The organism is Nonomuraea ferruginea (genome assembly GCF_039540635.1).
GTDB lineage: Bacteria > Actinomycetota > Actinomycetes > Streptosporangiales > Streptosporangiaceae > Nonomuraea > Nonomuraea ferruginea.
Map to the genome: position 1 here is coordinate 1 of NZ_BAABFD010000038.1, position 46,972 is coordinate 46,972.

The following is a 46,972-nucleotide window of genomic DNA, read 5'->3' on the forward strand; positions in this document are numbered from 1 at the left end:
GCGGCGCCGAGTGCCAGGGTGGCGCCCAGGGCCAGGCGGGAGGTGGACGGGATGCGATCGAAGATGTGCTTGACCATGCTCGGGGATTGCTCCTTGCTTCCATGCCGCCTACCGGGTTAGCTGTCGGATTCGGGCGTGGAAGTGCCCTACGGCGCGCCCTTGGTGAAGAGCGACCGATTCACCCCAGAGAAAGGTGGGTCCCCGGTTCCGCCAGAGGGCGGATTCGGCGGCCGCGCCGTGTTCCCGCTTGGTGCGCGGGTGGGCGCGGTCTCGGCAATTCATCGGCAACGCGCGGGGGCTTACCTAAAAGCGCTGCTCAAGCGCGTGCCATCGATGGGTCCGAAGGTAATCGTCGCGCAAGGGAAAGGGCAAGCGCGGGACGGGCCCCGACGACGGGATCCCCCATGACATGGGGGATCCCGCACGAATTCTTTACCTTCGATCCGGTTACGAACCGTCGGGCGAGGAGCCGAGCCGGGGGACGTGGCGCAGGGCGGTGGCCGCCAGGATCGCCGCGGCGAGCAGGACGACCGAGGCGGCCGCCGCCGTGACCGTGAGGCTCGTGGTGAAGGCGGCCCTGGCCGCCTCCGCGAGCGTGGCGGCGACGGAGGCGGGCTGAGCGGACGCGACGGCCATGGCGCCGCCCAGGGTGTCGCGGGCCGCTGCCGCCGCCTCCGCGGGGACTTCCTCCGGTACGCGCAGGCGGGCCTGGTAGACGGCGGCGGCGATGCTCCCGAAGACGGCCAGCCCGGCCGCGCCGCCGAACTCCTGGGCGGTCTCCGACAGCGCCGCCGCCGAGCCGGAGCGCTCCGGCGGCGCCGCGCCGACCACGATGTCGATGCCCAGCACGAGCAGCGGCGAGCCGCCCAGGAAGAACAGCGTCTGCCCGGTCACCAGCGCGGCGAGCCCCGACGTGCCCGCCATGGTGAGGAGCAGGACCCCTGCCGCGCCGAGCACCAGTCCCCCGGCCGCGAGGACCGCGGGCCGGACCCGCCGCGCCAGCGCCGGGGTCGCCACGAACCCGAAGATGATCGCCACCGCGTTGGGCAGCGTCCACAGCCCGGCCTCCAGCGGCGACAGGCCGAGCACGAGTTGCAGGTACTGCGCCGTCAGCAGGCCGATCCCCGGCCCCACCAGGATGACCAGCATCAGCGTGCCCAGCGCCCCGGAGAAGCGCCGCTCGGCGAACAGCCGCAGGTCGAGCAGGGGTTCGGCCAGCCCGCGCTGCCTTCGTACGAAGACCACCGCCAGTGCCGTCCCCGCCACCAGGGAGAGCGGCGCGACGGCGCCCGCCCCGCCGGCGGCCAGTTCCTTCACCCCGTAGGTGACCGCGAGCGCGGCCGCCACCGACAGCACCACGCTGGGCGCGTCGATCCGGCCCACCGCGGGCGAGCGGTACTCGGGCAGCAGCAGCGGCCCCGCCACCAGCAGCACGGCCATCACCGGCACCCCGAGCAGGAACGCCGCCCCCCACCAGAAGGTCTCCAGCAGTGACCCGCCGAGCAGCGGCCCGATCACCATGCCGCCGGTGAAGCCGACCATCCACAGGCTGATCGCGGTCGTCCGCTGGGCGGGGTCGTGGAACATGGTGCGGATCAGCGACAGTGTCGAGGGCATCAGCGTCGCGCCCGCCACGCCCAGCGCGGCGCGGGCGGCGATGAGCACTTCGGCGCTCGGCGCGTACGCGGCCGCGGCGGAGGCGAGCGCGAAGGCCGCGGCCCCGATCAGCAGCAGCCGCCTGCGCCCGATCCGGTCGCCCAGCGTGCCCATGGGGATGAGGAACCCGGCGATCAGGAACCCGTAGATGTCGTTGATCCACAGCAGCTGCGCCCCGGTGGGCCGGAGGTCCTCACTCAGCGCGGGCACGGCCAGGTGCAGCACGGTCACGTCTATCGAGAGCAGCAGGGTCGGCAGGATGAGGACGGCCAGGCCGATCCACTCCCGCTTGCCCGCACGCTGTTGTATGTCCATGCATGGAACGCTAAAAACCCAACCACGCTTGAGGTCAATCCCCGATAAACCCAAGATTCCGCACTTTCGGTGATTGTCGGGGTGAATGCGGGCAGTGCCACAGATGGACGGTCGCCATAGGGCAGTGTTGGGAGCATGCCGATGAGGACAGAGCTCGACCGCCTCGCGGGCGGGGCGCACCATGATCCGCATTCCGTGCTGGGCGCCCACCCAGGCGCGGGTGGGGTGACCTTCCGAGCGCTGCGCCCGCTCGCCGAACGGGTCCGCGTGGTGCTGGACGACGGCACCGCGCACGACATGAAGCACGTGGCCCACGGCGTGTTCGAGACCACGGTCCCCGGTCTGGACAAGGTTCCCTCGTACACCTTGAGCGTGCGCTATCCCGGCGGTGAGGCGCACGAGACGCGCGACCCGTACCGGCACTGGCCCACGCTGGGCGAGGTCGACCTGCACCTGATCGGCGAGGGGCGGCACGAGCGGCTGTGGGAGGTGCTCGGCGCCCGCGTGATGGAACACCAGGACACGCCGGGCACGGCGTTCGCCGTCTGGGCGCCCAACGCCCGCGGCATCCGGGTGATCGGCGACTTCAACCACTGGGACGGCACCGCCTACCCCATGCGCTCGCTGGGCCGCTCGGGGGTGTGGGAGCTGTTCGTCCCCGGTCTCGGCGCGGGCGAACGTTACAAGTACCAGGTGCTGGGCGCCGACGGCGTATGGCGCGACAAGGCCGACCCGATGGCGCGCAGGACCGAGCTGCCCCCGCAGACCGCCTCGGTCGTCGAGCAGTCCGACTACGTCTGGGCCGACGAGGAGTGGATGGCGGGGCGGCGCGACGAGCAGCCGCGCAACGGGCCGATGAGCATCTACGAGGTCCACCTGGGCTCGTGGCGGCCCGGCCTGTCCTATCTGGAGCTGGCCGACCAGCTCTCGGAGTACGTGGCCGACCTGGGCTTCACGCACGTGGAGCTGCTGCCGGTGGCCGAGCACCCGTTCGGCGGGTCGTGGGGCTACCAGGTGACCTCCTACTACGCGCCGACGGCCCGCTTCGGCACCCCCGACGAGTTCCGCGCGTTCGTCGACCGGATGCACGCCAAGGGCATCGGGGTGGTGCTCGACTGGGTGCCGGCGCACTTCCCGATGGACGACTGGGCGCTGGCCCGCTTCGACGGCACCCCGCTCTACGAGCACGCCGACCCGGCCAGGGGCGAGCACCCCGACTGGGGCACGTACGTGTTCGACTTCGGGCGCCGCGAGGTGCGCAACTTCCTGGTCGCCAACGCGCTCTACTGGCTCAAGGAGTTCCACATCGACGGCCTGCGGGTGGACGCGGTGGCCTCGATGCTCTATCTCGACTACTCCCGCCGGGAGGGCGAGTGGACCCCCAACGTCTACGGCGGCCGGGAGAACCTCGACGCGGTCGAGTTCCTCAAGGAGATGAACTCGGTCTGCTACCGGGAGGCGCCCGGCATCGCGACCGTGGCCGAGGAGTCGACCGCCTGGCCGGGAGTGTCACGGCCGGTGCACCTGGGCGGGCTCGGCTTCGGGTTCAAGTGGAACATGGGGTGGATGCACGACACGCTGGAGTATCTCCGGCACGAGCCGATCTTCCGGCAGTACCACCACCATCAGATGACGTTCTCCCTCATCTACGCCTACTCGGAGAACTACGTCCTGCCGCTCTCCCATGACGAGGTGGTGCACGGCAAGGGCTCGCTGATGGGCAAGATGCCCGGCGACGAGTGGCAGCGCTTCGCCCAGCTGCGCGCGCTGCTGGCGTTCATGTGGGCGCATCCGGGCAAGCAGCTGCTGTTCATGGGCGGCGAGTTCGGTCAGGGCTCGGAGTGGTCGGAGGAGCGCGGGCTCGACTGGTGGGTGCTGGAGTTCGACGGTCACCAGGGCGTGCAGAGGCTGGTACGCGACCTCAACCGGTTCTACAAGGACACCCCGGCGCTGTGGGAGCAGGACACCAGGCCCGAGGGTTTCCGGTGGATCGACGCCGACGACGCGCCGGGCAACACGTTCTCGTTCCTGCGGTACGCGAAGGACGGGTCCGCGGTGGCGTGCGTGGTCAACTTCAGCGGCGGGGCGCACGAGAACTACCGGCTCGGTCTCCCGTACGGGGGGCGCTGGGCGGAGGCGGTCAACACCGACGCCTACGAGTACTGGGGCAGCGGCGTGGGCAACATGGGCGAGGTGGAGGCGGTCGACGAGCCGTGGCACGGCCTGCGTTACTCGACGACGTTGCGGGTGCCGCCGATGGGCGCGGTCTGGCTGACCTCGCCGCCTTCCTGACTGGTGCCTGAAAGTCTGGTGAGAAAGGAGCGGCAGGGCCTGTCCGGTCCTGACAAATCACCTTAAACTCCGAGATCATGTCTCCTCGGAGGAAGCCGGTGCGACTTCGCCCCCTGATCGCCACCGCGATCATGCTGGCGCTGCTCCCCGCGGCGCCGGCGTTCGCCGACGATTTAACGCCGACGCTGCCCACACCGACCCCCACCCCCGCCGCCACGAGCGCCGAAGAGAAGGTCGAGGAGGGCTTAGCCGTCGACGGCGGCAGCGTGCGCGCCATCGTCGAGCTGACCGACCCCGCCCAGCACGCCCCGATGGCGGCCAGGGCCGCCGAAGGCAGCGTCGAGGTGCTGCTGCAGCCTCAGGCCCAGCCGTTCATGGTGGTCGAGGGCACGGCCGAGGAACTGGCCGCGCTCGCCGAGGACCCCCGGGTGACGTCCATCCACCGCGACCGCGCCTACCCGCCCGCGCTGGCCTCCAGCATCGCGCAGATCGGGGCCGACCAGGCGCACGCCGCCGGTCACACCGGGGCCGGACAGAACATCGCGATCCTGGACACCGGCGTCGACCTCGACCACCCGTTCCTGAGCGGCCGGGTGGTGGCCGAGGCCTGCTTCTCCGCCGTGGACGCGGGCGTCGAGTCGCTCTGCCCCAACGGCCAGACCAGCCAGGTCGGCGCCGGCTCGGCCGACGCCACCACGGCCAAGTGCCTGCTGGACGGGACGAACCTGTGCGACCACGGCACCCACGTGGCCGGCATCGCCGCGGGCACCGGCGGCGTCGCGCCCGGCGCGGGGATCGTCGCGGTGCAGGTGTTCAGCCGGGTCAACGACGAGGACCTGTGCGGCGCGGCCGCCTGCCTGCTGGCGTACGAGTCGTCGCTGCGGCTGGCCCTGGACCACGTGGCCTCGCTCACCGAGCCCATCGCGGCGGTGAACCTGAGCCTGGGCGGCATGCCGTACGAGACGAGCTGCGACGACAGCGAGGAGGCGCAGGTCTTCAAGCCGAAGATCGACGCGCTGCTCGCCAAGGGCGTCGCGACCGTAGTCGCGGCCGGCAACGAGTACTTCGAGGGCGCCACGTTCCCCGCCTGCATCAGCTCCGCGGTGGCCGTCGGGGCGAACGACGACGGCGACGCCATCGCCGACTTCTCCAACCGGGGCGCGCTGCTCGACCTGTTCGCGCCCGGCGTGGACATCGAGTCGTCGGTGCCGGACGACCAGATGACCACCTACAGCGGCACCTCGATGGCCACCCCGCACGTGGCGGGCGCGCTGGCGCTGCTGAAGGCGCAGTCGCCGGACACGCCGATGCCAGACCTGATCGCCAAGCTCGTGTCGACCGGCAGGCCGTACGTCTACCAGGTCGACGGCGCCGAGGTGCGCACGCCGCGGCTGGACGTGGCGGCGGCGGTGACGGGCGGCACGCCGCAGCCGGAGATCAGCCAGAGCCCGCCGGCCGCCCCCGACCCGGCCGATCCAGGCCCGGGGGACCCGGACCCGGCCGACCCGGACCCGAGCCCTCAGCCCGACCCGACGGGCAGCGGCCCGACCCCCGAGCCGGAGCAGCCGTCCGACGACCCGACGCCGGTGCCGCTGCCGACGGTCACCGTCACAGTCACGATCACCGTCACGCCGACCCCGGCCGCCAAGGCCGCGCCGGTCTGCACCAGGGGCACCGCGGCCAAGCGGCTGACCGCCAAGCAGTGGGCCAAGGAGATCCACCGCGGCAGCGGCACGATGAGCGACGAGACCCTCACCTGCTACCTGAAGCTGGTGGGCAAGGCCAGCAAGGTCTTCCCCGAGCTGACCAAGGCCTCGTCGCTGGGCAAGGCGTACCGGGTGATCAAGAACACCAAGACCGCCAAGCGCAGGCTGGACAGCGCGCTGCTCACCGGCTGGCTCAACTGGGCGCACGGCGTGAACGGCACCAAGACCCTCAAATCCTCAGAGAAGGTGCGGCTGGCCAAGAAGCCCACGAATGCCGCGCTCAAGAAAGCTGCCACCAAGGTGATCAAATCCCGGTAAAAGGCTAGAAAACCGAGGCGTCACGGACGACACGACCGGGGAGCTATCCGCCGTGTCGTCCGCTTGACGTCTCGGAGGAAACCCGTGGGATCTCGCTCTGTGCTCGCCTGCGCGGTCGCGCTGACGACGATCGTGGGCACGGCGCCCGCGGGGAACGCCGGCACTCCTGTCAGCGACGGTCCCACCGTCGGCAACGGCCTGGTCGAGCAGATCAGGTCCGAGAAGAAGGTCCGCTCCATCGTCGAGCTGCGGCCCGGCCAGCCGGTGGGCAAGGTCGCCACGGACGTCGAGCGGGCCTCGGCCGGCGCCAAGGTGCTGGAGTCGTCCGCCTCGGCGGGCTTCCTGGTCGCCGAGGTCGACGCCGCCACCCTCGCCGAGCTGCGCAGGGACCCCCGGGTGCAGGCCGTGTACGCGGACCGGCCGAGCGTGCCCTTTCTGGCCGACAGCACCCGGGTGATCGGCTCGGACCGGGCCAACGCGGCGGGCTGGACGGGCCGCGGCGCCACCGTCGCCGTCCTGGACCTGGGCATCGACGGCGACCATCCGTTTCTGGCCGGCCGCATCGTGGACCAGGCCTGCTTCTCCACCACCGACGCGAGCACCGGGTCCGTCTCCCTGTGCCCGAGCGGCGAGGACGCCCAGACCGGGCCGGGCGCGGCGGACAGCGCGATCCCGCGCTGCATGTCGCGCGGCGTCAACCAGTGCGGCCACGGGACCCACGTGGCCGGCATCGCCGCGGGCCGGAACGCGCCCGGCGCACCCGGCAACGGGGTCGCCCCCGACGCGGCGGTCCTGCCCATCCAGGTCTTCAGCCGGGTCGACACCGCCACGGGCTGCGGCGGGGTCGGCGCCCAGGCCCCCTGCTTCGTCACCTACACCTCCGACCAGAAGCTGGCGCTGGACTACGTCACCCGCGTGGCCAGGACGTACAACGTGGCCTCGGTGAACATGAGCTTCGGCGGCAGCGGCCCCTTCCAGGCGCACTGCGACGCCGACCCGGAGGCGTCGGCGCTCAAGGGCCAGTTCGACACGCTGCTGAACCTGGGCGTCGCGCCCGTGGTGGCGGCCGGCAACGGAAGCGCGCGCGACGGGGTCGCCTCGCCGGCGTGCATCTCCAGCGCGGTCACGGTGGGCGCCACCGACGACGCCGACGCGGTCGCCGTCTTCTCCAACCGGGGAGCGCTGCTCGACCTGTTCGCTCCGGGCGTGACGATCGAGTCCTCGGTGCCGGACGACACGTACGCGTCGATGAGCGGCACGTCGATGTCCGCGCCGCACGTGGCGGGGGCGTTCGCGGTGATGAAGCAGGCGTACCCGGCGCTCGACGCGGCCCAGATCCTCCGGCGGCTCCAGGAGACCGGCCGGTCCGTCGTCTACAGCGCCTACTCCCGGCGCGTCGGCACGCCGCGCATCGACCTGGGCCGCGCGACCTCGGCTGTCACGCAGAGCTGAGCCGCCCCACTTGGCAGGAGTTGGACACACGCGCCCGACTTCTGCCGCTTAGGGTGGCTCTATGGACCCAGGCAAGGCGATCTTCGAAACCGTCGAGAAGCTCCGGCAGCGGCGCACCGCTCCGCTCGTACTTGAACTCGACCTCACCGAGGGGCTCACCCAGGGGCCGCCCTCAGACCCGCTGGCCGCGCTGCTGTCCATGCGTAAGCCCCGCCTGTCCGACGTGCTGGCCGGGCTCAAGCGGGCCCGGCAGGACTCCCGGGTCAAGGCGCTGATCGTGAAGATCGGCGGCAATCCGATCGGGCTGGCGACCGTCCAGGAGCTGCGCCAGGCCGTCGTCGAGTTCCGTGCCTCCGGCAAGCAGACCGTGGCCTTCGCCGAGACGTTCGGCGAGTTCGGCGCCGGCACGATCCCGTACTTCCTGGCCAGCGCCTTCGACCGGGTCTACCTGCAGCCCAGCGGCGACGTGGGGCTCACCGGCGTGGTCCTGGAGCAGCGCTTCCTCAAGAACGCGCTGGGCAAGCTCGGCGTCGACTACGAGATCGGCCAGCGCCACGAGTACAAGACCGCGGCCAACACCTTCACCCAGGACCACATGACCGAGCCGCACCGCGAGTCGATGGCCCGGATCGTCGAGTCCATCACCGAGCAGATCGTGGCCGGCATCGCCGACGGCCGCCGGCTCGACCCCGGCAAGGTGCGCGAACTGATCGACCGCGGCCCGTTCATCGGCGCCGAGGCGGTGGACGCCGGGCTGGTCGACGGCCTGGCCTACCGGGACGAGGTGTACGGCGAGGTCAAGCGCGCCGCCGGCGAGGACTCCCTGCTGCAGTACGTGTCCCGCTACCACCGGGCGTCGGCCGTCAAGAAGCTGCCGCATCCGACCGCCGACGGCATCGCGCTCGTCCACGGCGACGGCGCGATCCGCACCGGCCGCAGCGGCCGCAGCCCGCTCGGCGGGGGCGGCGCGATGGGCTCCGACACGATCAGCGCCGCACTGCGCGCCGCCCGCCGCGACGCGCACGTCAAGGCCGTGGTGTTCCGCGTCGACAGCCCGGGCGGCTCGTACGTGGCCTCCGACACGGTGTGGCGTGAGGTGGTGCTGACGCGCAAGGTCAAGCCCGTGATCGTGTCGATGGGCGACGTGGCGGCCTCCGGCGGCTACTTCGTCTCGATGGCCGCCGACGTGATCGTGGCCCAGCCCGGCACGCTCACCGGCTCGATCGGCGTGCTCGGCGGCAAGCCGGTGCTGTCGGAGCTGCTGGAGAAGCTCGGCGTGGACACCGACCACGTCGCCCAGGGCGCGAACGCGGGCATGTTCTCCACCTCGCGCGGCTTCTCTCCGGAGCAGTGGGAGCGGGTCAACGCCTGGCTCGACAGGATCTACGACGACTTCGTGGGCAAGGTGGCCGAGGCCCGTGATCTGAGCCGCGAGCGCGCCCACGAGCTGGCCCGCGGCCGGGTCTGGACGGGCGCCGACGCGCGGGCGGGCGGCCTGGTCGACGAGCTGGGCGGGCTGGAGGACGCGCTGCAGCTGGCCAGGAAGCGCGTCGGCCTCGCCGAGGACGCCCCGGTCCGCGTCTATCCCAGGCTCAACCCGCTGGAGCGCCTGCGCGGCCCCGAGTCCAGCGACGACAAGGCCGCGGCCCTGGCCAGGGTGCGCCTGGACTCCTGGGGCCCGCTGGCCAGGCTCTCCGCCGAACTCGGCCTCCCGGCGACCGGCCCGCTCGCGCTCCCCGCCTGGTACAGGATCCGCTAGGCGCCGACCGCGCGGTAGCGGCCGCGCAGGCGGATGAGAGGCCGCAGGCCCGGGGCCACGTAGTCGACGGCCAGGACCCGGGCCACGAACAGCGTGTGGTCGCCCGCCGGCACCACCCGCGTGGTCTCCGCCTCCAGCGCGGCGACGCCGCCGTCCAGGACGATCGCGTCCGAGTGCGGGCCGCGATGGTGCGGGACGCCCGCCACCAGGTGGCGGGCGCTCGGCCGGCCCGCCGCCGCGAACCGGCTGGCCATCGCCGCCTGATCCGACGACAGCAGGGAGCACGCCCACCGGTCCTGGCGCAGCAGCACCTCGTTGACGTAGCCCCCGCTGCCCAGGCTGACGAGCATCAGCGGCGGGTCCAGCGACACCGACATCAGCGTGGAGACGGTGACGCCCACGTCGTCGCGACCGTCGCGCACGGTGACGACCGACACGCCCGCCGCGAGCTGCGCCATGGCGTCGGTGAACTCGCTCACCGCCCGGCCCCCCGGATCCGGGCGGGGCGGGTCAGCCGAGGCCGTTCGAGGTCAGCCATTCCCCGGCCACCGTGGCGGGCTCGTCCTTGTTGACGGAGATCTTCTGCATCATGTCGAGCAGCGAGTCCGTCGTCAGCTTGGCGGAGACGCCGTTGAGCGTCGTCCTGACCGTGTCGTCCACCGTGGCCTTGTGGACCAGCGGGGTCACGTTCTGGGCCGGGAAGATGTTCTTCGTGTCCTCAAGGGGCGCCAGCTCGTTGATGGTCATCTTCGGGTCGGTGCTGAAGACGTTGCCCACCTGGATGGAGCCGTCCTTGATGGCGTCGGCCGTCGTGGGCCCCGTCGGCTTCCACTCCTTGAACTCGATCCCGTACACGTCCTTGAAACGCTGCTCCCAGCGGTCCTTGAACTCCGGCGGGCCGCCCACCACCATGTCCTTCGACACCTTGGCCAGGTCGTCCATGGTGGCGGTCTTCTGCGCCGTCTCCTTGGTGACCGAGAGGGTGTCCTTGTCCTCGGCCGGGGAGGAGTCGAGCACCTCCAGCTCGGGCGGCAGCTTCTCCTTCAGCGCGGCGTTGATCTCCTCGGCGGTCGCCGCGGTGTTCTCCTTGTCGACGTAGGCGAGCAGGTTGCCGTTGTACTCGGGCACGATCGTCAGCCCGCCGCCCTTCACCTGGTCGTAGACGACCTCGCGGCTGCCGATCCGCGGCTTCTCCTCCACCTGCACGCCCTTGGCCTCCAGCGCCTGGGCGTAGATCGACGCGAGCAGCACGCTCTCGTCGAAGTCGAACGACCCGATCACGACAGTCCCCCCGCCGGAAGCCGACCCGGTCGGCGTGGCGGCCGTGCTCTGCAGCGGGTTGTCACCGCCGCCGCCGCCACAGCCGGCCAGCGCGAGCGCCGCGGACAGGAGCACCGCCGCGGTGCCGAACATGCGTCTCATCAGTTGTTTCCCCTTCTAGCGGGAGGTTGCACCACTGTCACGTACCTTCAGTCGCCGGCTCACGCCCGGGGAGACGGTCACTCTCTGTACGAGCGTGAATCCGACCTGCACCACGAGCGCGAACAGCACAATCAACACAGAACCCCCGAAGACGCTCGCGTAATCCTGTGTCGCGAAACCGTCGATGACGAACCGCCCGAGCCCGCCCAGACCGGTGTAGGCCGCGACCGTCGTGGTCGCGACCACCTGGATGGCCGACAGCCGCAGCCCCAGCAGGATCAGCGGCAGCGCCACCGGCACCAGCACCTGCCCCAGAACCTGCCCGCCACGCAGCCCCATCCCGTACGCGGCGTCACGCAGCTCCGGGTCCACCCCCCTGATCCCCTCGAAGGTGTTGACCAGGATCGGCGGCACGGCCAGCAGCACCAGCGGGATGATCACCGGCCAGATCGACGCGGTGCCGAGCAGCAGCACGAACAGCACCAGCACGCCCAGCGTGGGGATCGCCCTGGCCAGGTTGGCGGAGACCACCACGACCAGGTGGCCCCTGCCGGTGTGACCGATCAGCAGGCCGAGCGGCACCGCGACCAGCGTGGCCAGGAAGAGGGCCAGCGCGGAGAACTCCAGGTGCTCCAGCAGCCGCACCGGGATCCCGTACGGCCCCGACCAGTGCGCGGGGTCGCCGAAGAAGTCGACGAGCCAGTTCACGTCGCCCTCCTCGCCCGTTCCCACGGCGTCAGCAGCCGCTGCGCGAGCACCAGCAGCCCGTCGGCGACCAGCGCGAGCAGCACGATCAGCCCGATGCCGACGACGACCGGCGGCAGGAACGGGTTCTGGTAGGCGCGGGTGAACAGCATGCCCAGCCCGCCCTGCCCGATCAGCGCGCCCACGCTGACCAGGCTGATGCTGGAGACGGCCACCACCCGCAGCCCGGCGATCACCACCGGCGCCGCGATCGGCAGCTCCACCTGCACCAGCCGGCGCAGCGGCGTGAAGCCCATGGCCACCGCCGACTGCCGGACGTGCTCGGGCACCGCGCGGATCCCGTCGACCACGGCGGGGATGAGCACGGCCATCGCGTAGAAGATCAGCGGGATGATCACGGTGACCGGCGACAGCCCGGTGACCGAGATCAGCAGCATGAACAGCGGCAGCGACGGCAGCGCGTAGAGCACGTTGAACACGGCCGCGGTGGGCTGGTAGAGCCACCGCCACCGGATGCAGGCGAGCCCGAGCGGCAGCGCCAGCGCCAGCCCGGCGACGATCGGCACCAGCGACATCAGCAGATGGTCGCTCAGCAGGTCCCTGATGCTGCCGGCCCGCCCGGTGTCCCAGTTGCGGGCGATCCACTCCCAGAGTGAGGGAGGCCCGTCACCCATGGACGGCCTCCGTCAGCGCCTCGTCGAGCGCCTGCCGGGTGGCCACCCCGACGACCTTGTCCTGCTCGTCCACCGCCACCGCGTGACCCGACGGGGACAGCAGCGCCGCGTCCAGCGCCGCGCGCATGGAGTCGCGGCCGTGGCGGAACGTGCCCGCGGGCCCCAGCTCGCCCGGCCGGCCGCGCGCCAGCCAGCCGGCGGCCCGTCCCTCGGCGGTGAGCGCGAGCAGCCACGGCTCGTCGCCCCGCCCGTCGGCGCCCTCCCTCACGGTCAGGTCGGTGCGCAGGCGCAGCCCGCCCGTGGAGACGAACTGCAGGCGGCGGATCCCCCGGTCGCGGCCGAGGAACTCGCGCACGAAGTCGTCGGCGGGCTCCGTCAGCAGCGTCTTGGGGTCGGCGACCTGCGCCAGCTTGCCGCCCACGCGCAGCACCGCCACCCGGTCGCCGAGCTTGATCGCCTCGTCGATGTCGTGGGTGACGAACACGATGGTCTTGTTCAGCTCGGCCTGGAGCCTGATCAGCTCGTCCTGGAGGTTCGTGCGGACCACCGGGTCGACCGCGCTGAACGGCTCGTCCATGAGCAGCACGGGCGGGTCGGCGGCCAGCGCCCTGGCCACCCCCACCCGCTGCTGCTGCCCGCCGGACAGCTGGAACGGGTAACGCTCGCCCATCGCGGGGTCCAGGCCGACCCGCTCAAGCAGCTCCATGGCCCGGCCGCGGGCCCGCTTGCGGTTCCAGCCGAGCAGGTACGGGACGGTGGCGACGTTGTCGACGACCTTGCGGTGCGGGAAGAGGCCCGCCTGCTGGATCACGTACCCGATGCCGCGGCGCAGCACCGGGGGATCGACGGTGTCCACCGGAGCGCCGTCGAGCAGGATCCGGCCCTCGCTGGGGTCGATCATCCGGTTGATCATCCGGAGCGACGTCGTCTTGCCGCACCCCGAGGGGCCGACGAGCACGGTGATCTCCCCCGTGCGCGCCTCCAGGCCGAGGCGGTCCACGGCGACCGTCCCGTCCGGATAGCGTTTGGTGACAGCATCGAAAGTGATCACGCGCGACCTCCCGCATCGAGCAGGGCCGCGACCCCCTGCCACGACCGCCGCATGATCTCTTGAACCCACAGACTACGGCGATCCATCCCCCTCTGTCCTAGCGGGTCCGAACTGAACCGCTTCACCGACCTGCGATTCCCCAGTAATTCGCCCTTCGGTAGTGCGCTCCACCAGGGATTGTTGGCATGATTGCCTCCACAACCTCCAGATTCACCGGCGCACCCCCTCCCCCTCAGCGTCCGCCCTTGCTATTAAGAGGAACCGGTCAACGTGACACACCCGCTCACCGATCAGCGCTCCCGTCGCGAGCAGATCGCCGAGCTCTACGACGGTCACGCCGCCGGGCTGTTCGTCTACTGCGCCGATCAGCTCGGCGATCTCGGCTCGGCGGCCGACGTCCTGGAGTCCGTCCTCACCAGCGCGCCGGAGGATCCTCCCCGGGCCGCCCTGTACGCGTTCGCCCGCCGGGAGATCCACCGGCGCGACGTCGTCTACGCGCCGCCGGTCGTCGATCCGCTGACCGACCCCGTGTCCGCGCTGGTCGAGCGCATCCTGCGCGAGCTGCGGCCGCAGCAGCGCGAGGTGCTCGTGCTCGGCCACGTCTGCGGGCTCGACCTGGCCGAGCTCGCCTGGGTGCTCGACGTGGCGGCCGACACGGCCGAGGAGCTGGCGCTCAGCGCCGCCCACCGGTTCCGGCAGATACTCAACATGGCGCTGGCCGCGACGGGGGCGGGCGGCTCCAAGCCGGTGGCCGACGTCTACGGCGCGCTCGCGGTCGCGCCGCTGCGCGACGTCTTCGGCCGCCTGCCGTGGCCCGAACCACCCGGCACCCTCCGCATCCACCTGGCCGGCTCCAGCACCGCCGATCCCGCGCCGCTGTTCGTCAAGCCGCGCTGGCCCGTGCCGCCGGCCTGGCCGCAGCCGCTCGGCACGGCCGACCCGGCGACCACGACCGTCCTCTTCCCCCGCGACCTGCTCAGGCCCCCCTCGCCGTCGCGCGTCCCCGACCACGACGCGACCACGACGCCGATGCCCAAGTTCCGCGACGACGTACGCGAGGGCCCGGCCTCCTTCGACGCCCTCCGCGCGAACCCCTTCGACGCCCTGCGCTCGAACCCCGCGTCCCCGGCCTCCTTCGACGCGTTGCGCTCGAACCCGGCGTCCTCAGCGCCCTTCGACGCCCTGCGCTCGAACCCCGGGTCCTCGGCGCCCTTCGAGCGCCTGAGGGGGAACCCCGCCTCGCTGAAGCCCTTCGAGGCCCGCCCGACCCCCTTCGAAGCCTTCCGCCCCCGGCGGCCCTCCCAGCCCGGCGCTGCTCAGCCCGGTCCTGCTCAGCCCGGTCCTGCGCAGCCCGGCGCTGCTCAGCAGGGTCCCGCTCAGCCCGGCGCTGCTCAGCCGGGCCCCGGCAGGTCCGGTCCCGCTCAGCCGTCCGGTCCCGCTCAGTTCGCCCCCGGCCGGCCGACGCCGCGAGGGGCGAAGCCCGGTATGGGCGAGCCGCCGATGGCCGCGCCCACCGGTTTTCTGACCGGCGGCGACGTGCTCGACGACCCGGGCGGCACCAGCCCGGCGGTCGGCGGCCTCCCGGACATGGCGGCTCCCATGACCGGCGACTTCCTCGCCCAGCCCGGCCCCGCCCGTGAGGCCGGGCCGCTGTTCACCCCGCGCGCCCAGCCAAGGGAGCCGGTCTACCGCATGCCGGCCGCCCCTTCAGCCCCGGAGCCGGAGACGCCCCCGATCCAGGACCTCCGCCCTCAGCCGGCGAAGCCCTCCCCCGCCGACTCCCCCACGGCTGACGCCCTCAAGGCCGACTTCCTCAAGGCCGACTCCCGTACCTCTGACTTCCTCCCGGCTGACTCCCGTACGGATGGGTCACGTACGGGAGAGTCCGGACAGCTTCGTACGGCGGGTGGCGGGGAGAAGGCGGATCCGCTGGCGACGAAGCCGCGTCCCGCCCTCCGGAAGCCGCAGGCGCAGAAGGGCCGCAAGCCGTCCCCCGCCAAGAACAGAAAGAAGAAGAAGCGCCGCAACCGTCACCACGACTGGGCATGGGAGCTGATCGGCTTCCTGATCTGCGTGGCGATCGCGATGATCGTGTTCTTCTCGGTCCCCATGATCCTCAAGCCCTGACCGGCCCCGGGCGAAGCCGGGACCAGCGCCGTCACCGAGGCGGCCTGGGCAGGCTCAGCCCGAGCATGGCGATCAGCTCCCGCTGCACCTCGTTGACGCCGCCGCCGAAAGTGAGCACCAGGCCACCCTTGACGCCCCGGTCGGTCACCTCGATCAGCGCGGCCGTCTCCGGGTCGGCCGGGTCGCCGTAGCGGGCCAGGATCTCGCCGACGAGCCGTCCCGCATCCTGCATCCGTTCGGAGGCGTAGATCTTGGTGGCGGAGGCGTCGGGCGCGCCCAGCCAGCCGAGGTCCATGTTCGCCGCGACCTGCCAGTTCAGCAGCTCGTTCGTACGGGAGAAAGCCCGGACGCGGCCGAGCACGCGCCGCACGTCGGGCTGGTCGGCCAGCCCGACGCGGCGGGCCCAGGCCAGGAGGCGGTCGTGGATCTGGGCGAGGTTCCCGGCGGGGCCGAGCGTGACGCGCTCGTGGTTGAGCTGGTTGACGATCAGGTCCCAGCCCTTGTCGACCTCGCCGACCACCATGTCGACCGGGACGCGGACGTCGGTGTAGTAGGTGGCGTTGGTGTGGTGGCGGCCGTCCATGGTGGTGATCGGCGTCCAGGAGAAGCCGGGGTCGTCCGTGGAGGCGATCATCATGGTGATGCCCTTGTGCTTCTTCGCGTCGGGGTTGGTGCGGGCGGCCAGCCAGATGTACTGGGCGTAGTGGGCGCCGCTGGTGAAGATCTTCTGACCGTTCACCACGTAGTGGTCGCCGTCCAGCACGGCCGTGGTGCGGAGCGACGCGAGGTCGGTGCCGGCCTCGGGCTCGGTGTAGCCGATCGCGAAGTGGCACTCTCCCGCGAGGATGCTCGGCAGGAACCGTTCCTTCTGCTCCCGCGTCCCGTACTGCATGATCGTCGGTGCGACGGTCTGCACGGAGATGAGCGGGTACGGGACGCCGGCGCGGGCGATCTCGTTGGCGAAGATCTGCTGCTCGATGGGGCCGAGACCGGCGCCGCCGTACTCCTCCGGCCAGCCGAGGCCGAGCTTGCCGTCTCGGCCCAGGCGGCGGCAGTGGGCCATATACGCCTCGCCGAACGGATCATCGGCGATCTTGGCGCGCTCCTCGGGAGCCAGGCAGGCGGCGAAGTACGCGCGCAGCTCGCCCTGGAGGCGGCGCTGTTCTGGGGTCAGGTCGATGAGCATCAGGCGAGCGCTCCGATCAGGTCGAGCTGGGCGTCGGCGCCGCCGAGCAGGTGCGCCAGGTGCTTGGCGTGCGCGAAGTAGCGGTGCAGCGGGTACGTCACGTCGAGCCCCAGCCCGCCGTGCAGGTGCTGGCAGGTGTAGAGCGCGCGGGCCGCCTCGCTCGTGTGGTACGCGGCCAGCGCCAGGTCCTCCTCGGCGGGCAGCCCTTCGGCCAGCCGCCAGGCCCCGGACCACATGGCGACGTCGAGCGCCCGCGCCGCGATGTAGACGTCGGCGACCTGCGTGGTGACGGCCTGGAACTCGGCCAGCGCGCGGCCGAACTGTTTGCGGTTCCTGACGTGCTCGGTGGTCAGCCGCAGCGCCCCGGCCAGCACCCCGGACGCCTGCGCGGCCGTCGCGGCGGTGTAGAGATGGCGCACCCCCGCCACCGCCTCCGGACCGGCGACCCGCTCCGCCGGTGCCGCGTCGAACGTCACCGTCGCGACGACCTCCCCCGTCGAGGCGAACTCCGACACCGCGACCACGGCGGCCTCGGCCGCCGGGGCGATCCCGGACGCCGGGGCGGTCGCCTCGGCCGCCGATGCGGAGCCGGACGCCGGGACGGCGGCGTGGACCAGGAAGAGGCCCTCGTCGGCGGTGACCAGCAGGTCGCCGTCGGGGTAAGCGACGCCGCACTTGCGGCCGGTCAGCGCCCAGCCGCCCGCCTTCCGCTCGGCGGTGGTGGCGGGCGGGTCGGCCAAGGCCCTGCCCGGCTCCCTGATGGCGACCGTGGAGACGGCGGCACCGGTCAGCCGTTTCTGCTCCGGGGTGCCGTACCGGCTCGCGGCCAAGGTGCTCACCAGGGTGGCGGCCAGCGGGCCCGGCGCGGCCCGCGCGCCGGCCTCGCGCAGCACCACCGCCATCTCGACGGGCCCCAGCCCCGCGCCGCCCGCGTGCTCCGGCACGCAGATCGCGGTCAGCCCGGACTCGCGCAGCGCCTGCCACAGCCGTTCGTCGTACGGTGCGCCGCCGCGTTCGTGCGCCTCCAGCCGCTCCTGGCTCGCCTCCTTGGCGAGCAGGCCGGCGGCCAGGTCGCGCAGGGCTTCCTGGGTCTCGTCAAGGCCGAAGTCCATCTGCCCTCCACCAAGCGCTCGGTCAACCGAATCGAAAACTAGAACAGATTCCAATATCTGTCCAGTGCCAATTAATCCGAATAATCCTCGATATATCCCCGTAACGGGGAAGACATGCACTGATAGGCCTTCTTTGTGACCGGCGAGTAACAAGCCGGGGCATCGGGAAATCAGATAACGTGTTCTTATGCGTACCCCGCAGGCGGCCACTCGCGGAGCCATCGCCACACCCCCCACCCACCCTGAGGGGACCATGGAGCACGACCTCACACCCGACGGCCTCACGTCCGGCGGATCCTCTCCCGACGGCCAGGGCGCCCGCTCGCGCAGCCAGCACCAACGCCGCAAGCGCATCGTCCAGGCCGCCGCGGCCCTCGCCTCGCGGGGCGGCGTCGAGGCCATGCAGATGCGCACCGTCGCCGAGCGGGCAGGCGTGGCGCTCGGCACGCTCTACCGCTACTTCCCGTCCAAGATGGACCTCGTCGTGGCCGTCGTCGGCGAGGAGATCGACCTGCTGGAGAGCAGCATCGAGCGGCGCCCGCCGAGCGCGGCCACCCCGCCGGGACGCGCGGTCGACGTGCTGATGCGGGCCACCAGAGGGCTCATGCGCGAGCCCGAGCTGGCCGACGCGCTGATCCGCTCGCTCATCCTCGCCGACGACGTCGAGATCCCGCTCGGCGACCGCATGGCCGGCCTCCTGCTGCGCGTCTCCACCGGCACCACCCCCGAGCAGGCCACCGAGGAGCAGCTCGCCCTCGCGGGCTCGCTGGCGAGCGTGTGGGTCCAGGAACTCCTGGAGATCCTCCGGGGCCGCCGCACCCACGACCAGATCCAGCGCCGCATCGAGCTCGCCGCCGACCGCCTCCTCGCCGGCCTCTGACCCGCCGGGCGCGCCGGGGCGGTCTCAGCGGTCCGGCGACTCCTCCCTGTCGATCCGGTGGCTGAACCAGTCGAGCGCGAACCGGAGTGCGGCGACGCCGTAGTCGAGCGTCGCGCGCTGGTATGCGGCGATGTCCCGATGTTCCTCGAGGATGTCCAGGGCGTCGAGCCGCTCGTCGAGGGCCGTGAGCCTGGCGAGGTCGGTCTCGATGCGCGCGGTGATGCGGCGCAGCACCGGCACGCGTTCGCCCGGCTCCAGCAGGCCGAGGAAGAAGAGCCTGGACAGCGCCGCGGTCTCCAGGTCGGGGCCGGCCGGCTCCCCTGTCAGCCACGCGCGGAACTCCTCGCGGCCGGCGTCGGTCACACGGTACGTCTTCCGTCCCCGGCCTCCGGCTTCGACGCTGGCGACCTCGATGTGCCCTTGCGCCAGCAGGATGTCCAGCGCGCGTTTGATGCTGCCGGAGCTGGCGCTGTAGAAGAGCGCCGCGCCTGCCTCGAAATTCTTGATGAGGTCGTACAGGCTCTGTGGGGTGATCTGACGGACCTGCTCGGGCGCCTCGTCACGCGGTCCGGCATCCACCACGCCGACCTCGCCGTCACCAGCGGCGACGGGAAACAGCGCTGGGCCGCCGCCGCCGGCCCCGGCCGCTGGATCCCGGCACCCCGTTCTTCATCGCGAGCGTCACCAAGCGGTTCATCGTCACGCTGGTGCTCCAGGCCTGCGAGCGCGGCGAGCTGGAGCCGGCGGCGCCGATCAGCGACTACCTGCCGGACGCGACTATCGCCGGACTCCACGTGCTCAGGGGGGTCGACCGGACGCCCGCGATCACGGTGCGCCACCTCGCGAGCCACACCTCGGGGCTGCCCGACTTCTTCGAGAAGCGCGATCCTGGCCCCAGCCTGTTCGAGCAGCTCGCGGCAGGCCGTGACCAGGCCTGGACCTTCGATGACGTGATCCGGATGACGCGCGGGCAGCGCCCGCACTTCGAGCCGCAGGACCTCACCGCCACGCGGCAGCGGGCGCGCTACTCCGACACCGGCTTCCAGCTGCTCATCCGCATCCTGGAGACGGTGACCGGTCAGCCCTTCGCCGACCTGCTGGCCGAACGGATCGTCCGCCCGCTCGGCCTGACGCGCACCTGGCTCCCGGGACGCCTCCCGCCCGATCCGGAGGCCCCGGCGCCCTCACCCCTGCACGCGCGACGGCGTCGCGTGGAGCTGCCCTCGCTGATCGAGTCCAGCAACGACCTTTTCAGCACCACCGGCGATCTCCTCGCCTTCCAGCGGGCGCTGCTCGACGGCGCGCTCTTCGACGACGCCCGTTCACTGGAGCTGATCACCGAGCGGCGCAACCGGCTGCGCAACGTCCCCGTCCTCCAGTACGGGCTGGGCACCATGTTCTTCAAGGTCAACCGGTTCATGTCGCCGGACGGCAGGCCCGTCACGCTCGTCGGCCATTCGGGGTCCACCGGGACGTGGCTCTTCCACTGCCCGGAGCTGGACGTGCACCTCGCCGGCACCGTCGACCAGACCGAGGCCCGGGCCATACCCTTCCGGATCATGGCGCGGTGCCTGAAGGTCTGGCGGACGTGACGCGTCGTTTGGCCGGATCTTTGCGGATGTCGGCTTCCCGATCTCTCGTCCGTACGGGGACAGAAGGCGCAAGCTGGTACGCATGAGGATGCTTGCGATCACTCAGGACACGCTCGGCGACCCTGAGGTGCTGAAGATGACGGAAACCGACAAGCCGGTGCCCGGCCCGACCGAGGTGCTGGTGCGGGTGGAGGCCACCGGCGTCAACCCGACCGACTGGAAGACGCGCGCCACGGGCGGGCTGCTGGGCGAGCCGCCGTTCACGCTCGGCTACGACGTCTCCGGCGTGGTGGAGGGCTCCGGCCTCGGCCAGGCCCTGTACGAGCCGGGCGACGAGGTGTTCGGCATGCTGCGCTACCCGTACGGCAACGGCGCCTACGCCCAGTACGTCACCGCGCCGTCCCGTCACTTCGCCCGCAAGCCGCCCAGCGTCGACCACGTGCACGCGGCGGCCGTCCCGCTCGCCGCGCTGACCGCGTGGCAGGCGCTGGTGGACGTGGCGGGGCTCAAGGGCGGGCAGCGGGTCCTCGTCCACGCCGCGGCCGGCGGGGTGGGCCACTTCGCGGTGCAGATCGCCAAGGCGCGGGGCGCGTACGTGATCGGCACGGCGAGCGCGGCCAAGCATGGGTTCCTGCGCGGGCTCGGCGCGGACGAGCTGGTCGACTACCGCGAGGTCGACTTCGCCGAGGTCGTCGGCGACGTGGACGTGGTGCTGGACGGCATCGGCGGCGACTACGGGCGGCGCTCGCTGCGCACCATGCGCCGGGGCGGCACGATCGTCACGCTGCCCCTGTCGGTGATGGACGAGGGCGTGCACGACGAGGCGGCCGCGCTGGGCGTCAGGTCGGCGGTGATGCTGGTCGAGCCGGACCACGCCGCCATGCGCGCGCTTGCGGCGCTGATGGAGGCGGGCAGACTGCGCCCCGAGGTGGCCGCCGTGCTACCGCTGCGGGACGCGGCCAAGGCGCACGAACTCGGCGAGAGCGGCCGTACCACCGGCAAGATCGTCCTCACCGTGCCGCACTGACCCTGACCTGCGCGTAAGCGATCTGTCGGTGGCGTCGTCTATACAGGACTGTATGACCGAGAGGCCATCTAACGAGGAGTTCCTCCGGCAGGCCGATCCGATGCGCCGGGAGCTGCTCGCCCACTGTTATCGCATGATGGGCTCGGTGCACGACGCCGAGGACCTGGTGCAGGAGACCTACCTGCGGGCCTGGCGCCACTACGACGGGTTCGAGGGCCGCTCGTCGCTGCGCACCTGGCTCTACCGCATCGCCACCACGCAGTGCCTGACCGCGCTCGACAGCCGCGGGCGCAGGCCGCTGCCGACCGGGCTGGGCGCGCCGGCGTCCGAGCCGACCGCGCCGCTGGTGGAGCGGCACGAGGTGCCGTGGCTGGAGCCGGTCCCCGACGGGATGGTGGGCGCGGGCGGCGACGACCCGGCCGCGATCGTCACCGCCCGCGAGAGCATCCGGCTCGCGCTCGTCGCGGCCCTGCAGCACCTCCCGCCGCGCCAGCGGGCGGTGCTGGTCCTGCGTGACGTGCTCAAGTGGCGGGCCGCCGAGGTGGCCGAGGTGCTCGACACCACCACCACGGCGGTCAACAGCGTCCTCCAGCGCGCCCGCGCCCAGCTGGAGCAGGTCGCGCCGAGCCTCGACGACCGGCCGGAGCCGCTCACTCCGGACCAGCGCGAGCAGCTCGACCGCTACGTCGAGGCGTTCGAGTCCTACGACGTCGGGGCGATCGTCGAGCTGTTCACCAAGGACGCGGTCTTCGAGATGCCCCCCTTCGACGGGTGGTACCAGGGCGCGGAAGACATCGCCCGGCTCGTGCAAGCGCAGTGCCCCGCAGAGGCGCCTGAGGATCTGCGGCTGGTTCCGGCACGGGCCAACGGGCAGGAGGCGTTCGCCCTCTATCTGCGCGAGGGCGACACCTATCGGGAGTTCGCGCTGCAGGTGCTCGACTTCGACGGGCCGCAGGTCAGCCATGTCGCGATGTTCTTCGAGCCGGGGATGTTCGCGCGGTTCGGGCTGCCCGCCTCGTTGCCCGCCGGGGCTTCCGGATCAAAGTAGAACAAGTTACAGTCGCGACCAGAGTAACGTTCTGGAGGTGACTGTGCGCACACCCGTCATCGTCGAGGCCGTCCGCACCCCGATCGGCAAGCGCGGCGGCTGGCTGGCCGAGCTGAAACCGCAGCAGGTGCTGGCCACCGCGCTCAACGGGCTGATCCAGCGGGCCGGGATCGATCCCGCGCTGGTCGACCAGGTGTTCGCGGGGTGCGTGACGCAGGCGGGCGAGCAGGGCGGCCACGTCGGCAGGCACGCCTGGCTCTACGCCGGTCTCCCCTACCGGACGGGCGTGACCACCATTGACGCCCAGTGCGGCTCCTCCCAGCAGGCGGTGCACCTCGCGGCGGCCATGATCGCGGCCGGGGTGATGGACGTCGGCGTGGGCTGCGGCGTCGAGGTGATGAGCCGGGCGCCGCTCGGCAGCAACGTGCTGCCGGCGAACCCGCGGCCCGACGACTGGAGCATCGACCTGCCCGACCAGTTCACGGCCGCTGAGCGGATCGCCCGGCGGCGGGGGCTCACCCGGGAGCGGCTCGACTGGTTCGGCGCCCGGTCCCAGCAGCGGGCCGCGAAGGCGTGGTCCGACGGGCGGTTCGAGCGCGAGATCGTCCCCGTCGGGACCGTCACCAGGGACCAGGGGCTGCGCGAGACCACGGCCGAAGGGCTGGCCCGGCTCAAGCCGGTGCTGGGCGAGGAAGGGCTCCACACCGCCGGCACCTCCTCGCAGATCTCCGACGGCGCCGCCGCCGTGCTGCTGATGAGCAGGGAGGCCGCCGCACGCCACGGGCTGCGCCCCCGGGCGCGGATCCTGGCCCAGACGCTCGTCGGCGCGGAGCCGTACTACCACCTGGACGGGCCGGTGGACGCGACCGCGAAGGCGCTGGCGGCGGCCGGGATGACGATCGGCGACATCGACCTGTTCGAGGTCAACGAGGCGTTCGCGTCGGTGGCGCTGTCCTGGGCGCAGGTGCACGAGCCCGACCTCGACCGGGTCAACGTCAACGGCGGCGCGATCGCGCTCGGCCACCCGGTCGGGGCGACGGGCGCGCGGCTGATCACCACGGCGCTGCACGAGCTGGAACGGTCGGACGGCTCGACGGCGCTGGTGACCATGTGCGCGGGCGGCGCCCTGGCCACCGCCACGATCATCGAGCGTCTCGCGTGACCCGTCGTTCGTACGCCGAGCAGCGCCCGCTGGACCTCGGCTTCGGGGTGTGGAGCGTGCCCGTGCCCATCCCCGGCAACCCGCTCGGCTACACGCTCGTGTACGCGATCGAGTCCCCGCGCGGGCCGGTGCTGGTGGACGCGGGATGGAACCACCCGGAGGCGTGGGCGGCGCTGCGTGACGGGCTGGCGGCGGCGGGGATCGACGTGGCGTCGGTGCACGGGGTGGTCGTGACCCACTTCCACCCGGACCACGCCGGGCTGGCCGGGAGGGTCAGGGAGGAGTCGGGCGCCTGGATCGCCATGCACGAGGCGGACGCGGCGATCGTGGACATGATGAACGGCGTCCCCTCGGACGTCCGCGGGTCCTTCCAGGTCGACATGCTCCGCCGGGCCGGCGCGCCGTCGGAGGACCTGCCCGAGGGCCCGGCGGCCGACGGCAGGCAGGACCCGCCCGCGCCGGCGGACCGGCGGCTGCGGGACGGCGACCTCGTCGACCTGCCCGGCAGGAAGCTGCGGGTGGTGCACACCCCCGGCCACACTCCCGGCCATGTCTGCCTGCACCTGGAGGACGCCGACCGTCTCTTCACCGGCGACCACGTCCTGCCCGGCATCACCCCGCACATCGGGATCTATCCCTTCGACCGGGACGACGTCGATCCGCTGGGCGACTTCCTGGAGTCGCTGACCAGGGTCGGCGAGCTGGGAGAGCTCGGCGCCCTGCCCGCTCATGAATGGACATTTCCAGATGTGGCGGCACGGGCCGCGCAGATCCGTCACCATCACGAGGAGAAGCTCGAACGGCTCCTCGCCCTGCTGGCCGAGCGCGCGGAGCCGCTGACCATCTGGGAGACCGCCGCCATGATGACCTGGAACCGGCCCTGGTCCGAGCTGCCGCCGATGCTGCGAGGCATGGCGGCCGGCGAGGCCGCCGCCCACCTGCGCACCCTGGAGGTCCGCGGCGTGCTCCGCCGCCTGCCGGGGGGCGATCCGGTACGTTTCCAAGCCCTAGAATCGTAGACATCCGATGTCTAGGGAGAAAAGCGTGGCGGTCACCGACGCGGCCATCGACAAGATCAAACAGATGATCCTCTCGGGCGAGGTCGCCCCGGGAGACAGGCTGCCCAAGGAGGCCGACCTCGCCGAGCGGCTCGGGCTGTCACGCAACTCGCTGCGCGAGGCGGTGCGCGCGCTCGCCCTGATCAACGTCCTGGACGTACGGCAGGGCGACGGCACCTACGTCACCAGCCTGGAGCCCCGGCTGCTGCTCGACACCATGTCGTTCGTCCTCGACCTGCACCGCGACGACACGGTGCTGCAGTTCTTCGAGGTACGCCGCATCCTGGAGCCGGCCGCCACCGCGATGGCCGCCGAGCTGATGACGGACGACGACATCGACGAGCTGCGGGTGATCCTGGAGTCGCTGCCCGAGGAGCCGACGATCGAGGAGCTGGTCGCCAACGACCTGCGGTTCCATCAGCGGATCGCGCTCGGGTCGGGCAACAGCGTGCTCTGCTCGTTCATCGAGAGCCTGTCGGGGCCGACCACCCGGGCGCGCATCTGGCGCGGCCTCACCCAGGAGGGCGCGCTGGCCAAGACCCGCGAGCAGCACACCGCGATCTACGAGGCGATCGCCGCCCGCCAGGGGGAGGTGGCCCGTGCCTGGGCCACCGTCCACGTGGCGGGCGTCGAATCCTGGCTCCGCAAGGCCCTCGACTAACGCAGTCCGAGGAGGCCGTCCTTCAGCAGGCCGGGCTCCGGGATCTCGAGGTCCTCAAGGTCTTCGAAGGGGAAGACCTCGTCCTCGGCCGGGGGCGTGATCACCAGGAGGTGTCCCCAGTCGGTGTATCGGGTGTCGACGATGGCAGAGAAACTCTGATTCTCGGAGGTGCGCAGACGCTTGATCAGGCCCGCGCCGTCAGTCCAGAGCCGATAGTCGATCGTCCGCTTACCGAACTCGGTCTTCGGCACGCCGTCGAAGTGGGCGCCGTAGTAGGACTTCGCGGCCTCGTACAGCTCCTTGTACGTCACGACCCCCTCATAGAGGTAGCCGCCGGAGACCCTCTGCGGACGCTCGCCCTTCAAGGTCGCCTTCAGCACGGCCGGGTCGAACACGTTGATCGGCTGCTGGGTGGCGGCGAGGATGGGCAGCAGCGGACGAGCTTCCTTGACCGCCTCGGCGCCCACCCACTGCTTTCCCCGGGGAAGCAGCTTGGCCAGGTCCTCACCACCGAGGTACAGGTGCCGCTCGAATCCGAGCACCTCGGTCGTGCCTGTTTCTCCCGTCGCTGTCTCCGCGGAGGCGTAGGCGGCGACGGGGCCGGACGGGGCGAGCTGGACACCGCCCTTGGTCCGATTGCGCGTCGTGGCCTTCTCGAACCCCAGCTTGACCAGCTCATTCAGCTTGACGCCGCGTTCGGACTTGAGCTGCTTCTGCAGCGCCCGGACAGGGTCGGGGGCGGCGGTCCTAGCGGCGGCGGGTGCGGGGGCCGTGATCAGGGCGGCCAGCGTGGCGGTTACAACCGCGAGAACGAACCGCCTCACGACTGGCCGGTGCCGGCGTACGCGTCCGTCAGGACCAGGTCGTTCACGGAGTTCGCGGTGCCGGGGCGGCTGCGGTCCTTCCACTCGACGACCTCGGCCCTGGCCGGGGCGGTGACGATGAGGTGCTCGCCCCAGCTGGAGTAGCGGGTGTCGATGGTGCGGTACGCGCCGGACGTGGCCCGCTCGGTGGTCGAGAGCCGCACGGGCAGGCCCCGGCCGTCGGTCCAGAGCTTCCAGGAGATCGCGGTCTTGGCGAAGGAGCCGCGCGGGGCGCCGTCGAACAGCTTGCCGTAGTGGCCCTTCGCGGCCTCGTACAACTTGGCGTACGTGATCGTGCCCTTGTAGTGACGGCCGCCGGTGACCGCCTTGCCACCCTTGCCCTTCAGCACCGCCTTGAGCACGGCCGGGTCGAACACGTTGATCGTCTGCTTGCTGGCCGTGCCCAGCGCCAGGTTGGGGTGGCCGCTCTGCTTCACCCGGATCCAGAGCTTGTCCTTGGGCAGCAGGTCGGCGACGGCCTCGCCGGAGGTGTAGACGGACGTGCCCACGGCGGCCTTCTGGCCGGGCTTGGCGCCCAGGCCGTCCTGGCTGCGGGTGTCGGAGGCGTCCTCGACGTCGGCCCACGAGGCGACCGGGCCGGTCGGGGCGAGCTGGATGCCGCTGTGGTAGCGGGTCCTGGTGGACGCCTTGCCGGTCACGGTCCGCGAGATCTCGGCGATGCGCACCCCGCGCTCGTGCCGCAGCTGCGCTTTGACGGCCTGCGCCGGGTCGGGGGCGGCCTGGGCCACGGCGGGGGTCGCGGGTAGAGCCGCGGCCAGCGCGACGGCCGCGGGGAGGATCCAACGCCTCATGATTCTGATGTCCTTGGGAGGGGGGATTGCTTGGGAGAGATCATCCTTCCAGAAGCCGGCGGGGGTTCGCTCGTCCATTCGCGAATAACCGGGTAGTACGGCTGTGTGGCTGACAAACTCACGCAATACAGGAGCAAACGCGACGCCAGCCGTACCCCCGAACCCGTCCCCCCGGCATCCCCCGCGCCCGGCGGCGGCGACTCCTTCGTCATCCAGGAGCACCACGCCCGCTCCCTCCACTGGGACCTCCGCCTGGAACGCGACGGCGTGCTCGCCTCCTGGGCCATCCCCAAGGGCCTGCCGTCCGACCCCGCCACCAACCACCTGGCCGTGCACACCGAGGACCACCCGATGGAGTACCTCACCTTCCACGGCGAGATCCCCCAGGGCGAGTACGGCGGCGGCACCATGACGATCTGGGACCAGGGCACGTACGAGACCGAGAAATGGTCCGAGCGCGAGGTCAAGGTCGTCCTGCACGGCTCCCGAGCCGAGGGCCGGTTCGTGCTGTTCCAGACGAACGGCAAGAACTGGATGATCCACCGCATGGATCCCCCGTCCCGCGCTCCCCTGCCGGACGTCGCGCCCATGCTCCCTTCGCGCCGCTCCCGCCTGCCGCGCGACACCGCCGCGTACGCGTACGAGTTCGCCTGGGGCGGGCGCCGCCTCCTGGTCCCGATCGAGGGCGGCCGCACCGCCGCCGCCCGCGAGCACCCGTGGCTGCGGCCGCTCGCGGCGTCGTTCGGCAGCCGCACCGCCCTCCTGGACGGCGAGCTCGCCACCCTCTCGGGCGCCGAGGTGCTGGTCTTCTACGACCTGCTGTACGACGACGGCCGGGTGTTGCGGGACGAGCCGTACGAGGTCCGCCGGGCGGCCCTGGAGGCGCTCGACCTGTCCACGCCCCGGTGGCAGACCGCACCCTCCTGGCCCGGCGACGCCCGGCCGGTCCTTGAGGCGGCACGCCGCCAGGGCCTGCCCGGCGTGGTCGCCAAACGCCTCGACTCCCCCTACGAGCCGGGCGAGTCGGCGGCCTGGCTGTTCATCCCGTCCTGACGCCGTACCAGGACGGTGAGGGCGAGCGCCACCAGCAGCGCGCTCACCCACAGCGGCGAGCGGAACCCGTGGCCCGCGCCGATGACGAGACCGCCCAGCCAGGGACCGAGCGCCGCGCCGACGTTGAACGCCGCCGTGGCGAACGCGCCGCCCAGCGTCGGCGCGCCCGTGGCGGCGTAGAGCACCTGGGAGATCAGCGTCGAACCGACGGCGAACGCGAGCGTCCCCTGGACGAGGACGAGCACGACCGTCGCCACCGGGCTGGCGGTCAGCGCGAACACCACCCACCCGGCGAGCAGCGCCGCCCCGCCCAGGACCAGCAGCCGCGCGGGCCGTACGTCGGCGACCCGGCCGGCGACAGTGACGCCGGCGAACGAACCGAGGCCGAAGAGCGCCAGCACGACGGGCACCCACGCCGTACCCATCCCCGCCACGTCGGTGACGATCGGCGCGAGGTAGGTGTAGGCGCAGAAGGTCGCCCCGTTCACCAGCGCGCCGAGCAGCAGCGTCACCAGCAGGCGCCGGTCGCGCAGCGCCCCGAGCTCCGGGCGCGCCCCGCCCTCGCGGGAGACGACGGCCGGAGAGGCGGGCACCGACCTGAGTATCGCGGCGAACGCCGGCGCCGACACCAGGGCCACCGCCCAGAACGCCGACCGCCACCCCCACATCTGGCCGAGCAGCGCCCCCGCGGGCACGCCGACGACGCAGGCGACGGTGACCCCGCCGAGCAGGACAGCGGTGGCGCGCCCCTTGGCGTCCGGCGCGACCAGGCCGGTGGCCGCCGACAGCGCGACAGCCAGGAACCCGGCGTTGGCGAGCGCCCCGACGACCCGCGTCAGCAGCAGGACGTCGAAGCTCGTGGTGACCGCGCCGAGGACGTGCACGAGCAGGAAGACCGCCAGGAACGCCAGCAGCGCGCGCCGCCGCGGCCAGCGCAGGCTCAGGATCGCCATCAGCGGCGCGCCGACGATCATCCCCACGGCGAACGCCGAGGTGAGCCGGCCGGCTTCCGGGATGGTCACGCCCAGGTCCTGGGCGACGCCCGGCACCAGGCCGGACAGCATGAACTCGGACGTGCCCATGGCGAACACGGCCAGCCCGAGCAGGTGGACGAAGAAAGGCATGAAGAGGCTCCGCACCCAGAGAGGGATCGACAGGAAAGCGGGGCCGGTGATCCGGTGGTCTCTTTACGCCACCGGATGACCGGTGGCTACCGTCTTGACGCCTCTGGGCTGGACACGCCCGGCAACCTAACAACGGGCGTCCTGCGATGCCAACCGATTATCCGCCTGGCTCGCGTCCCTGGGTCAGCGGAGGTGGCGGGCGAAGAACCGCAGCGTGCTGTCCATCTCGAACAGCGGAATCTCCGCGTGCTTGCCTGGGTTGGCGTGCAGCGTCTTCTCGGCCGAGCCCAGGGCGTCGAACAAGGCCAGGCTCTGGGCCCTGGGGACCCGCTCGTCGTCCCACTGCACCAGGAACTCCACCGGGACGGTGATGCGCGCGGCGTCCCCGGCCGATGACAGCGCCCCGCCCAGCCCCAGGACCGCCGCCTGGACCCGGGGCTCGGCGGCGACGAACGGGACGCCGAGCCCGCAGCCCAGCGACACGCCCCAGTAGCCCACCGGGCCCGCGCCGACGTGGTCGAGTTCCTGGACCGCGTCCAGGACCGCCCGCCACTCCGGTACGGTCCGGCGGGCCACGAGGGCCTGGAAGGCGGCGATCAGCGGAGCCAGTTCCTCTCCGGCGTCCGCGCGGGCCTGGTTCGCGGTCGCGATCCGGTCGTACTCCTCGTCCTTCGGACGGTCTCCATGGCTGGGCACGTCGACCGCCACCACCGCGTAACCGCACTCGGCCACGAAGCGGCCCGCGCGGAACACGATGCCGGGAGCCTTCTTGTGCTGGCCGCCGCCGTGGCCCATCAGGACGAGGGGCCGAGGACCGGTGGCGTCTTCCGGCGTCCACAGCACGCCGGGGATCTCACCGAGGGTGAAGAGCTGTTCGGAGACGCCGTCGGACGACGTTTCAGAGGTGAAGCGCATAGCGATTGAAGCCTTTCGGGATGCCTTCTTCGGGCACTCCCTAGGCCATGCGAGGGAGGGAGCCCCGACCTGTCACAGCGTTGATCGGTCTCACCTCCTCAGTCTTTAGCGGCGCATGCCGCCGCCGAACGTATCACGGAGGTGGTGGGATGCGGGCGATGCCGGTGAGCGCGTTGTGGGAGGTTGGCTGAGTGCATATATCCGAAATATCGGCGGATCGGCCGGGCCTGCCCGGCGTGGTCGCCGAACGCCTCGACTCCCCCTACGAGCCGGGCGAGTCGGCTTCCTGGCTGTTCATCCTGTCCTGACCAGCTCGCGTACATCGTGCAGCTGGACGACCTGCGACGTGGCCAGGATATGCGGGTGGCGGGCGAAGGCGTCCCAGGAGACGTAGACGTTGTGCGCGGTCAGCGTCGGCACCGGGCCGGGCTCGTACATGTCGGCCAGCACTCCGGCGGGCTCGACCCGGCCGACGGTGCACACGGTGGCATCGGCGCGCAGCATCGGGCACTCGCTCAGCGCGATGTCGACGCAGGCGCGGCAGGTGGGCGGCGCGTTCGTACGGCCCCCTCGCCCGCTGTCGTCGACCTCGAACACGGGCGGGACGAGGATCCACCATGACCGGCCGGTGCCCGGTTCGGTAGCGGGGCGGGAGCAGACCTGGCACAGCAGCCGGTCCATGCACAACCACTGCCGTCTCGTGTTGAGCATGCGCATCCGCTCGGGGCCGCGCTTGCCGACACGCCTGCGCAGGTCCCGCACGCGGGCGCGCAGGACGCCGCCGACGCGGTCGCCCTTGCGCGGGATCTCGTACGCCAACCGCAGCCCGCGGTCCGATCCGGCGTGCGGCTCGAACACGAGCCGGTCGCGTACCTCCTCGCGGGCGTAGGCGATCACAAACGGGACGACGCTGTAGCCGCTCACGGCCGGTCCCACAGCTCGACGTAGATCATCCGTCCGGTGTGCGTGGCCTGCTCCCCGTACGCGTCGGCGAGGCGGGACAGCAGGTGCTGGTGCGCTCGTGGTTCCGGGAGCGGCAGGACGGCTCGCCGTTCGGTCCGGCGATAGAGGAGCAGGGCCGTCACGGCAGCTTGGAGTACACCTCCGACACGATGCAGGCCCCGCCGGAGATACGCGAGCGGCTCGGCCTCGCCGAAGCGGACGGGCACTGGCACGACGTCATGCGCACCGCCTACCTGTTCTCGACCAAGGACGAGGGGCCGTGGATGCTGCTGACCTCATGGGAGCCGCTGGCGCTGACGAAGGGCACGCCGATCGCGTTCCCCGAAGGCGGCGAGTTCGCGGGTCAGGGCGTGCCACGCCGCATGGCCTCCATCGGGCTGATGGTGGACGCCTGGGACGAGCGGGTGTCGGCGCGGGTGGCGACCCACAAGGAGGCGAAGCGGCTCGACATCGGCGCGGGAAGCGTGGTGATGGTGATCCAACGGGCCCACCTCGCCGGCGATCGAGTGGTGGAGGTGGCGGACATCGTGGTGCCCGCGGAGTCGACCATGCTGGCGTACAACGGCCCGGTCGGCGATGCGGCGGCTACCTCGTGAGGTTCGCGCCGCAGCCACGGCGTTGGACTCCTATGGCACAGCAGAACAGAACTACAGTTTCAGCAGGGTGAAGCTGACGATGTTCGGAGTGAACTCCTCGTGACCGAGGGATTGACGATGGACAGCGATACTCCAGACATCAGCCCGCCGCCTTGTGCTCGGTTGGAGATGTCTCGCCGGTGGTGAATGACCAGGTGTAGGGCGCCATGACATTGCCGGAGTCGTTCTTGGCCCCGCTGACCTCCACCCGGTACACGGTCGAGGCAGCGAGCGGCGCCGCAGGTGTGAAGGTCCACAGGGTGTTGCCGTTGTCGCTGCTGAGCGTCCCCTGTGCGGCCGTGTCCGATGGATCCTTGATGATGACTTGGACGTCGGTCACCGCCTCGTTGATCGTCATCATGACCTTGATGTCCGGGGGCGCATCGGTGGCATCCCGGCCGGGTTCGAACCCGCTCACGGTCGGAACGTCAGCCCCCGTGGTGAACGACCAAGTGTGCGGGCCGGACATGACGTTGCCCGCCGCGTCCTTCGCACCGGACACTTCGACGGTGTATCGGGTATCGACGGCCAGCGGCTGCTCGGGCAGGAACGCTGCGATGTCTTCGTTCTCCTGCTGGGAGGTGCCTGCGACCGGGGAGCCGTCGGGGCCCTTCAGCTCCATCCGCGCTTCGGTGACCGACTCGCTGAACACGGCCCAGATCTCGGCCTTGGGATGTACTCCCGCCGCGTCCTTCTCTGGGCCAGAGGCGACCACTGTAGGCGGATCGGTGTCCTCGACAGGTGGATCGATCTGTTCCGGTGGTACGGAAAGGAGCGGGTCGTTGCTATCGCGAACCGACCGAGTGTCGACCGCCTGCAACTGCTCCAGCAGTTCCTCCGCGGTGATGTCCTCAGGGTCGGGCAGCGCCGGATAACCGCGAAAGCGATCTGGATCGTTCATGAACGCTTCCCACTCTTCGGACATCTGCGGCTCAGGTTCGCCTTCGTAGTAGAAGCGCATCACCTCAGACATGGACAGCCAATCTATTCACCAGGGCGCAGCAGAGCTACCGCAGTTGCTGGCGGCTAGTGCTGCCGGAGACGATCAGCGGGTTGGGTGGGAGTCTCAGCCAGGGTACGGCCAACCCACCACGGAATGAGCGGCCAATCACCCATAAGAAGGGCGACCAAACCACCACGTGAATAGCGTCCAAACCACCGCTGATGTGCGATGCTGACCCCATGGCGCATACCCCCTTGGGCAGAGTGGTCGTCCGGCACGCGGAAACCCTCGTGAAGGAAGCCCTGACGGACACACGGGTGGTGCTGATCAACGGCGCCCGCCAGAGCGGCAAGAGCACGCTCGTGAAACAACTGGTCAACGAGCACGCGGCAGAGTGGCGCGATCTGGACGTGGCGTACATTCTCCAGGGCGCCCGAGCGGATCCCGATGGCTTCGTCGACGTTCCCGGCATGATGGTCATCGACGAGATCCAGCGGGCACCCGAGTTGCTGCTCGCCATCAAGGCTCAAGTCGACGCCGACCAACGTCCCGGTCGGTTCCTCCTGACGGGCTCGTCCCGTGTTCTCGCGCTGCGAACGTTGCCTGACACGCTCGTGGGACGGATGGAAACGATAGAACTGTGGCCCTTCTCCCAAGGAGAGATCGACGGCGCCCCCGACGGCTTCATCGATGCCGTGTTCGACCAAGGGCCAGACCTACGTCACACCGCCGATGTCTCACGAGCCGACTATGCGGAACGCGTCGTGCGGGGCGGTTTTCCGGAAGCGGTGGCGCGGGTGAACGATCGCAGACGGCGGCGCTTCTTCAGCTCCTATGTCGATCATCTGATTGCCCGCGACATGACCGCGTTGCTGGAGATCGAACGAGTGGCCGAGCTGCGCGTGCTCATCCGGCTACTCGCGGCACGTTCCGGACAACTTCTCGTCAGCCAGTCCCTCGGTGGCGAGGCAGGGCTGCCGGCCACCACGGCCTCCCGCTACCTGAACCTGCTCGAAGAGGTCTTCCTGATCAAACGCATACCTGCCTGGTCGAGAAACCTGAGCAACAGGGCCATCCGCACTGCCAAGGTGGCGTTCGTGGACTCCGGGATCGCCGCATACCTGCTCGGCGCCGACGCACGGGGCCTCGTACGTCCTGGGGGACAGTTCGGCCCCCTTATGGAGGGGTTCGTGCTCATGGAGCTCGCCCGCCAGCTGACCTGGACGGAAGAGCAGGTGGACCTCTACCACTACCGGACCAAGGACAAGGTGGAAGTGGACGCGGTCCTGGAAAACCGCCGGGGTCAGGTCGTGGGTATCGAGGTCAAGGCCGCATCGACCGTACGGCCGGACGATTTTCGAGGACTGCGGCACCTCGCCGACCGCCTTGGGGACGACTTCATCGCCGGGATCGTGCTCCACACGGGAACGCAGACGCTGCCGTTCGGGGATCGGATGAGGGCGATGCCGGTGAGCGCGTTGTGGGAGATTGGCTGAATGCGTATATCCGAGATCTCAGCTGATCAGCCGGGCCTGATCGATCTGCAGCACGCCGCCTACCGGGTCGAGGCGGAGATCATCGGTGATGACCGCATCCCGCCGCTGCACGAGACATCGGAGGAATTGCGGGCTCAGCCGCTCACCTGGCTGGGGGCGTTCGACGACGACGGCGAGCTGGCCGGGGCCGTGGCGTGGGAGGAGACGGCCGGGGAGATCGACCTGAACCGGCTCATGGTGCACCCCGGCGCGCACCGGCGGGGCATCGGCCGTGCTCTGGTGAAGGAGGTCATGGCCAGGGCCGGCGAGCGCCGGGTCGCGGTCTCCACCGGGCGCGACAACAAGCCCGCCAGGATGCTGTACGAGCGACTCGGGTTCACTCTCACCGGGGAGGCGGAGCCGGTGCCGGGGCTGTGGGTGGTGCACTACTTGCGATCCCGGTGTCTCTCGACGGACGCTGGTTGACCCGGCCATCACGCCTCACCAGTTGTCCCATCCATGATGACCGAACCAGCGACCGCCGACGTGGCGGTATTCGTCGTCGATGGTCTCCGCCTCCGGTTCTCCATGAGGCACCATGAGGAAGCCCGTGTTGCTGTCGATGACCCATTCTTCGGTGCCGAGGTAGGCCGAGCCCGGGACCGGTTCCGAGTCGACGTAGTGCGGAGCCGAGTAGCACACGCGATACAGCCCGACCCATTCGCAGGGCGCGTCGAGCCGCGACTGCTCCTTGACCGTCGCGGCATACGCCTCCATTTCGGGAAGAGAGATTTCGGGAAGAGAGATCGCGAATCTCAACTGGAAAGGCGCGTCCGTGACGAGCGACAGCAACATGACCCAGACGATCAGCGGGGCTGCCAGCCATCTCCATGGGCGACCGCCGGCCTGGCCCTTCAGCGAGGCCGCGATGAGGCGGCCGATGTAGATCAGAACCAGCGGGCCCAGGACGAAGACCCCTACCAGCAAGATCTCGGCGCGATACCAGAACGGCACGCTGGCCCAGTAGAGCACGAGCAGGCACGGGGCCAGCAGTCCGATCAGGAAGACCCACCCGGGTGGCTTGGTGATCGTGAAGATCATTAGAACACCATAGTTTCGGAGGAGCCGCTTGCCCCTGACGCAGGGTCAACCCCACAGCATGGTGAGATGACCACGAAACCCACGGTGACCGAGGTCGCCGGACCGCACCGGTCGCACGGCGAGCACGACGACGGGGAGCGGGCCGAGAAGGGCGACAGGACGATGCGGCACTTTACGATCCACCACGACGGCGTCACCATCCCGGTCTCCCGCGGCGGCCGGGGACGACCGCTGGTCCTGTGCCCCGGGTTGCATACGACGCAGGCCCACCTGCGAGAGCTGGCCGGCCTGCTGCGGCGCGACCACGACGTGGTGACCTTCGACCTGCGCGGCCACGGCTTCGCCTCGGCCGCCGGCCGGTACTCCTTCGAGGGGTTCCTGAGCGACCTCGGCGCGGTCATGGCGGAGCTGTGCCTGCCGGAGGCGCCCGTGCTGGCGGGTTACTCGCTGGGCGCCGACCTGGCCGTGCACCATGCCGCCGAGCATCCCGGCTCCGTCTCCGGGCTCGTCCTCATCGACGGGGCGAACCCGGTGCCCGAACCGTTCGTCACCGAGGCCGTCCTGCCGGCGTTCCGGGCCATGTGGGCGGATCTGGCGACGCGGCAGGAGGCCGAGAGGGGCACCGCACGCCAGGTGCTGCTCACCGCCCAGGAGACTCTCGACCTGAATCTCGAGATCGATGCCATCCGGTCCGAGATCCTCGACCGATACCGGAGGATCGACGTGCCCATCAGCCTGATCATGTCCACCTCGATGGCCGGCGACGGGCCGCCGAGTTTCAACGCGAACTGGCGTGCCGGTGCCGAGCGGCTCGTCCGCGAACATCCGCACATCGCCCTGACCTGGCTCGACGCCGACCACCAGCTGGTCTTCACCCATGCCCAGGACATCGCCCGGATCGTCCGGGATTCGACCGGCCGGGTGTGATGCTGACCATCGGCGAGCTGGCGTCGTACGCCGGGGTGACGGTCCGCGCGGTGCGGCACTACCACGCCAAAGGGCTGCTGCCGGAGCCGGAGCGGGACCGCTCCGGCTACCGCAGGTACGGCGCCGACGCCGTGGTCGAGCTGATCAGGATCCGGACCCTCGCCGAGGCCGGGGTGCCGCTGGCGCGGGTGCGGGAGCTGCTGCGGGCCGACGAGGAGGAGTTCGCCGCGGCGATCGCGGACATCGACAGGCGGCTGCGGGCGGAGATCCGCGAGCGGCAGCGGCACCGCGAGCGGATCTCCCGGCTCGCCTCCGGAGACAGTCTGGCGCTGCCCCCGGAGGTGGTCGAGTATCTCGACCGGCTGCGGGCGCTCGGGGTCGACGAGCGGATCGTCCAGGCCGAGCGCGACGGCTGGATCCCACTGGCCGCGCACTCACCCGAGCGGGTCCCCGGCTGGATGGCACGCAAGCGGGAGCAGCTCGACGACCCGCGGCTCGCCGGCTTCTACCTCACCCTGAGCCAGGCCTTTGACCGGACCGACGACGACCCGCGGCTGGTCGAGCTGGCCGACAGGCTGGCCGCCTACCTCACGCGGATGGCGGACGAGCGGGGCGAGGAGTACGTCGACGACACCGATATCGACTCGCCGCTCGCCCGGCTGATGGACACGCTGGCCTTCGACGTCGTGCCGCCGGCGCGCCGGCTGATCGCGTTGCTGGAGCAGCGGGGCTGGACGGGCTGGACCAGGCTTGAGCGCGTGCCGCCTGATCAGCGCCCCTCGTGAAGCAGGCCCTCGGCGCGCAGCTCGGACCAGAGCGCGCCGGGGACGGGCCGCTCCATCGACGCGGCGTTGGTCCTGACCTCGCCGGGCGAGCGCGCGCCGAGGACGATCGCCGCCGTCGCCGGGTGCAGCAGCGGGAAGGCCATCGCGGCCTGCGGGAGCGTCACCCCGTGGGCCGCGCACACCGAGGCGATCCGCCGGGCCCGGTCCAGCAGTTCCGGCGGGGCGGGCGCGTAGTCGAAGGTGCCCGACGGGTCGGGGGTCGCGAGGAGGCCACTGTTGAAGACCCCGGCCGCCAGCACCCGGACGCCCCGTGCGGCGCAGGCGTCCAGGAGCGGCAGGCCCGACTGGTCGAGCAGGGTGTGGCGGCCGGCGAGCATGACCACGTCGAGGTCCGTCTCCCGGACGAATCTCAACGGCGCCCGCCACTGGTTCATGCCGACCCCGATGGCCTTGACCACGCCCTGCGAGCGCAGTTCGGCGAGCGCCGGGTACGCCTCCGAGAGCGCCTGGTCCAGGTGGTCGTCCGGGTCGTGGATGAGCGCGAGGTCGACGCCCGGCAGCCCGAGCCGCTCCAGCGACTCCTCCAGCGAGCGGAGCACGCCGTCGCGGGAGAAGTCCCACACGCGTTCGAAATCACCCGGCACGTCGAAGCCCTGGGTGTCCCTCCGGACAGAGGACGAGGGCACCAGCAGCCGGCCGACCTTGGTCGAGAGCACGTATCCCGACCTGCCGCGGAGCGCCGCGCCCAGGCGGCGCTCCGACAGGCCGAGCCCGTAGTGCGGCGCGGTGTCGAACAGGCGCACCCCGCTCTCCCAGGCCGCGTCGACGGTGGCGCGGGCCTGCTCGTCGGTGACGGCCGAGAACAGGTTGCCGATGGGCGCGGCGCCCAGGCCGACGCGGGGCAGCGCGATCACGTCAGCTCCCAGACCAGCCGGAGACCGCCGGAGTCCTTGTCGAAGCCGCCGTCGAGGAGCCGGTTCATGCGGGCCTGCCACGCCCGGTCGGCCGGATGGTCGCGGAGCGCGGCCTGCAGCGCGGCGTAGTCGTCGACCTCGACGACGTGGAACAGGTCGAGCCCGTCGCGGTAGATCCGCCACGAGTGCAGGCCGTGCGCGCGCATGGCCCGCTCGAGCTCCGCCGGGAGCTCGGCGTGCTCGCGGTCGTAGACCTCCTCGCAGCCGGGCTTCAGCCTGGTACGCAGCGCGAGCCGTTCCATCAGTCCTGTGCCTTCCCGCCGGCTATCCGGCTGATCATGAGGGCGAACAGGATGATGGTCCCGTAGACGACCGGCTGCCAGAAGCCCGAGACGCCCTGGAGCGTGAGCAGGTTCTGCACCAGGCCGATGACGAGCACGCCGGTGAGCGCGCCGAGGATCGTGCCCTTGCCGCCGTCCATGCTGACGCCGCCGATGACGGCCGCCGCGAACACCATGAAGATCCAGTTGACGCCCATGCCGGAGCCGATGGCGCCGAGCCGGCCGGTCTCCAGGATGCCCGCCAGCGCGGCGAGCGTGCCGCCGAGGATGAACACCCCCCACAGCACCCGGTCCACCCGGATGCCGGCGGCGCGGGCCGCGTCGATGTTGCCGCCGATCGCGTACAGGGACCGGCCCACCCGCAGGTAGGCGAGCCCGGCGATGCCCGCGGCGAACAGCGCGCCGGCGATCCAGATCGAGGCCGGCAGGCCGAGCCAGACGGCGCCGCCCAGGTAGAGCATCGACTCGGGCAGCTCGAACAGCGTCTTGCCCTCGGTCGGGCCGAGGTGCAGGCCGTGCACGATGATCAGCATGGCGAGCGTGACGATGAACGCCGACAGCTGGAACTTGATGATCAGGAACCCGTTGAACGCCCCGATCGCGGCCCCGATGAGCAGGCAGAGCGGGATCACCAGCACGGCCGGCAGCCCGATGCCGAGCCCTCCGGCCGACACCGGCACGACCAGGAGCACGGCCAGGGCGGGCGCCATGCCGACGGTCGACTCCAGCGACAGGTCGAACTTGCCGGAGATCAGAATCAGCGCCTCGGCCAGCACCAGCAGGGAGATCGCGGCCTGCTGCTGGAGGACGTTGGTCAGGTTGCCGGCCGTCAGGAAGACCGGGTCCAGGAACGCGCCCACGATCAGCAGGAGCACGATCACCGGGACCAGCGTCAGGTCCCGGAACCTGGCCAGCCTGAGCCGGGGCACGGCCGGGGTCAGTGCGGTCGGTGTGGTCACTCTTCGATGCCTTCCATCACGGCCACGAGTTCGTGGTCACTCCAGCCACGCGGCACGTCCTTGACGACCCGTCCGTGGAACATCACCAGGACGCGGTCGCAGATCCGCAGGTCGTCCAGCTCGTCGGAGACGAGCACGGCGCCCGCGCCCCGGTCGGCCGCGTCCTCGACGGCGCCGAGCAGCGCCTGCTTGGCCTTGACGTCGACGCCCGCCGTCGGGTTGATCACGACCAGCGCGTCCGGGTCGTCGGCCAGCGCCCGGGCGAACACCACCTTCTGCGCGTTCCCGCCGGACAGGTCGCCGACGGGCTGGTCGGGCCCCTCGGTCTTGATGTCCAGGTCCTGGATCATCCGTACGGCACGGGCGCGGCGTCTCGCGGGTGAGACGGCGCCGAGCCGGCCCAGCTTGTGCGCGATCGACATCGTCCCGTTCTCGGCCACGGACAGCAGTGGCACGAAGCCCTGGTGGTGGCGGTCCTCCGGGACGAACCCGAGCCCGGCGGCGAGCGCGGCCGGGACGTCGCCCGGCCTGACCGCCCGGCCGTTCACGGTGACGGCGCCGGTGTCGGCCCGGCGCAGGCCGACCAGGGTCTCGGCGAGCGACACCTTGCCGCTGCTGCCTGACCCGGCCAGCCCGACGACCTCGCCTGACCGTACGGACAGCTCGACGTCCTGGTAGCGGCCGGCGAGCGAGAGGCCGGACGCGGCCAGCACCACCGCCTCGCGCGGGGTGCGGGCGCGGGCCTGGTAGGCCGCGGTCGCCTCCCCGGTCATGGCGTCGACCAGCTCGTCGTGCGGCAGGTCGGCGACGGGTGAGGTCATGATGTGCCGGGCGTCGCGGAAGACCGTGACGCTCTGGCAGATCTCGTAGACCTCGTCCAGGTGGTGCGAGATGTACATCATCGTCACGCCCTGCCGGCGCAGCGCGCGCATGCGGTCGAACAGCCGCTCGATGGCCGGACCGTCCAGGCGCGCGGTCGGCTCGTCCAGGATGATGAACCGCGCGCCGAAGGAGAGGGCGCGGGCGATCTCCACGAGCTGCCGCTGCTCGACGCCGAGGTCCCCGGCCAGCGCCCCCGGGTCGACGTCGACCTCGTACGTGTCGAGCAGTTCGCGCGCCCTGGCCCGCAGCGCCCGCCAGTTGATGAGGCGGCCCTCGGTCTGGCGGTTGAGGAACAGGTTCTCGGCCACGGTCAGGGCGGGGATGATCGTGGACTTCTGGTAGACGCAGGCGACCCGCTGCCGCCAGGCGTCGCGGTCGGCGAGGGCGGGGGCGGGCTCTCCCGCGAACCGCACCTCGCCCTCGTCGGGCCGCTGGAGCCCGGTGAGGATCGACACCAGCGTGGACTTGCCGGCGCCGTTCCTGCCGACGAGCGCGTGGGTCTCGCCCTCCGCGATCGAGATGCCCGCTCCGTCGAGCGCCGTGGTCGGGCCGAAGCGCTTCACGACATTTCGGGCTTCAACGTGATAAGTCATCACTTGACCTGGTTGCCCCAGAGGGTCTGGTCCTCGACGTTGTCCTTGGTGACCAGCGGCGCGGGAAGCTGGTCCTCAAGGCCGTTCGGCAGCTCGATGATCGTGCTGTCGTGGTCCGTCGCGCCCGGCTGGAACGTCTTGCCCTCCAGCGCCGCCTTGGCGTAGTAGAGCGCGTACTTCGCGTACAGGTCGGCCGGCTGCGAGATGGTGGCGTCGATCTCGCCCTTGCGGATCGCCTCGAACTCCTGCGGGATGCCGTCGTTGGAGATCACGACCACATGCTTGGGGTCGTCGGGCGGCAGCAGCAGGCCCTTCTGCTTGAGCACCTGCAGCGTCGGGGCCAGGTGCACACCGCCCGCGTGCATGTAGACGCCCTTGACGTCGGGGTGCTGCTCCAGCCGGGTCTGCAGCATGGACGCGGCCTTGCTGCCCTCCCACTCGGTGGGCTCGTCGAAGACCGTGATGCCGGGGAACTTGGTCTTCATGCACTCGCCGAACGCCTCGGCCCTGTCGCGCCCGTTGATCGAGCTGAGCGCGCCCATGAGCTGCACGACCTTGCCCTTGCCGCCGAGCCGCTCGCCGAGGAACTCGCAGGACTTGGTGCCGTAGGCGCGGTTGTCGGCCCGGACCACCATGTAGACCTTGCCCTTGTCGGGGCGGGTGTCGACGGTGACGACCGGGATGTTCTTGTTCTCCAGGTTCTGCAGGGTGCTGGCGATGGCGCCGGTGTCCTGCGGGGCCATGACGATCGCCTTGGCGCCCTGGCCGATCAGCGCCTGCACGTTGTTGACCAGCTTGGCCACGTCGTTCTGCGAGTTCGTGGCCGGCATCAGCTCGACACCGAGCTCGCCCGCCATCTCGGGGACGTACTTGATGTAGGAGTTCCAGAAGTCGGAGTCGGCGCGCGGGTGGTCGATGCCGACCTTGCCGCCTTCCCCTCCCGCTGCCGGGGTCGTGGTGGCGTCCGAACCGCACGCGGCGAGGGCGGCGACGAGGGCCGCGCAGGCGGCCAGCGGCTTGAGCTTCATCAGGGGGGTTACCTTTCTGGATGGTGCGGGCGGAGCCTCAGCCCCTGCATGCCGCCGTCCACGGCCAGGGCCGTGCCGGTGGTGGAGCCGGACTCGGGGCCGGCCAGATACGCGATGGCGGCGGCGACCTCTTCGGCGCTGACCAGGCGGCCCATCGGCTGCCTGGCTTCCAGCGCCGCCCGCTCGGCCGCGGGGTCGTCGGCGGCGTCGAGCAGCCGGGCGACCCAGGGGGTGTCGGCGGTGCCCGGGTTGACGCAGTTGACGCGGATGCCCTCGTGGATGTGGTCGGCGGCCATCGCCAGCGTGAGCGACAGCACCGCGCCTTTGGTCGCGCTGTAGAGGGCCCGCATAGGGAGACCGGCGGTGGCCGCGATCGAGCACGTGTTGACGATCGAGGCGTGCTCCGACCTGCGCAGGTACGGCAGCGCGGCCCGGCTGACGCGGACCATGCCGAACACGTTCACGTCGAACACCCGGCGCCACTCCTCGTCCGGGTTGTCCTCGACCGTGCCCTGGGCGCCGATGCCGGCGTTGTTGACGAGCACGTCGACGCCGCCGAGCCGGTCGGCCGCCTCGGCGACGGCCCGGCGCACCGCGGCGTCGTCGGCGACGTCGGCCGCGATGCCGATCAGCGGCTCGCCGGGCGGGTTCAGGTCGAGGCAGGCGACCTTCATGCCCCGCCCGGCGAGCAGGGTGGCGGTGGCCAGGCCGATGCCGGAACCGCCGCCGGTCACGATGGCTCTCAGGTTCACGTGTTCCTCCAGACCTCTCCGCCGGGGTAGGTGTGGGCGGCGATCGACTCGGCGTGCATCTCGGAGCTGAAGCCGGGCGCCGACGGGGCTCGGTAGCGGCCGTTCTCGATCACCACCGGGTCGGTGAAGTGCTCGTGCAGGTGGTCGACGTACTCGATCACCCGGTTCTCCATGGTCCCGGTGACGCTCACGTAGTCGAACATCGACAGGTGCTGCACCAGCTCGCACAGGCCCACGCCGCCGGCGTGCGGGCACACCGGCACCCCGAACCTGGCCGCGAGCAGCAGGATCGCGATGTTCTCGTTGACGCCGCCGACCCGGGCGGAGTCGATCTGCAGGTACGAGATCGCGCCGGCCTGCAGCAGCTGCTTGAACACGACGCGGTTCTGCACGTGCTCGCCGGTGGCGACCGGGACGGGTTTGATGCCCTCGGCGATGGCGGCGTGGCCGAGCACGTCGTCGGGGCTGGTCGGCTCCTCCACCCAGTGCGGGCCGAACGGCTTGAGCGCGGTCACCCACTCGATGGCGGAGGCGACGTCCCAGCGCTGGTTGGCGTCGACGGCGATGGGATAGTCGGGGCCGCACACCTCGCGGGCCACGGTGAAGCGGCGCACGTCGTCGGCGAGGTCGGCGCCGACCTTGAGCTTGATCTGGCCGAAGCCCTGGTCGAGCGCCTCCTGGCAGAGCCGGCGCAGCTTGTCGTCGTCGTAGCCGAGCCAGCCGGGCGAGGTGGTGTAGGCGGGGTAGCCGGCGCTCTTGAGGTGCTCGATGCGCTCCCGCTTCCCGCTTTCCGCATTTTTCAGGATCTGGAGGGCCTCGTCCGGCGTGAGCGCGTCGCTCAGATACCGGAAGTCGACGAGCTCGACGATCTCCTCAGGCGTCATCTCGGCCAGCAGCAGCCAGAGCGGCTTGCCCGCCCGCTTGGCCTTGAGGTCCCACAGGGCGTTGACCACGGCGGAGATCGCCATGTGCATGACGCCCTTCTCCGGCCCCAGCCAGCGCAGCTGCGAGTCGTAGACCATCTCCTTGTAGAGCGCGCCCAGGTCCTCGGCGTCGCGGCCGATCACGTACGGCTCCAGCGCGGAGATGGCGCCGGTCTGCACGTCGTTGCCGCGCCCGATGGTGAACGCGAACCCGTGCCCGGCGTACCCGTCGTCGGTCCTGAGCACCACGTAGGCGGCCGAGTAGTCGGGGTCGGGGTTCATCGCGTCGGAGCCGTCGAGCTCCCGCGAGGTCGGGAAGCGCACGTCGTGCGTCTCCATCGCGACGATCCGGTACGAGCCCGCGCCCTGTGTCGTCGTCATGCCTGACCCACCGTCTGCCGCTGCCGGCCGAGGCCCTCGATCTCCAGCTCCACGACGTCACCGGCCCGGAGGTAGGGCTGGCCGGGCATGCCCATGGCGACCCCGGCCGGGGTGCCGGTGTTGATGAGGTCGCCGGGCTCCAGCACCATGAAGTGGCTCAGGTAGCGGACGATCTCCGCCACGTCGAAGATCATGTCCTTGGTGGAGCCGTCCTGCCGCCGCTCGCCGTTCACCCAGAGCCGCATCGCCAGGTCTTGCGGGTCGCCGACCTCGTCGGCGGTCACCAGCCAGGGGCCGAGCGGGTTGAAGGTCTCGCACGACTTGCCCTTGTCCCATTGGCCGCCCCGTTCGAGCTGGAACTCCCGCTCGGACACGTCGTTGGCCACCGCGTACCCCGCCACCGCGTCGAGGGCCTCCTCCCGCGACTCCAGGTAGCGGGCGCGCCTGCCGATCACGACGGCCAGCTCGACCTCCCAGTCGGTCTTCACGCTGCCGCGCGGCACCAGCACCTCGTCGTACGGCCCGACCATGGTGTCGCTCGCCTTCATGAAGACGACGGGCTCGGCGGGCGGCTCGGCGCCGGACTCGGCGGCGTGGTCGCGGTAGTTCAGCCCGATGCACACGATCTTCCCCGGCCGGGCGACGGGGGCGCCGACGCGCAGGCCCCCGGCGTCGGCGACGGGCAGCGTGCCGCGCTCCAGGGCCTCCCGCACGCGCGCCACTCCGCCGGAGGCGAGGAAGGCGCCGTCGATGTCGGGCTCCCCGATGTCGCGGAGGTTACCGTCGGCATCCATCACCACCGGTCGTTCCTGGCCTACGGGTCCTACTCGCAGCAGCTTCACACCGCGTCCTTCAGTCATACATCGGATGTCTCGCCTCCAGATGCTGAAGGCGGCCTCGGGTGCGTGTCAAGAGCCTCACGCTGGTTAAATCCGATCCGTGACCTGAGCGTCACGCCTGCCGCGCTCTGACTGCCTACTGCACGGAACCGGAGAAACATCGGAGGACATCACGGGCTTACGCGCAGGTGAAACAGCCCTTACAGGTTGACCGGCCGCTTTCCCGTCAACTTGACGGCCGTACAGACGCGTAATAGAACCCGTTTCAGCAGGGTTTCGCGAAGTGTTCGATCAAGAGGGTGAGCCGGGTGCACATCGACCTCGTAGACCAGGACCGTTACGCTGACGCGGGCCCCCCGCACGAGCAGCTCGCCTGGCTCCGGGAGCACGATCCGGTTCACTGGCACGAGGGCGAGCCGGGATTCTGGGCCGTCACCCGCCACGAGGACGTGGTGCACGTCTCGCGCCACTCGGAGCTGTTCTCGTCGGCACGGAAGCTGGCCCTGTTCAACGAGATGCCCGAGGAGCAGCGGGCGCTGCAACGCATGATGATGCTCAACCAGGACCCGCCCGAGCACACCCGCCGCCGCTCCCTGGTCAACCGCGGCTTCACACCGCGTGCCATCGGCGCACTCGAACAACACATCCGCGACATCTGCGACGACCTGCTGGACCAGCTCGGCACCGAGGCCGACTTCGTCACGGAGGTCGCCGCCCCCCTGCCGCTCTACGTGATCTGCGAGCTCCTCGGCGCCCCCGTCGAGGACCGTGACAAGATCTTCAACTGGTCCAACCGCATGATCGGCGCCCAGGACCCCGACTACGCCGCCTCCCCGGAGGAAGGCAGCGCCGCCGCCGCCGAGGTGTACGCCTACGCCAACGAGCTGGCGGCCAAGCGCCGCGCCAACCCCCGCGACGACATCGTCACCAAGCTCCTGCAGACGGACGAGAACGGCGAGACCCTGTCGGAGGACGAGTTCGACCTGTTCGTCCTCCTGCTGGTGGTGGCCGGCAACGAGACCACCCGCAACGCGGCCTCCGGCGGCATGCTCGCCCTGTTCGAGCACCCCGGCCAGTGGGACCGCCTGGTCGCCGACCCCTCGCTGGCCGCCACGGCCGCCGACGAGATCGTCCGCTGGGTCTCCCCCGTCAACCTCTTCCGCCGCACCTCCACCAGGGACCAGACGCTCGGCGGCAAGACCATCAAGGAGGACGACAAGGTCGTCGTCTTCTACTCCTCCGCCAACCGCGACACCTCGATCTTCCCGGACGCCGACGTCTTCGACATCGGCCGCAACCCCAACCCGCACATCGGCTTCGGCGGCGGCGGCGCCCACTTCTGCCTGGGCAACCACCTGGCCAAACTGGAGCTCCGCGTCCTCTTCGAACAGCTCGCCCGCCGCCACCCCCGCCTCCGCCAGACCGGCCCCGCCCGCCGCCTGCGCTCCAACTTCATCAACGGCATCAAGGAGCTCCCGGTCGCCATGAGCTGACGACGTCCGCGACACAGGGGTGGTGACAGTATGTGACTATGCGACCACCCTCAGCGAAGACCTTCAACACCGCCGGTCCGTGTGACCCCCGGCTTCACTACATGATCCCGCCCACGCCGCGGCTTCCCGAGGCGCGGGCGCTGATCGACCTGGACCGGTACTTCGTGGTCCACGCGCCCCGGCAGACCGGCAAGACGACCGCGCTGGAAGCCCTGGCGTCCGAGCTGACCGCCGAGGGTGACACCGCCGCCCTGATGTTCTCCTGCGAGACCGCCAAGGCCGCCGGCGAGGACGTCGCCCTCGCGGAGTCGCTGCTGCTGGATTCCCTCCGCGACGCGGCCGAGTGGTCGGGATGGCCGGAGGAGTTGCTGCCGCCGGATCCCTGGCCGCAGTCCTCTCCCGGCAGCCGGCTCCGTGCGGCGTTGCGTGAATGGTGCCGCCGCAGCCCGCGCCGGGTGGTGCTGCTCCTGGACGAGATCGACGGCCTCCAGGGCAACAGCATGATCAGCATCCTCAGTCAGCTCCGTGACGGTCACAACTCGCGGCCGAAAGGGCGTCCGTTCCCCGCGTCCGTGGTGCTGTGCGGGCTGCGCGACGTGCGTGACTACAAGGTCGCCTGCGGCGGCGACGCCGACCGGTCGAACCCGATCAGCCCGTTCAACATCGTCACCAAGTCCCTGCGCCTGGGCGACTTCACCGCCGGCCAGATCGGCGAGCTGTACGACCAGCACACCGAGGCGACCGGCCAAGAGTTCACCAAGGACGCCGTCGACCGGGCCTTCGAGCTGACCCAAGGACAGCCATGGCTGGTCAACGCCCTCGCCCACGAGATCATCGTGGAGATGGGGGTGACCGATGCCGTCACTGTCGCGCGGGTGGATGAGGCCAAGGAGCGGCTGATCCGGGCGCGGGCCATGCACCTGGACTCCCTGATGGCGCGATTGCACGAGCCCCGGGTCAAGCGGGTGATGGAACCGATCGTGGCCGGCGACCTCTACACCGACTCCGCCTTGTCCGACGATCTGTCCTACGTCCGTGACCTGGGGCTGATCAAGCAGAAACCCCCGC

General features: G+C 71.0%; 44 protein-coding genes and 1 riboswitch. Of the genes, 20 read left to right on the forward strand and 24 right to left on the reverse strand.

What is annotated here, in order from left to right; translation table 11 throughout:
* Window positions 1-90: 90 nt before the first annotated feature.
* A riboswitch (cyclic di-AMP (ydaO/yuaA leader) is annotated at window positions 91-239 on the reverse strand.
* A 208-nt stretch (window positions 240-447) separates the two neighbouring features.
* A complete protein-coding gene (locus ABD999_RS42630; RefSeq protein WP_271277193.1) occupies window positions 448-1,971 on the reverse strand; it encodes an MFS transporter in 1,524 nt (507 codons plus the stop codon).
* Window positions 1,972-2,112: 141 nt separating this feature from the next.
* On the opposite strand from ABD999_RS42630, the gene glgB reads away from it, so the two are divergent.
* The 4 genes from glgB (at window position 2,113) to sppA (ending at window position 9,498) form a co-directional block, all read left to right on the forward strand.
* Window positions 2,113-4,263 (forward strand): 1,4-alpha-glucan branching protein GlgB, encoded by a 2,151-nt coding sequence (gene glgB, locus ABD999_RS42635; RefSeq protein WP_271277194.1) that lies wholly within the window; start codon window positions 2,113-2,115, stop codon window positions 4,261-4,263.
* A gap of 98 nt (window positions 4,264-4,361) precedes the next feature.
* The gene (locus ABD999_RS42640; RefSeq protein ID WP_271277195.1) at window positions 4,362-6,287 is read left to right on the forward strand and encodes a S8 family peptidase; all 1,926 of its coding nucleotides are present in this window, start codon (window positions 4,362-4,364) and stop codon (window positions 6,285-6,287) included.
* Between the two features lie 84 nt (window positions 6,288-6,371).
* A complete protein-coding gene (locus tag ABD999_RS42645; RefSeq protein WP_271277196.1) occupies window positions 6,372-7,739 on the forward strand; it encodes a S8 family peptidase in 1,368 nt (455 codons plus the stop codon).
* 61 nt (window positions 7,740-7,800) lie between these two features.
* On the forward strand, window positions 7,801-9,498 hold the full coding sequence (gene sppA / locus ABD999_RS42650; protein WP_271277197.1) for a signal peptide peptidase SppA: 1,698 nt from the start codon (window positions 7,801-7,803) through the stop codon (window positions 9,496-9,498).
* Here sppA and ABD999_RS42655 read toward each other — a convergent pair.
* From ABD999_RS42655 to ABD999_RS42675, 5 genes are read right to left on the reverse strand one after another with little or no spacing between them, the layout of a single operon-like run.
* Window positions 9,495-9,977: a flavin reductase family protein gene (locus ABD999_RS42655; protein WP_271277198.1), complete on the reverse strand. Its 483-nt coding sequence runs from the start codon at window positions 9,975-9,977 to the stop codon at window positions 9,495-9,497. The genes sppA and ABD999_RS42655 overlap by 4 nt on opposite strands.
* A gap of 31 nt (window positions 9,978-10,008) precedes the next feature.
* Entirely contained in the window at window positions 10,009-10,920 is a 912-nt protein-coding gene (locus tag ABD999_RS42660) for an ABC transporter substrate-binding protein (protein ID WP_148029421.1), read from the reverse strand.
* A 15-nt stretch (window positions 10,921-10,935) separates the two neighbouring features.
* Window positions 10,936-11,628 (reverse strand): ABC transporter permease, encoded by a 693-nt coding sequence (locus ABD999_RS42665; protein ID WP_148029420.1) that lies wholly within the window; start codon window positions 11,626-11,628, stop codon window positions 10,936-10,938.
* Window positions 11,625-12,299: an ABC transporter permease gene (locus ABD999_RS42670; protein ID WP_148029419.1), complete on the reverse strand. Its 675-nt coding sequence runs from the start codon at window positions 12,297-12,299 to the stop codon at window positions 11,625-11,627. Before ABD999_RS42670 ends, ABD999_RS42665 begins: the two co-directional genes overlap by 4 nt.
* The gene (locus tag ABD999_RS42675) at window positions 12,292-13,350 is read right to left on the reverse strand and encodes an ABC transporter ATP-binding protein (RefSeq protein WP_219550988.1); all 1,059 of its coding nucleotides are present in this window, start codon (window positions 13,348-13,350) and stop codon (window positions 12,292-12,294) included. The genes ABD999_RS42670 and ABD999_RS42675 overlap by 8 nt, the downstream gene beginning before the upstream one ends.
* Before the next feature lie 270 nt (window positions 13,351-13,620).
* Between ABD999_RS42675 and ABD999_RS42680 the strand changes: the two genes are divergently transcribed.
* Entirely contained in the window at window positions 13,621-15,477 is a 1,857-nt protein-coding gene (locus ABD999_RS42680; RefSeq protein WP_271277199.1) for a hypothetical protein, read from the forward strand.
* A 31-nt stretch (window positions 15,478-15,508) separates the two neighbouring features.
* Here ABD999_RS42680 and ABD999_RS42685 read toward each other — a convergent pair whose 3' ends face one another.
* Both ABD999_RS42685 and ABD999_RS42690 read right to left on the reverse strand, forming a co-directional pair.
* Window positions 15,509-16,663 (reverse strand): acyl-CoA dehydrogenase family protein, encoded by a 1,155-nt coding sequence (locus ABD999_RS42685; RefSeq protein ID WP_271277200.1) that lies wholly within the window; start codon window positions 16,661-16,663, stop codon window positions 15,509-15,511.
* Entirely contained in the window at window positions 16,663-17,775 is a 1,113-nt protein-coding gene (locus ABD999_RS42690; RefSeq protein WP_271277201.1) for an acyl-CoA dehydrogenase family protein, read from the reverse strand. The genes ABD999_RS42685 and ABD999_RS42690 overlap by 1 nt, the downstream gene beginning before the upstream one ends.
* Before the next feature lie 253 nt (window positions 17,776-18,028).
* Here ABD999_RS42690 and ABD999_RS42695 point away from each other — a divergent pair, with 253 nt between their 5' ends.
* Entirely contained in the window at window positions 18,029-18,655 is a 627-nt protein-coding gene (locus tag ABD999_RS42695; RefSeq protein ID WP_219551039.1) for a TetR family transcriptional regulator, read from the forward strand.
* Window positions 18,656-18,679: 24 nt separating this feature from the next.
* Here ABD999_RS42695 and ABD999_RS42700 read toward each other — a convergent pair whose 3' ends face one another.
* Window positions 18,680-19,234: a helix-turn-helix transcriptional regulator gene (locus tag ABD999_RS42700; protein WP_271277202.1), complete on the reverse strand. Its 555-nt coding sequence runs from the start codon at window positions 19,232-19,234 to the stop codon at window positions 18,680-18,682.
* A 92-nt stretch (window positions 19,235-19,326) separates the two neighbouring features.
* On the opposite strand from ABD999_RS42700, the gene ABD999_RS42705 reads away from it, so the two are divergent.
* The 6 genes from ABD999_RS42705 (at window position 19,327) to ABD999_RS42730 (ending at window position 25,203) form a co-directional block, all read left to right on the forward strand.
* The gene (locus ABD999_RS42705; RefSeq protein ID WP_271277223.1) at window positions 19,327-20,247 is read left to right on the forward strand and encodes a serine hydrolase domain-containing protein; all 921 of its coding nucleotides are present in this window, start codon (window positions 19,327-19,329) and stop codon (window positions 20,245-20,247) included.
* Between the two features lie 88 nt (window positions 20,248-20,335).
* Complete coding sequence (locus ABD999_RS42710) at window positions 20,336-21,274, forward strand: NADP-dependent oxidoreductase (protein WP_271277224.1); 939 nt, start codon at window positions 20,336-20,338, stop codon at window positions 21,272-21,274.
* Between the two features lie 52 nt (window positions 21,275-21,326).
* Complete coding sequence (locus ABD999_RS42715) at window positions 21,327-22,322, forward strand: sigma-70 family RNA polymerase sigma factor (protein ID WP_271277203.1); 996 nt, start codon at window positions 21,327-21,329, stop codon at window positions 22,320-22,322.
* 43 nt (window positions 22,323-22,365) lie between these two features.
* Window positions 22,366-23,484: a steroid 3-ketoacyl-CoA thiolase gene (locus ABD999_RS42720; RefSeq protein WP_271277225.1), complete on the forward strand. Its 1,119-nt coding sequence runs from the start codon at window positions 22,366-22,368 to the stop codon at window positions 23,482-23,484.
* Window positions 23,481-24,503 carry an MBL fold metallo-hydrolase gene (locus ABD999_RS42725; protein WP_148029412.1) on the forward strand — a complete coding sequence of 341 codons (1,023 nt, stop codon included), beginning with the start codon at window positions 23,481-23,483 and terminating at the stop codon, window positions 24,501-24,503. Before ABD999_RS42720 ends, ABD999_RS42725 begins: the two co-directional genes overlap by 4 nt.
* Window positions 24,504-24,528: 25 nt before the next feature.
* Complete coding sequence (locus ABD999_RS42730) at window positions 24,529-25,203, forward strand: FadR/GntR family transcriptional regulator (protein WP_148029411.1); 675 nt, start codon at window positions 24,529-24,531, stop codon at window positions 25,201-25,203.
* Here ABD999_RS42730 and ABD999_RS42735 read toward each other — a convergent pair.
* Together ABD999_RS42735 and ABD999_RS42740 are read right to left on the reverse strand one after the other, a co-directional pair.
* Entirely contained in the window at window positions 25,200-26,027 is an 828-nt protein-coding gene (locus ABD999_RS42735) for a hypothetical protein (protein ID WP_271277204.1), read from the reverse strand. The genes ABD999_RS42730 and ABD999_RS42735 overlap by 4 nt on opposite strands.
* A complete protein-coding gene (locus tag ABD999_RS42740) occupies window positions 26,024-26,878 on the reverse strand; it encodes a hypothetical protein (RefSeq protein ID WP_148029409.1) in 855 nt (284 codons plus the stop codon). The genes ABD999_RS42735 and ABD999_RS42740 overlap by 4 nt, the downstream gene beginning before the upstream one ends.
* Window positions 26,879-26,983: 105 nt before the next feature.
* On the opposite strand from ABD999_RS42740, the gene ABD999_RS42745 reads away from it, so the two are divergent.
* Entirely contained in the window at window positions 26,984-27,931 is a 948-nt protein-coding gene (locus ABD999_RS42745; RefSeq protein ID WP_271277205.1) for a DNA polymerase ligase N-terminal domain-containing protein, read from the forward strand.
* Here the strand turns inward: ABD999_RS42745 and ABD999_RS42750 are convergent.
* The 3 genes from ABD999_RS42750 to ABD999_RS42760 form a co-directional block, all read right to left on the reverse strand.
* Window positions 27,886-29,055 (reverse strand): Cmx/CmrA family chloramphenicol efflux MFS transporter, encoded by a 1,170-nt coding sequence (locus tag ABD999_RS42750; protein ID WP_271277206.1) that lies wholly within the window; start codon window positions 29,053-29,055, stop codon window positions 27,886-27,888. The genes ABD999_RS42745 and ABD999_RS42750 overlap by 46 nt on opposite strands.
* A gap of 183 nt (window positions 29,056-29,238) precedes the next feature.
* A complete protein-coding gene (locus ABD999_RS42755; protein ID WP_271277207.1) occupies window positions 29,239-29,970 on the reverse strand; it encodes a dienelactone hydrolase family protein in 732 nt (243 codons plus the stop codon).
* Window positions 29,971-30,264: 294 nt separating this feature from the next.
* Entirely contained in the window at window positions 30,265-30,894 is a 630-nt protein-coding gene (locus tag ABD999_RS42760) for a hypothetical protein (RefSeq protein WP_271277208.1), read from the reverse strand.
* 38 nt (window positions 30,895-30,932) lie between these two features.
* On the opposite strand from ABD999_RS42760, the gene ABD999_RS42765 reads away from it, so the two are divergent.
* Window positions 30,933-31,529: a UTRA domain-containing protein gene (locus tag ABD999_RS42765; protein ID WP_148029404.1), complete on the forward strand. Its 597-nt coding sequence runs from the start codon at window positions 30,933-30,935 to the stop codon at window positions 31,527-31,529.
* Window positions 31,530-31,668: 139 nt separating this feature from the next.
* Here the strand turns inward: ABD999_RS42765 and ABD999_RS42770 are convergent, their stop codons facing one another.
* Window positions 31,669-32,541 carry an Ig-like domain-containing domain gene (locus ABD999_RS42770; protein ID WP_271277209.1) on the reverse strand — a complete coding sequence of 291 codons (873 nt, stop codon included), beginning with the start codon at window positions 32,539-32,541 and terminating at the stop codon, window positions 31,669-31,671.
* 260 nt (window positions 32,542-32,801) lie between these two features.
* On the opposite strand from ABD999_RS42770, the gene ABD999_RS42775 reads away from it, so the two are divergent.
* A complete protein-coding gene (locus ABD999_RS42775; RefSeq protein ID WP_271277210.1) occupies window positions 32,802-34,007 on the forward strand; it encodes an ATP-binding protein in 1,206 nt (401 codons plus the stop codon).
* The gene (locus tag ABD999_RS42780) at window positions 34,008-34,472 is read left to right on the forward strand and encodes a GNAT family N-acetyltransferase (protein WP_271277211.1); all 465 of its coding nucleotides are present in this window, start codon (window positions 34,008-34,010) and stop codon (window positions 34,470-34,472) included.
* A gap of 15 nt (window positions 34,473-34,487) precedes the next feature.
* Here ABD999_RS42780 and ABD999_RS42785 read toward each other — a convergent pair whose 3' ends face one another.
* Window positions 34,488-35,087: a hypothetical protein gene (locus ABD999_RS42785; protein ID WP_271277212.1), complete on the reverse strand. Its 600-nt coding sequence runs from the start codon at window positions 35,085-35,087 to the stop codon at window positions 34,488-34,490.
* A gap of 66 nt (window positions 35,088-35,153) precedes the next feature.
* Here ABD999_RS42785 and ABD999_RS42790 point away from each other — a divergent pair, with 66 nt between their 5' ends.
* Both ABD999_RS42790 and ABD999_RS42795 read left to right on the forward strand, forming a co-directional pair.
* Window positions 35,154-36,014, forward strand: a complete 861-nt coding sequence (locus ABD999_RS42790) for an alpha/beta fold hydrolase (protein ID WP_271277213.1) — start codon at window positions 35,154-35,156, stop codon at window positions 36,012-36,014.
* A complete protein-coding gene (locus ABD999_RS42795) occupies window positions 36,014-36,799 on the forward strand; it encodes a MerR family transcriptional regulator (RefSeq protein WP_271277214.1) in 786 nt (261 codons plus the stop codon). Before ABD999_RS42790 ends, ABD999_RS42795 begins: the two co-directional genes overlap by 1 nt.
* On the opposite strand, the gene ABD999_RS42800 is transcribed toward ABD999_RS42795, so the two are convergent.
* From ABD999_RS42800 to ABD999_RS42835, 8 genes are read right to left on the reverse strand one after another with little or no spacing between them, the layout of a single operon-like run.
* On the reverse strand, window positions 36,784-37,713 hold the full coding sequence (locus ABD999_RS42800; protein WP_271277215.1) for an aldo/keto reductase: 930 nt from the start codon (window positions 37,711-37,713) through the stop codon (window positions 36,784-36,786). The two genes, ABD999_RS42795 and ABD999_RS42800, sit on opposite strands and share 16 nt — an antisense overlap.
* Window positions 37,710-38,015 (reverse strand): L-rhamnose mutarotase, encoded by a 306-nt coding sequence (locus ABD999_RS42805; RefSeq protein ID WP_271277216.1) that lies wholly within the window; start codon window positions 38,013-38,015, stop codon window positions 37,710-37,712. Before ABD999_RS42805 ends, ABD999_RS42800 begins: the two co-directional genes overlap by 4 nt.
* Complete coding sequence (locus ABD999_RS42810) at window positions 38,015-39,013, reverse strand: ABC transporter permease (protein ID WP_187280961.1); 999 nt, start codon at window positions 39,011-39,013, stop codon at window positions 38,015-38,017. The genes ABD999_RS42805 and ABD999_RS42810 overlap by 1 nt, the downstream gene beginning before the upstream one ends.
* Window positions 39,010-40,458: a sugar ABC transporter ATP-binding protein gene (locus ABD999_RS42815; protein WP_261808321.1), complete on the reverse strand. Its 1,449-nt coding sequence runs from the start codon at window positions 40,456-40,458 to the stop codon at window positions 39,010-39,012. The genes ABD999_RS42810 and ABD999_RS42815 overlap by 4 nt, the downstream gene beginning before the upstream one ends.
* Before the next feature lie 29 nt (window positions 40,459-40,487).
* Window positions 40,488-41,516 carry a sugar ABC transporter substrate-binding protein gene (locus ABD999_RS42820; RefSeq protein WP_271277217.1) on the reverse strand — a complete coding sequence of 343 codons (1,029 nt, stop codon included), beginning with the start codon at window positions 41,514-41,516 and terminating at the stop codon, window positions 40,488-40,490.
* Between the two features lie 8 nt (window positions 41,517-41,524).
* Complete coding sequence (locus ABD999_RS42825) at window positions 41,525-42,268, reverse strand: SDR family NAD(P)-dependent oxidoreductase (RefSeq protein WP_271277218.1); 744 nt, start codon at window positions 42,266-42,268, stop codon at window positions 41,525-41,527.
* Window positions 42,265-43,572: an L-fuconate dehydratase gene (locus ABD999_RS42830; RefSeq protein ID WP_271277219.1), complete on the reverse strand. Its 1,308-nt coding sequence runs from the start codon at window positions 43,570-43,572 to the stop codon at window positions 42,265-42,267. The genes ABD999_RS42825 and ABD999_RS42830 overlap by 4 nt, the downstream gene beginning before the upstream one ends.
* Window positions 43,569-44,366 (reverse strand): fumarylacetoacetate hydrolase family protein, encoded by a 798-nt coding sequence (locus ABD999_RS42835; RefSeq protein WP_271277220.1) that lies wholly within the window; start codon window positions 44,364-44,366, stop codon window positions 43,569-43,571. Before ABD999_RS42835 ends, ABD999_RS42830 begins: the two co-directional genes overlap by 4 nt.
* A 353-nt stretch (window positions 44,367-44,719) precedes the next feature.
* Here ABD999_RS42835 and ABD999_RS42840 point away from each other — a divergent pair, with 353 nt between their 5' ends.
* Window positions 44,720-45,904, forward strand: a complete 1,185-nt coding sequence (locus tag ABD999_RS42840; RefSeq protein WP_271277221.1) for a cytochrome P450 — start codon at window positions 44,720-44,722, stop codon at window positions 45,902-45,904.
* Between the two features lie 101 nt (window positions 45,905-46,005).
* A partial coding sequence (locus ABD999_RS42845; RefSeq protein ID WP_345483241.1) for an ATP-binding protein occupies window positions 46,006-46,972 on the forward strand: 967 nt, incomplete at its 3' end.

Excerpts from the sequence above, each read along its gene's own strand:
- ABD999_RS42630 (WP_271277193.1), bottom strand. The coding sequence starts at position 1,971 with ATGGACATACAACAGCGTGCGGGCAAGCGGGAGTGGATCGGCCTGGCC.
- glgB (WP_271277194.1), top strand. The coding sequence starts at position 2,113 with ATGAGGACAGAGCTCGACCGCCTCGCGGGCGGGGCGCACCATGATCCG.
- sppA (WP_271277197.1), top strand. The coding sequence starts at position 7,801 with ATGGACCCAGGCAAGGCGATCTTCGAAACCGTCGAGAAGCTCCGGCAG.
- ABD999_RS42660 (WP_148029421.1), bottom strand. The coding sequence starts at position 10,920 with ATGAGACGCATGTTCGGCACCGCGGCGGTGCTCCTGTCCGCGGCGCTC.
- ABD999_RS42670 (WP_148029419.1), bottom strand. The coding sequence starts at position 12,299 with ATGGGTGACGGGCCTCCCTCACTCTGGGAGTGGATCGCCCGCAACTGG.
- ABD999_RS42685 (WP_271277200.1), bottom strand. The coding sequence starts at position 16,663 with ATGCTCATCGACCTGACCCCAGAACAGCGCCGCCTCCAGGGCGAGCTG.
- ABD999_RS42690 (WP_271277201.1), bottom strand. The coding sequence starts at position 17,775 with ATGGACTTCGGCCTTGACGAGACCCAGGAAGCCCTGCGCGACCTGGCC.
- ABD999_RS42695 (WP_219551039.1), top strand. The coding sequence starts at position 18,029 with ATGGAGCACGACCTCACACCCGACGGCCTCACGTCCGGCGGATCCTCT.
- ABD999_RS42710 (WP_271277224.1), top strand. The coding sequence starts at position 20,336 with ATGCTTGCGATCACTCAGGACACGCTCGGCGACCCTGAGGTGCTGAAG.
- ABD999_RS42715 (WP_271277203.1), top strand. The coding sequence starts at position 21,327 with ATGACCGAGAGGCCATCTAACGAGGAGTTCCTCCGGCAGGCCGATCCG.
- ABD999_RS42740 (WP_148029409.1), bottom strand. The coding sequence starts at position 26,878 with ATGAGGCGTTGGATCCTCCCCGCGGCCGTCGCGCTGGCCGCGGCTCTA.
- ABD999_RS42750 (WP_271277206.1), bottom strand. The coding sequence starts at position 29,055 with ATGCCTTTCTTCGTCCACCTGCTCGGGCTGGCCGTGTTCGCCATGGGC.
- ABD999_RS42755 (WP_271277207.1), bottom strand. The coding sequence starts at position 29,970 with ATGCGCTTCACCTCTGAAACGTCGTCCGACGGCGTCTCCGAACAGCTC.
- ABD999_RS42770 (WP_271277209.1), bottom strand. The coding sequence starts at position 32,541 with ATGTCTGAGGTGATGCGCTTCTACTACGAAGGCGAACCTGAGCCGCAG.
- ABD999_RS42780 (WP_271277211.1), top strand. The coding sequence starts at position 34,008 with ATGCGTATATCCGAGATCTCAGCTGATCAGCCGGGCCTGATCGATCTG.
- ABD999_RS42785 (WP_271277212.1), bottom strand. The coding sequence starts at position 35,087 with ATGATCTTCACGATCACCAAGCCACCCGGGTGGGTCTTCCTGATCGGA.
- ABD999_RS42790 (WP_271277213.1), top strand. The coding sequence starts at position 35,154 with ATGACCACGAAACCCACGGTGACCGAGGTCGCCGGACCGCACCGGTCG.
- ABD999_RS42795 (WP_271277214.1), top strand. The coding sequence starts at position 36,014 with ATGCTGACCATCGGCGAGCTGGCGTCGTACGCCGGGGTGACGGTCCGC.
- ABD999_RS42805 (WP_271277216.1), bottom strand. The coding sequence starts at position 38,015 with ATGGAACGGCTCGCGCTGCGTACCAGGCTGAAGCCCGGCTGCGAGGAG.
- ABD999_RS42820 (WP_271277217.1), bottom strand. The coding sequence starts at position 41,516 with ATGAAGCTCAAGCCGCTGGCCGCCTGCGCGGCCCTCGTCGCCGCCCTC.
- ABD999_RS42830 (WP_271277219.1), bottom strand. The coding sequence starts at position 43,572 with ATGACGACGACACAGGGCGCGGGCTCGTACCGGATCGTCGCGATGGAG.
- ABD999_RS42835 (WP_271277220.1), bottom strand. The coding sequence starts at position 44,366 with ATGGATGCCGACGGTAACCTCCGCGACATCGGGGAGCCCGACATCGAC.